Annotated in this window: 53 protein-coding genes, 5 pseudogenes and 1 other annotated feature (1 of these 59 running past the window's edge); of the genes and pseudogenes, 30 read left to right on the top strand and 28 right to left on the bottom strand. The window is 69.9% G+C overall.

Translation table 11 applies throughout. The features are described 5' to 3' along the window. On the top strand, window positions 1-69 hold the final stretch of the coding sequence (locus tag ASG52_RS26995) for a hypothetical protein (RefSeq protein ID WP_156383841.1). 174 nt of this gene lie to the left of the window's left edge; only the last 69 of its 243 coding nucleotides appear in the window; its start codon lies off the left edge, out of view; it ends in the stop codon at window positions 67-69. Next, entirely contained in the window at window positions 66-335 is a 270-nt protein-coding gene (locus ASG52_RS07895) for a hypothetical protein (RefSeq protein WP_056241370.1), read from the top strand. Before ASG52_RS26995 ends, ASG52_RS07895 begins: the two co-directional genes overlap by 4 nt. 21 nt (window positions 336-356) lie before the next feature. Here the strand turns inward: ASG52_RS07895 and ASG52_RS07890 are convergent, their stop codons facing one another. Genes ASG52_RS07890 through ASG52_RS07870 form a run of 5 tightly spaced genes read right to left on the bottom strand, consistent with a single transcriptional unit; the run spans window position 357 to window position 5,079 of the window. Further along, the gene (locus ASG52_RS07890) at window positions 357-737 is read right to left on the bottom strand and encodes a DUF6285 domain-containing protein (protein WP_286158979.1); all 381 of its coding nucleotides are present in this window, start codon (window positions 735-737) and stop codon (window positions 357-359) included. Continuing rightward, entirely contained in the window at window positions 725-1,759 is a 1,035-nt protein-coding gene (locus ASG52_RS07885) for a phosphotransferase family protein (RefSeq protein ID WP_056241369.1), read from the bottom strand. Before ASG52_RS07885 ends, ASG52_RS07890 begins: the two co-directional genes overlap by 13 nt. A 52-nt stretch (window positions 1,760-1,811) precedes the next feature. Beyond that, window positions 1,812-2,579 (bottom strand): SDR family NAD(P)-dependent oxidoreductase, encoded by a 768-nt coding sequence (locus ASG52_RS07880; protein ID WP_056241366.1) that lies wholly within the window; start codon window positions 2,577-2,579, stop codon window positions 1,812-1,814. Between the two features lie 39 nt (window positions 2,580-2,618). Further along, window positions 2,619-3,800: an acetyl-CoA C-acyltransferase family protein gene (locus ASG52_RS07875; protein ID WP_056241365.1), complete on the bottom strand. Its 1,182-nt coding sequence runs from the start codon at window positions 3,798-3,800 to the stop codon at window positions 2,619-2,621. A gap of 52 nt (window positions 3,801-3,852) precedes the next feature. Beyond that, entirely contained in the window at window positions 3,853-5,079 is a 1,227-nt protein-coding gene (locus ASG52_RS07870; RefSeq protein WP_056241363.1) for an acyl-CoA dehydrogenase family protein, read from the bottom strand. Window positions 5,080-5,246: 167 nt separating this feature from the next. Here ASG52_RS07870 and ASG52_RS07865 point away from each other — a divergent pair, with 167 nt between their 5' ends. From ASG52_RS07865 to ASG52_RS07815, 11 genes and pseudogenes are all read left to right on the top strand, one after another. Further along, entirely contained in the window at window positions 5,247-5,960 is a 714-nt protein-coding gene (locus ASG52_RS07865; protein ID WP_082552428.1) for a TetR/AcrR family transcriptional regulator, read from the top strand. Window positions 5,961-6,084: 124 nt separating this feature from the next. Beyond that, window positions 6,085-7,059, top strand: coding sequence for a quinone oxidoreductase family protein (locus ASG52_RS07860; RefSeq protein WP_056241360.1), 975 nt, complete (start codon window positions 6,085-6,087; stop codon window positions 7,057-7,059). Window positions 7,060-7,085: 26 nt separating this feature from the next. Beyond that, window positions 7,086-8,288, top strand: coding sequence for an alpha-hydroxy acid oxidase (locus ASG52_RS07855; RefSeq protein ID WP_082552427.1), 1,203 nt, complete (start codon window positions 7,086-7,088; stop codon window positions 8,286-8,288). Between the two features lie 21 nt (window positions 8,289-8,309). Continuing rightward, a complete protein-coding gene (locus ASG52_RS07850; protein ID WP_056241358.1) occupies window positions 8,310-8,843 on the top strand; it encodes a gamma carbonic anhydrase family protein in 534 nt (177 codons plus the stop codon). A gap of 66 nt (window positions 8,844-8,909) precedes the next feature. Further along, window positions 8,910-9,146, top strand: a complete 237-nt coding sequence (locus ASG52_RS07845; RefSeq protein ID WP_056241355.1) for a hypothetical protein — start codon at window positions 8,910-8,912, stop codon at window positions 9,144-9,146. 106 nt (window positions 9,147-9,252) lie between these two features. Then, window positions 9,253-9,519: pseudogene (locus ASG52_RS26080) on the top strand (transposase); the annotation flags it as partial. A gap of 847 nt (window positions 9,520-10,366) precedes the next feature. Beyond that, complete coding sequence (locus ASG52_RS07835; protein WP_056241353.1) at window positions 10,367-10,786, top strand: PqqD family protein; 420 nt, start codon at window positions 10,367-10,369, stop codon at window positions 10,784-10,786. A 4-nt stretch (window positions 10,787-10,790) separates the two neighbouring features. Then, window positions 10,791-11,852 carry a hypothetical protein gene (locus tag ASG52_RS07830; RefSeq protein ID WP_056241351.1) on the top strand — a complete coding sequence of 354 codons (1,062 nt, stop codon included), beginning with the start codon at window positions 10,791-10,793 and terminating at the stop codon, window positions 11,850-11,852. 2 nt (window positions 11,853-11,854) lie between these two features. Further along, window positions 11,855-12,523, top strand: a complete 669-nt coding sequence (locus tag ASG52_RS07825) for a glycosyltransferase family 2 protein (protein WP_056241349.1) — start codon at window positions 11,855-11,857, stop codon at window positions 12,521-12,523. After that, window positions 12,523-13,218, top strand: a complete 696-nt coding sequence (locus ASG52_RS07820) for a glycosyltransferase family 2 protein (RefSeq protein ID WP_056241346.1) — start codon at window positions 12,523-12,525, stop codon at window positions 13,216-13,218. Before ASG52_RS07825 ends, ASG52_RS07820 begins: the two co-directional genes overlap by 1 nt. A 78-nt stretch (window positions 13,219-13,296) precedes the next feature. Further along, window positions 13,297-14,781 (top strand): nucleotidyltransferase family protein, encoded by a 1,485-nt coding sequence (locus tag ASG52_RS07815; RefSeq protein ID WP_056241343.1) that lies wholly within the window; start codon window positions 13,297-13,299, stop codon window positions 14,779-14,781. Window positions 14,782-15,417: 636 nt separating this feature from the next. Here ASG52_RS07815 and ASG52_RS07810 read toward each other — a convergent pair. The 3 genes from ASG52_RS07810 to ASG52_RS07800 form a co-directional block, all read right to left on the bottom strand. Further along, the gene (locus ASG52_RS07810; protein ID WP_056241341.1) at window positions 15,418-16,725 is read right to left on the bottom strand and encodes a glycosyltransferase family 4 protein; all 1,308 of its coding nucleotides are present in this window, start codon (window positions 16,723-16,725) and stop codon (window positions 15,418-15,420) included. 143 nt (window positions 16,726-16,868) lie between these two features. Further along, a complete protein-coding gene (locus ASG52_RS07805) occupies window positions 16,869-17,471 on the bottom strand; it encodes a hypothetical protein (protein ID WP_286158978.1) in 603 nt (200 codons plus the stop codon). Window positions 17,472-17,556: 85 nt separating this feature from the next. Next, window positions 17,557-18,192, bottom strand: a complete 636-nt coding sequence (locus tag ASG52_RS07800) for an acyl-homoserine-lactone synthase (RefSeq protein WP_056241335.1) — start codon at window positions 18,190-18,192, stop codon at window positions 17,557-17,559. Between the two features lie 267 nt (window positions 18,193-18,459). Between ASG52_RS07800 and ASG52_RS26075 the strand changes: the two are divergent. Continuing rightward, window positions 18,460-18,900: pseudogene (locus ASG52_RS26075) on the top strand (Na+/H+ antiporter NhaA); the annotation flags it as partial. Between the two features lie 341 nt (window positions 18,901-19,241). Then, entirely contained in the window at window positions 19,242-20,012 is a 771-nt protein-coding gene (locus tag ASG52_RS07790) for a potassium channel family protein (protein WP_056241329.1), read from the top strand. A gap of 54 nt (window positions 20,013-20,066) precedes the next feature. Here the strand turns inward: ASG52_RS07790 and ASG52_RS07785 are convergent, their stop codons facing one another. Further along, complete coding sequence (locus tag ASG52_RS07785) at window positions 20,067-21,392, bottom strand: TAXI family TRAP transporter solute-binding subunit (protein ID WP_056241326.1); 1,326 nt, start codon at window positions 21,390-21,392, stop codon at window positions 20,067-20,069. A gap of 232 nt (window positions 21,393-21,624) precedes the next feature. Between ASG52_RS07785 and ASG52_RS07780 the strand changes: the two genes are divergently transcribed. Both ASG52_RS07780 and ASG52_RS26990 read left to right on the top strand, forming a co-directional pair. Continuing rightward, window positions 21,625-21,858, top strand: a complete 234-nt coding sequence (locus tag ASG52_RS07780) for a hypothetical protein (RefSeq protein ID WP_056241324.1) — start codon at window positions 21,625-21,627, stop codon at window positions 21,856-21,858. Between the two features lie 75 nt (window positions 21,859-21,933). After that, window positions 21,934-22,107 carry a hypothetical protein gene (locus tag ASG52_RS26990; protein WP_156383840.1) on the top strand — a complete coding sequence of 58 codons (174 nt, stop codon included), beginning with the start codon at window positions 21,934-21,936 and terminating at the stop codon, window positions 22,105-22,107. A 478-nt stretch (window positions 22,108-22,585) separates the two neighbouring features. Here ASG52_RS26990 and ASG52_RS07775 read toward each other — a convergent pair whose 3' ends face one another. The 12 genes and pseudogenes from ASG52_RS07775 to ASG52_RS26065 form a co-directional block, all read right to left on the bottom strand. Continuing rightward, complete coding sequence (locus tag ASG52_RS07775; RefSeq protein WP_082552423.1) at window positions 22,586-23,065, bottom strand: PTS sugar transporter subunit IIA; 480 nt, start codon at window positions 23,063-23,065, stop codon at window positions 22,586-22,588. Between the two features lie 13 nt (window positions 23,066-23,078). Continuing rightward, window positions 23,079-23,804, bottom strand: a complete 726-nt coding sequence (locus ASG52_RS07770) for a response regulator (protein ID WP_056241320.1) — start codon at window positions 23,802-23,804, stop codon at window positions 23,079-23,081. Then, a complete protein-coding gene (locus tag ASG52_RS07765) occupies window positions 23,801-26,515 on the bottom strand; it encodes an ATP-binding protein (RefSeq protein WP_056241318.1) in 2,715 nt (904 codons plus the stop codon). Before ASG52_RS07765 ends, ASG52_RS07770 begins: the two co-directional genes overlap by 4 nt. Window positions 26,516-26,524: 9 nt before the next feature. Further along, window positions 26,525-27,130, bottom strand: a complete 606-nt coding sequence (locus ASG52_RS07760; RefSeq protein ID WP_056241316.1) for a K(+)-transporting ATPase subunit C — start codon at window positions 27,128-27,130, stop codon at window positions 26,525-26,527. Window positions 27,131-27,166: 36 nt separating this feature from the next. After that, entirely contained in the window at window positions 27,167-29,257 is a 2,091-nt protein-coding gene (gene kdpB, locus ASG52_RS07755; RefSeq protein WP_056241313.1) for a potassium-transporting ATPase subunit KdpB, read from the bottom strand. 63 nt (window positions 29,258-29,320) lie between these two features. Then, a complete protein-coding gene (locus tag ASG52_RS27820; RefSeq protein ID WP_200945584.1) occupies window positions 29,321-29,494 on the bottom strand; it encodes a hypothetical protein in 174 nt (57 codons plus the stop codon). Between the two features lies 1 nt (window position 29,495). Further along, complete coding sequence (kdpA, locus tag ASG52_RS07750) at window positions 29,496-31,211, bottom strand: potassium-transporting ATPase subunit KdpA (RefSeq protein WP_056241311.1); 1,716 nt, start codon at window positions 31,209-31,211, stop codon at window positions 29,496-29,498. Between the two features lie 22 nt (window positions 31,212-31,233). Continuing rightward, complete coding sequence (locus ASG52_RS07745) at window positions 31,234-31,323, bottom strand: K(+)-transporting ATPase subunit F (RefSeq protein WP_056241308.1); 90 nt, start codon at window positions 31,321-31,323, stop codon at window positions 31,234-31,236. Between the two features lie 299 nt (window positions 31,324-31,622). Beyond that, window positions 31,623-31,886 (bottom strand): hypothetical protein, encoded by a 264-nt coding sequence (locus ASG52_RS26985; protein ID WP_156383839.1) that lies wholly within the window; start codon window positions 31,884-31,886, stop codon window positions 31,623-31,625. Next, the gene (locus ASG52_RS27815; RefSeq protein ID WP_200945583.1) at window positions 31,883-32,023 is read right to left on the bottom strand and encodes a hypothetical protein; all 141 of its coding nucleotides are present in this window, start codon (window positions 32,021-32,023) and stop codon (window positions 31,883-31,885) included. The genes ASG52_RS26985 and ASG52_RS27815 overlap by 4 nt, the downstream gene beginning before the upstream one ends. 196 nt (window positions 32,024-32,219) lie before the next feature. Then, window positions 32,220-32,414, bottom strand: a pseudogene (locus tag ASG52_RS28245) (YnfA family protein); the annotation flags it as partial. 39 nt (window positions 32,415-32,453) lie between these two features. After that, window positions 32,454-33,217, bottom strand: a pseudogene (locus ASG52_RS26065) (transposase). After that, window positions 32,811-32,937: a sequence feature (AL1L pseudoknot), on the bottom strand. (Overlaps the previous pseudogene by 127 nt.) Before the next feature lie 245 nt (window positions 33,218-33,462). Here ASG52_RS26065 and ASG52_RS07730 point away from each other — a divergent pair. The 10 genes from ASG52_RS07730 (at window position 33,463) to ASG52_RS07685 (ending at window position 43,836) form a co-directional block, all read left to right on the top strand. Beyond that, on the top strand, window positions 33,463-34,146 hold the full coding sequence (locus ASG52_RS07730) for a DUF2490 domain-containing protein (protein WP_056241304.1): 684 nt from the start codon (window positions 33,463-33,465) through the stop codon (window positions 34,144-34,146). A gap of 335 nt (window positions 34,147-34,481) precedes the next feature. Further along, the gene (locus tag ASG52_RS07725) at window positions 34,482-35,816 is read left to right on the top strand and encodes an MFS transporter (protein WP_056241301.1); all 1,335 of its coding nucleotides are present in this window, start codon (window positions 34,482-34,484) and stop codon (window positions 35,814-35,816) included. 116 nt (window positions 35,817-35,932) lie between these two features. Continuing rightward, window positions 35,933-37,066: a ubiquinol oxidase subunit II gene (cyoA, locus tag ASG52_RS07720; RefSeq protein ID WP_056241300.1), complete on the top strand. Its 1,134-nt coding sequence runs from the start codon at window positions 35,933-35,935 to the stop codon at window positions 37,064-37,066. A gap of 37 nt (window positions 37,067-37,103) precedes the next feature. After that, window positions 37,104-39,113 carry a cytochrome o ubiquinol oxidase subunit I gene (gene cyoB, locus ASG52_RS07715; protein WP_056241297.1) on the top strand — a complete coding sequence of 670 codons (2,010 nt, stop codon included), beginning with the start codon at window positions 37,104-37,106 and terminating at the stop codon, window positions 39,111-39,113. Window positions 39,114-39,190: 77 nt separating this feature from the next. Then, window positions 39,191-39,766, top strand: a complete 576-nt coding sequence (gene cyoC / locus ASG52_RS07710) for a cytochrome o ubiquinol oxidase subunit III (RefSeq protein ID WP_286158986.1) — start codon at window positions 39,191-39,193, stop codon at window positions 39,764-39,766. Beyond that, a complete protein-coding gene (gene cyoD / locus ASG52_RS07705) occupies window positions 39,763-40,158 on the top strand; it encodes a cytochrome o ubiquinol oxidase subunit IV (protein ID WP_056241291.1) in 396 nt (131 codons plus the stop codon). The genes cyoC and cyoD overlap by 4 nt, the downstream gene beginning before the upstream one ends. Window positions 40,159-40,169: 11 nt before the next feature. Next, window positions 40,170-40,883 (top strand): SURF1 family protein, encoded by a 714-nt coding sequence (locus ASG52_RS07700; protein WP_286158977.1) that lies wholly within the window; start codon window positions 40,170-40,172, stop codon window positions 40,881-40,883. 262 nt (window positions 40,884-41,145) lie between these two features. After that, entirely contained in the window at window positions 41,146-41,553 is a 408-nt protein-coding gene (locus ASG52_RS07695; protein ID WP_286158976.1) for a hypothetical protein, read from the top strand. 64 nt (window positions 41,554-41,617) lie between these two features. Continuing rightward, entirely contained in the window at window positions 41,618-42,322 is a 705-nt protein-coding gene (locus ASG52_RS07690) for a TVP38/TMEM64 family protein (protein WP_056241288.1), read from the top strand. Continuing rightward, window positions 42,319-43,836, top strand: coding sequence for a phospholipase D-like domain-containing protein (locus ASG52_RS07685; RefSeq protein ID WP_056241285.1), 1,518 nt, complete (start codon window positions 42,319-42,321; stop codon window positions 43,834-43,836). The genes ASG52_RS07690 and ASG52_RS07685 overlap by 4 nt, the downstream gene beginning before the upstream one ends. A gap of 267 nt (window positions 43,837-44,103) precedes the next feature. On the opposite strand, the gene ASG52_RS07680 is transcribed toward ASG52_RS07685, so the two are convergent. The 3 genes from ASG52_RS07680 to ASG52_RS07670 all read right to left on the bottom strand — a co-directional run bounded on the left by ASG52_RS07680 (window position 44,104) and on the right by ASG52_RS07670 (window position 46,808). Continuing rightward, window positions 44,104-44,670, bottom strand: coding sequence for a phosphatase PAP2 family protein (locus tag ASG52_RS07680; protein ID WP_286158975.1), 567 nt, complete (start codon window positions 44,668-44,670; stop codon window positions 44,104-44,106). Between the two features lie 94 nt (window positions 44,671-44,764). After that, window positions 44,765-45,820, bottom strand: coding sequence for an asparaginase (locus tag ASG52_RS07675; protein ID WP_056241279.1), 1,056 nt, complete (start codon window positions 45,818-45,820; stop codon window positions 44,765-44,767). A 187-nt stretch (window positions 45,821-46,007) separates the two neighbouring features. Beyond that, complete coding sequence (locus ASG52_RS07670) at window positions 46,008-46,808, bottom strand: endonuclease/exonuclease/phosphatase family protein (protein WP_082552421.1); 801 nt, start codon at window positions 46,806-46,808, stop codon at window positions 46,008-46,010. Between the two features lie 162 nt (window positions 46,809-46,970). Here ASG52_RS07670 and ASG52_RS07665 point away from each other — a divergent pair, with 162 nt between their 5' ends. Genes ASG52_RS07665 through nagA form a run of 3 tightly spaced genes read left to right on the top strand, consistent with a single transcriptional unit; the run spans window position 46,971 to window position 50,025 of the window. Next, the gene (locus tag ASG52_RS07665; protein ID WP_056241275.1) at window positions 46,971-47,858 is read left to right on the top strand and encodes an N-acetylmuramic acid 6-phosphate etherase; all 888 of its coding nucleotides are present in this window, start codon (window positions 46,971-46,973) and stop codon (window positions 47,856-47,858) included. Beyond that, on the top strand, window positions 47,855-48,865 hold the full coding sequence (locus ASG52_RS07660; protein WP_056241272.1) for an SIS domain-containing protein: 1,011 nt from the start codon (window positions 47,855-47,857) through the stop codon (window positions 48,863-48,865). Before ASG52_RS07665 ends, ASG52_RS07660 begins: the two co-directional genes overlap by 4 nt. After that, window positions 48,862-50,025 (top strand): N-acetylglucosamine-6-phosphate deacetylase, encoded by a 1,164-nt coding sequence (gene nagA / locus ASG52_RS07655; RefSeq protein WP_056241269.1) that lies wholly within the window; start codon window positions 48,862-48,864, stop codon window positions 50,023-50,025. Before ASG52_RS07660 ends, nagA begins: the two co-directional genes overlap by 4 nt. 40 nt (window positions 50,026-50,065) lie before the next feature. Here the strand turns inward: nagA and ASG52_RS07650 are convergent, their stop codons facing one another. From ASG52_RS07650 to ASG52_RS28740, 4 genes and pseudogenes are all read right to left on the bottom strand, one after another. Beyond that, a complete protein-coding gene (locus ASG52_RS07650; protein WP_056241266.1) occupies window positions 50,066-50,755 on the bottom strand; it encodes an FkbM family methyltransferase in 690 nt (229 codons plus the stop codon). Window positions 50,756-50,883: 128 nt separating this feature from the next. Beyond that, window positions 50,884-53,514 (bottom strand): glycosyltransferase family 61 protein, encoded by a 2,631-nt coding sequence (locus ASG52_RS07645; RefSeq protein WP_056241264.1) that lies wholly within the window; start codon window positions 53,512-53,514, stop codon window positions 50,884-50,886. A 468-nt stretch (window positions 53,515-53,982) separates the two neighbouring features. After that, window positions 53,983-55,129: pseudogene (locus ASG52_RS07640) on the bottom strand (IS5 family transposase). A 31-nt stretch (window positions 55,130-55,160) separates the two neighbouring features. Continuing rightward, on the bottom strand, window positions 55,161-55,337 hold a 177-nt coding region (locus tag ASG52_RS28740), incomplete at its 5' end, for a transposase family protein (RefSeq protein ID WP_502691034.1).

The raw sequence follows: 55,337 nt of genomic DNA, 5'->3' as shown, positions 1-55,337 counted from the left end.
ATTAAAAACCGGAACCGCGGATCGGCTCCGGCTTTGGTCGGCACCAACGAGATCGGGAGAAGACGATGAAGCGGCTCGTATTCGCAGCTATCCTGGCCGGGATCACCGGCGGGGCGATGGCGCAGGGGACCGGCGACGGTCCGGCCAAGGACCCGACGGCGAACGGCGGCAACACCGTCGTCAACCAGGGCGCCGGATCGGGTACCGGCACGACCGACAAGGAGCGCGGCCTCGCCACCGGCACGCCGAAGGCCGATCCGACCGAGAACGGCGGCAACACGGTCGTCAACCGCGGCGCCGGCTCGGGCACCGGCACCGAAGCGCCGACGCGGTAGGCCTGCCCCGAAGACCGGCGCTCAGGCGCCGGCCTTCGCCTCCTTGGCGGCCGGCTTCCAGATCTCGGCGGCGACCGTGGTCGTGCCCTGCAACGCCGCGTGCAGGGCGGCGTCGCCATCATGCGCGCCGGCCCGGATCGCAGCGACCAGCGCGGCGAGCGGATCGTCGCCGGTCTGCGGCAGCGTGGCCAGCGCCCGGTCCCAGCTCTCGGCCGTCTCGTCGGCGCGCTCGATCTCGCGCATGGCGATGCCGATGGAGTTGGCGACCATCAGGGTGACGTAGCGCTGGCGTCCCGTCAGGGTCGGGGCGACCTCGTCGAGAAGGGCGCGGCGGGCCACGTCGAGCAGCGCGGCGCCGGACGGGTGATCGGGTAGGATCGGGCGCATGGTCAGGCGGTCCATCGGGTAGGATCGGTGTCGCGCAGGATGCTGCGCTCCAATTCGGGCGTGAGCCGGCCGGTCAGCGCCAGTTCGAGCGACGGCTCGGCCCCGGAGATGTGCCGGAACCCCTGCTCCAGGGCGATCACGGCCCAGCGCAGATGCGCCATCACCTCCCAATAGCGCACCGCCTGCCGGTCGATCCGCCGCCCGCTCTGCCCCTCGTAGCCGCGGTAGAACGCCTCCCGCGTGCCGATGCCGCCGGCCTCCAGCGTCAGGCGGCCGAAGCGCCAGCACTCGGCGCAGAACCAGCCGATATCCTCCATCGGGTCGCCCCAGCCGGCGAATTCCCAGTCGAGGATCGCGGTCAGCCCATGGGCATCGACCATGTAGTTGCCGGTGCGGAAGTCACGGTGGACCAGCGTCGGCTCGGGGCAGGGCGGCGCGTGCCGCTCGGCCCAGCGCAGGCCCCACTCGATCGCCGGGCGCGGCGCGCCCATCGCGTCGAGGCTGGCGCGCAGCCGGCGAATGCCGGCGAGCGCCGGGTCCGGATCGGGCGTACCGAGGAAGGCGAGGTCGCCCTCGGCCCCGCTGCGCAGGATGCCGTGAAGCACTCCATGAATCTTGGCGAGTTCGCGCCCGAGATCCTCGGCCAGCGCCTCGCGGTCGCCGCCGAGGCTCAGATCCTTGGCGACGCGGGGGCCGAGGCCGACGCCGTCGACGAGGCCCATCACGGCGAAGGGTTTTCCGAGGATGCCGGCCTCGCGGCAGAAGCCGATGGGCTCGGGCACCCGCACGCCGGCCCGCCACGCGGCGTTCATGATGGCGAATTCCTCCGTCCGCGGGCGGCTCGACGCGATGGTGGCCGGGGAATCCTTGCGCAGCACGAAGCGGCGCTCGTCGCCGCGCACCGCGCACCGCAGCATCCAGTTTTCCTGGATCGAGCCGCCGGAGAGCGGCTCCATCCCCTCGATCGTCAGATCGGGCGCGTCGAGGCGGGCGCGAAGCCAGTCGCGCAGGGCGATTCGTTGCGGCTCGTCGATCATGCCCGCACTGCTTTCCGACGGAGGGAGGGCCGGGTCGACGACGACACGGCGATCACAGGCTCGACACGAGGTGGCCGCCATCGACGGCGACGACGCTGCCGGTCATGTAGCTGCCGGCCTCCGAGGCCAGCAGCAGGAGCGGGCCGTCGAGTTCGCCCGCCGCACCCAGGCGCCGCTGCGGCACCCGCTTCATCAGCGCCTTGCCGGCCTCGGACTCGAAGAAGTCGTCGTTCAGCTCGGTCTGGATGTAGCCCGGCGCCAGCGCGTTCACGCGGATCCTGTGGCGGGCCCATTCGAGGGCGAGCGCCTGGGTGAGTTGCACCACGCCGGCCTTCGACACCGTGTAGGGCGCAACGGCGCCTGCGACGCGAAGCCCGAGGATCGAGGCGATGTTGACGATGCTGCCGCCGGTGCGGTGCTTGACCATGCGCCGGGCGCTCGCTTGGGCCGCGAGCCAAACGCCCTTGAGGTTGGTGTCGATGACGCCGTCCCACTCCGCCTCGGTGAGTTCGAGGGCGGGCTTCGTCACCGTCACGCCGGCATTGTTGATGAGCACTGCGACCGGGCCGAACCGTTCTTCCGCCGCGTCCAGAGCCCGCTCGATGCTGCCCGCATCGGTCACGTCCATGACGATGGCGTGCGCCTCTCCGCCCGCGGCCTCGACCTGAGCCACGGTCTCGGCCAGCGCCTCGGCCCGGCGGGCACCGAGCGAGAGCTTCGCCCCGGCGCGTGCCAGCGTGCCGGCGAAGTGCCGCCCGAGGCCGCTCGACGCGCCGGTCACGAGCACGTGCCGGCCGGTGAGATCGAACAATCCGCTCAAAGGCCCCCTCCCTCGCCCAATTTTTCTCGGTGGCCGGCTTTACTGGACGCGCTCGACCGCAAGCGCGATGCCCTGGCCGCCGCCGATGCACATGGTCACGAGCCCGAACCGGCCCTGGATGCGGGCGAGTTCGTAGAGCGTCTTGACCGTGATGATCGCCCCCGTGGCGCCGATGGGGTGGCCCAGCGCGATGGCGCCGCCGTTCGGGTTGACCTTGGCGGGGTCGAAGTCGAGCGCCTGGGAGACGGCGCAGGCCTGGGCCGCGAAGGCCTCGTTCGATTCGATCACGTCGAAATCTGACGCCCGCAGGCCGGTGCGCTCCATCAGGCGCTTCACGGCGGGCACCGGGCCGATGCCCATCTCGTCGGGGGCGACGCCGGCATGAGCATAGCCAACGATGCGGGCGAGCACGGCGCGTCCCTCGGCCTTGGCGCGGGCCTCGCTCATCAGCACCAGCGCGGCGGCGCCGTCGTTGAGGCCCGAGGCGTTGCCCGCCGTCACCGAGCCGTCCTTGCGGAAGGCGGGGCGCAGCTTGGCGAGGTCGGCCGCGGTGGTGGCCTTGGGGTGCTCGTCGGTGTCGAAGGCGACCGTGTCGCGCTTCATCGGGACCTCGACCGGCAGGATCTGCTCGCGGAACCGGCCCGCCTCGATGGCGGCCTTGGCCCGCGCCTGGCTCTCGGCGGCGAAGGCGTCCTGCGCCTCGCGGGAGACGCCATAGCGGCTCGCCACGTTCTCGGCGGTGATGCCCATGTGTCCCGCGCCGAACGGGTCGCTCAGCACGCCGATCATGTAATCGGTGGCGGTGACGTCGCCCATCTTCTGGCCGAAGCGGGCGGCCGACAGGTGGTGCGGCGAGCGGCTCATGCTCTCGGCCCCGCCCGCCACCGCGACCTCGGCGTCACCCAGCCGGATCGATTGCGCCGCCGAGACGATGGCCTGCAGGCCGCTGCCGCACAGGCGGTTCACCGCCATGGCCGGGACTTCCTTGGGGATGCCGGCATCCATCGCGGCAACCCGCGGCAGGTAGGCGTCGCGCGGCTCGGTCGGGATCACGTGGCCGAACACGACGTGGCCGACGCTCTCCCCGGCCACCCCGGCGCGGCCGAGCGCCTCGGCGACGCAGAGCGCGGCGAGCCGGGCGGGCGGCAGCCCGGCGAGCGACCCGCCGAAGGTGCCGATGGCGGTGCGCACACCGGAGACGATCACGACCCCGTCAGACATTCTTTTTGTTCCGTTTCTCGTTGCGGCAGGAGGACAGGATCGGAGGCTGGACTCAGCCGCGATGCCCGAGGGCCTCGCCCTCGACGGGCCAGCGCCAGAACGCGTCGCCTTCGGCTTCGAGGGTGCGGTTGAGCACCATCTTGTGGACCTCGTCGGCCCCGTCGACGAGCCGCGCCTGCCGGGCGTAGCGGTAGATCCACTCCAGCACGGTGTCGTGCGAGTAGCCCCGCGCGCCGTTGATCTGGATCGCGGTGTCGGCGGCTGCGTGCAGCAGGTTGGCGACGTGGACCTTCGCCATCGAGACTTCCTTGCGGGCGAAGCTCCCCTGGTCGAGGGCCCAGGCGGCCTTCATCACGAGGAGGCGCCCGATCTCGATGCGCATGGCGAGATCGCCCAGCATGAGCTGGATGCTCTCGCGGTCGGCGAGCCGCACGCCGAAGCCCTCGCGCTGGGCAGCGTAATCGCGGGCGATCTCGACGCAGCGCTTCGACAGGCCGAGCCAGCGCATGCAGTGGGTCAGCCGCGCCGGCCCGAGCCGGATCTGCGTCAGCTTGAGGCCGTCGCCCTCCTTCAGGAGCACGTTCTCGGCCGGGACTTCGAGGCCCTCGAAGGCGATCTCGCAATGTCCGCCATGCTCTTCCGGCCCCATGATGCCGATGCGGCGCACGATGTGCCAGCCGGGCTGATCCTTGTGGAACAGGAAGGCGGTGAGCCCCTTGCGGGCGTCGTCGGAGGTGCGCGCCATCACGATGAAGTGGGCCGCGTCTTCGGCGCCGGTGATGAACCACTTGCGGCCGTGGATGACGTAGGTGTCGCCGTGCTTCTCGGCGTAGGTGCGGATCATCGACGGGTCGGAGCCGCCACCCGGATGCGGCTCGGTCATCGCGAAGGCCGAGCGGACCTCGCCGCGCACGATCGGATCGAGCCAGCGCGCCTTCTGGTCAGGCGTCGCGACCGCCTCCAACACCATCATGTTGCCGTCGTCGGGCGCGGCCGAGTTGAACACCACCGGCCCGAAGATCGAGCGGTTCATCGCCTCGTAGCAGACCGCCATCCCGGCCTTGCCGAGGCCGGCCCCGCCGGTCTCCTCCTTGAGCTGGAGGCACCAGAGGCCCTGCGCGCGGGCGAGCCCGCGCAGGCGGCGCAGCAGTTCGGCGGCGATGTTGCCATGGCCATCGTAGGACGACGGATCGCGCTCCAGCGGCAGGATCTCCGCATCGACGAAGGCGGCGATGCGCTGGCGATACGACTCCACACGGGGAGAGATGCTGAAATCCATGTCGATGGGCCTCTCGGGGCGCCGTGCGCCAGCGAAAATCGAGCGAGCGCTCGTTTTTTATCGCTTGGATTCGACCTTGGCAACAGGGTATGGCTCCTGTCATCAACTCCCTGACTTCGCCCCTTGACCCATTGACGCGTGCCTCCGGCTCGCGATGAAATCGACCGATGAGAACTGCCGAAGCCGTTCAGACGAGACCCGTCGCCCGCCCGTTCGCAACCGATGCTTATTCGACGGAAGAAATCTGCGGGCGCATCCTCGAGCGCCACCGCGATCAGGTAAGCGTGCGCAAGCCGCATCTGGCGACCGCCAACCTCGCCAAGATCATCGAGGCGGTGCTGAAGCTGTCGAGCCGGCAGGGTTTCCACGAGACCAGCCTGCGCGACCTCGCCAAGGTCTCGGGGCTCAGCATGGGCGGGCTCTACTCGTACTTCGACAACAAGAACACGCTCCTCGTCATGATCCTGACGGAGGTGTCCGAGACGGTCGAGGCGGTTCTGCGCGACGTGCCCGACGGCATCGCCGAGACGCCGGTGGAGCACCTGCGCTGGCTGATCGAGACGCATATCAGGCTGACGGAAGCGATGCAGCCCTGGTTCGTCTTCGCCTACATGGAGGCCAAGGGCTTCCCGGCACCCGCCCGCGTGCTCGCCACCGAGAGCGAGTTGCGGACCGAGCGGATCTTTTCGGATGTCCTGCAGCGCGGCGTCGCGCAGGGCGTGTTCGCCGTCGAGGACGTGAACCTGACCGCGGCCCTGATCAAGCCGCTGCTGCAGGACTGGTACGTGAAGCGGGCCAAGTATCGCAAGCGCGGCACGCCGATCCAGACCTATATCGACGGCGTCATCGGCTTCGTCGAGCGGGCGATCGCCAAGAAGTAAAGACCGGGCCGCGTGCCCGAGACTTGAAGATCGAGCGGGCCGCCGCCACGGCGGAAACGGCACCGCGCACCGGGAGGAGACGAGCGATGACGGCGAGCGTCCGCGCCGAGCGGAGGGCGGCCCCGTGAGCCGCGCGGTTCTGTTGCGCGAGCATGGCGGGCCGGAAGTCCTGCGGGTGGAGGAGGTCGCGGTCGGCGCGCCCGGCCCCGGCGAGATTCGCCTGCGCCAGACGGCGATCGGCGTGAACTTCCACGATTGCTACGTCCGCTCCGGCCTCTACCGCACTCTGCCGCTTCCCGGCGTGCCGGGCATCGAGGCGGTCGGTCATGTCGAGGCCTTGGGCGAGGGCGTCGAGGGCCTCCGAGTCGGGAGCCGCGTCGGCTATGTCAGCCCCGGATACGGTGCCTACGCGGAAACCCGACGGCTGCCCGCCTCGCTCGCGGTGCCGCTGCCCGACGATCTCGGCGACGAAGCCGCGGCTTCGGTCCTGCTCAAGGGCCTGACCGCCTGCATGCTGCTGCGCCGCGTCCACCGGGTGAGCCCCGGCGAGACGATCCTCGTCCACGCCGCCGCGGGCGGGGTCGGACAATTGCTGTGCGCTTGGGCAAAACATCTCGGCGCCACGGTGATCGGCACCGTCGGCAGCCGCGAGAAGGCGGAAATCGCGACGCGCGCGGGCGCCGACCACGTCGTCCTCTACCGCGAGGAGGATTTCGTCCCCCGCGTTCGGGAGATCACGGAGGGGAGGGGCGTGGCCGCGGCTTACGACGCGGTCGGGCGCGACACCTTCCTCGGCTCGCTCGATTGCCTCGGCTTCCTCGGCACGCTGGTGAATTACGGGCAGGCCTCCGGCCCGGTCGAGCCGATCTCACCCTCCGCGCTCGCCGCGAAATCGAACGCGCTGGTGCGGCCGATCGTGTTCCATCACCTGCGCGAGCGCGCCGCCCTCGGCGCGATGGCGGGCGAACTGTTTGCCGCGATTGCTGCCGGTATCGTCCGGCCCGAGACCTTCCTGGCGCTCCCCCTGGAGGACGTCGGCGAGAGCCACCGTACGCTCGAGGCGCGCCGCACCACCGGGTCGGTGATCCTTATTCCTTGAAGACGAAGCACGGTCCGACACCGCCCATGCCCCGCACCATCACCACCGTCGAGGATCTGCGCCTGCTGGCGAAAGCCCGCGTTCCGCGCATGTTCCACGACTACGCCGATTCCGGCTCGTGGACCGAATCGACCTACCGGGCCAACGAGTCCGATTTTTCCGCGATCAAGCTGCGGCAGCGGGTGGCGGTCGACATGTCGAACCGCTCGCTCGCCACCGAGATGGTCGGGCAACCGGTCGCGATGCCGGTGGCGCTCGCGCCCTGCGGCATCGTCGGGATGCAGCGGGCGGACGGCGAGATCCTGGCGGCCCGCGCCGCCGCCAAGGCCGGCGTGCCGTTCACACTCTCGACCATGAGCATCTGCTCGATCGAGGACGTGGCCGAGGCCGTCGATCACCCGTTCTGGTTCCAGCTCTACTTCCTGCGCGACCGCAGCTTCAACGACCGGCTGATCGACCGAGCCCGCGCGGCCGGCTGCACCGCCCTGGTGCTGACCCTCGACCTCCAGATCATGGGCCAGCGCCACAAGGACATCCGCAACGGTCTCTCGGCTCCGCCCAAGCCCACGCTCGGGACGCTCGCCAACCTCATGACCAAGCCGGGCTGGTGCCTCGGCATGCTCGGCACCAAGCGGCGTTCGCTTCGCAACGTGGTCGGCCATGCGGAAGGCGTGCGCGACACCCGCTCGATCTCGTCCTGGACCACCGAGCAGTTCGATCCGCGCCTGAGCTGGGACGACGTGCGCCGCATCCAGGACCGCTGGAAGGGTCCGCTGATCCTCAAGGGCATCCTCGATCCCGAGGACGCGGCCGCCGCCGTCAACACGGGTGCCGAGGCGATCATCGTGTCGAACCACGGCGGGCGTCAGCTCGACGGGGCGATCTCCTCCATCGCCGCGCTGCCGGAGATCGTCGCCGAGGTCGGCCACCGCACCGAGGTGTTCATGGACGGCGGCATCCGCTCGGGCCAGGATGTGCTCAAGGCGGTGGCGCTCGGCGCCAAGGGCGTGTTCATCGGCCGCCCCTATGTCTACGGCGTCGGCGCGATGGGCGAGCGCGGCGTCACGCTCTGCCTCGACATCCTCCGCAAGGAGCTCGACATGACGATGGCCTTCTGCGGCAAGCGCGACATCCGCGCCGTCGACGGCGATATCCTGTACCGGCCGCGCCCGGTGCCGCAGCCTGCCCTGACCGAGCGCCGCCCGCGCCCGGTCCAGGCGGCGGGCTGACTACGAACACGAGGAGGCACCATGGCGCTCTACCGGCTGGCTGAGCACGCCCCGACCATCGCCGACGCGAGCCGCATCTGGATCGCGCCGGGCACGCACGTGATCGGCCGGGTGCGACTCGGCCTCGATGTCGGGATCTGGTTCGGCGCGGTGATTCGCGGCGACAACGAGCCCATCACCATCGGCGACCGCACCAACATCCAGGACAACGCGGTGCTCCACGCCGATCCGGGCTTTCCCCTCACCATCGGCGCGGGCGTCACGGTCGGCCACGGCGCCATCGTCCACGGCTGCACCATCGGCGACGATACGCTGATCGGCATGGGCGCGACCATCCTCAACGGCGCCCGGATCGGCCGCGGCTGCATCGTCGGCGCCAACGCGCTGGTGCGCGAGGGCGCGGAGTTCCCCGATGGCAGCCTCATCGTCGGCGTGCCGGCCCGCGCCGTCGCCTCGGGCGATCCGGACTACAGCGAGGCGACGCGCAAGGCTGCGGAGATCTATGTCGGCAACGGAGGACGCTTCCTCGCCGACCTGACGCCGGTCGAGGACTGAGTTCCCGATCTTCGGAACACGGGCAAGACTGGAGAGTTGGCGCTCGGCCCCTCACAGGATTGCCCGATGCCGCGCCCGCTCCCCCTCCTGACGCTGCTGCTGACGCTCGGCGCGGCTACGTTGTCCACGGGCGCCTCGGCCCTGCCGATGGTCCGCGACACCGGCATCGCGGCCGGGCCGGCGGCGACGGAGGTGCGCTACCATCGCAAGTATCGCCGCGGCTACCGCGCGCCGCAGCGGGTCATGGGCCTCCAGCCGGGCCCGGACCGCCGCCGCGCCCGCCCGTTCCGCCTGCCGCGATAGAGGGTTGCGCGGGCTAGAGGCGCCGTTTCAGGTCGGCTTGGCGCAGGAGGACGGTGCGGCTGTTGCGGCACTCGACCCTGATCGTCCAGTGATCGGCGCTTTCGCTTGCCTCGATAAGGGCTACGACTATGCCGTGGTCCGCACCCTCGCCAACGAGCACGGCATCAGGCTTCACCTGCGCCGCAGGGGCGAGGAGGCGCAGGCCAAACGCCATCGTGGGGACAGGGCCCGGCGCTGGGTCGTCGAGCGAGTTCACGCTTGGCTCAACCGCTTCCGAGGCATCCTGATCCGATGGCCGAAAAAGCGCCAGAACTACCGGGCCTTCATCTGCTTCGCCTGCGGTATCATCGCCGCTCAGCAAACCCTACCATGATAGGTTCTTACGGCCCTGCACCCGACCACGCCGACGACTGGATCGGGCAACAAGGAGCCGACGGCGGTCGCCTGCGCCTTCGTGCGAATGGAGGCCGCCCAGGATGCGCACCGCGCCGTCCTGGCCGCCCTCGACCGGATCGAGGAGGCGGTGGTGACGGCCCACGGCTATCCGCGCGTCCCCCTACCGAACCGGAGCGGGACACCGGACTATGCGGCCGACGCCGCCACGATCACGCGACGCCTCGGCTCCGGCCCGACCGCACGCCGGCTCACAGCCGAGCTGCACCGCCGACAGGCCGCCTTCATGCAGGCGGCAGTAGCGGCCGGCATAGGTGTGGCCCGAACGCAGGAAGAACGGACGGCGCGGGAACTGAGCGACGCGGCCAGCCACCTTACTGTTCGCGCCGACGGAGGCCCACGCCGACCTCGCGCTCAAGCTCACCGTGCTGATCACGGCCGGCGAGGCGACCGCGGACGACGCGCTCACCTTCCCCTGGCTCTCCCTACGCGCCCTTCACGCCGACCTGACCGAAGAACTTCGGACAGAACACCCGACGTACGCCCGGCCGTGAACGCGATGCCCGCGTCGAGGATGGGCTTCGTCCATGCTTCCGACGTCACTGGCCTAAGCACACGTTCGCGGACGGGTGCACGAGAACACGAACCACAACACGATGCAGAGGTCGACCGCGGAGCTTCCGCGGCAGCAATTTCAGAGGCGCGCATCACCGACCGGGCACGGTCTCGGTGTCGCGGTGTCGGACCAACAATTGACAGGCTGCAGCCAGTGGCCCACTCGTCACGGCCGAGATCCCCGGCAGCCGCCGCAGCATGGATGCGAGACGATGCACTACGACGTCGCCGAGCCGAATCTCGTCAGCGCCCGCTCGTTCGAGGACGAGATCGTGATCGCGCATTTCGGGACCGGGATCTATTACAGCCTCTCCGGCTCGGCCGCCGAGATCTGGCTCGGCCTGTGCGCGGCCCATGATTTGGCGGAGGTGAAGGCCAGGCTCGCGCCGCGGGCGAAGAACGGGCCCGACGCGTTCTCGGCCTCGGTCGATCGCTTCATCGCCGACTTGGAGACCGCCGGTCTGATCCGCCCGGCGGACGAGCGGCCGCACGGGACGTGGGAGCCCGTCGCGCCGACCGGCGGGTGGGCGCAGCCGCAGGTCGAGAGCTTCTCGGACATGCAGGATCTGCTGCTGCTCGATCCCGTCCACGACACGAGCGACGCAGGCTGGCCTTACGTCGTCAACGCCTGAGCCGATGCCCCCCGCCCCGTCCGATGCGGCCGACCGTCTGTCGGTCGCCCTCGATCACGTCGCGCGCCGAGGGGAGGCGGCGGGGGTCGAGCGGCTCTGCCTCGGCTTCGACACGCTCCGCCTGGGCCTGCGCGTCCGGACCGGAAGCCTGCTCGCGGAGCTGATCGACATCTTCGGACGGCGCGACGCGGTCGGCACGGCACCGACGGCGTGGCTCGACATCGTCGAGGGGCCCGATCCCGTCCTGGAGGCGTGCCTGCCCGAGACCGCGGCGGACGACGAGCGGGTCGTCTCGGCCACGCCGCGCCATTACGGCTTCTGGGACCCGGCCCATGGCGGCAAGCTGGTCTTCGTCGACCGGCAGCACCGCCGGGGCTTCGTCTGGCACCGCTCGCCCGAGACCCTGCCGTCCTGGGAGACGGCGCGCCCGTTCCTCCACGCCTTCAAGGGCCTTGCTCCCTTCACCGGCCTGACGCCGCTGCACGCGGCAGCGGTGGCGCACGGGGAGAACGGCGTGCTGATCGCGGGCCGGGGCGGGGCGGGCAAGACCAGCCTCGCGCTCGCCTGCGTCGAGGCCGGATGGCGCTACGTCGCCGACGACTTCCTGCTGCTGCGGGGCACGCCCTCGCTGCGGGCGGTCAACCTGTACCGCTCGGCCCGGATCCGCGCCGACATGTTCGGACACCTGCAGCGCACCATGGCGGCCTCGTTCGCGCTCTCGACCGATAGCGGCGAGGTGAAGGGCGAGGTCGATCTCGGCCGGCTCTCCGCCTGCACCATCGGCGATGCCGAGATCGGCGCGATCGTCGTACCGCACCGGGCCGGCGCGGCGCGGGCCGGCTGGAGCCCGATGCGCCGCTCGGTCGTCCTGCGGGAACTCGCCGCGACGACGCTGGCGATGCTGCCGGGCGACGCCCAGGCGACCTACGACGCGATCGCCCGCGGCATCGAGGGCGTTCCCTGCTACGCCTTCGATCCGGGCCCGACGCTGTCGGACGCCCCGGCCGCCCTCGCCGCGCTGGCCGACTCCCTCGGCACCGGCGTCCCGAAGGCCGCGGAGGCGTGAGCATGCGCACGAGCGTCGTCATCCCGGTCTTCAACGGCGCGGATCGCCTCGCGCAGGCGGTGGCGAGCGTGCGCGCGCAATTGCGCGACGGCGACGAGATCGTCGTCGTCGACGACGGCTCGACCGACGGCACGCCCGCGCTGATCCGCACGCTGGGCGAGGGCATCCTCGCCATCCGCCAGGACAATGCCGGCCCGGCGGCGGCGCGCAACCGCGGCCTTCGCGCCGCGACGGGCGAGGCCATCGCCTTCCTCGACCACGACGACCTCTGGACGCCCGGACGGCAGGAGGTTCTGCGGGCCACCCTTGCGGCCGATGCCGGGATCGACGTGGCGATGGGGCGGACCGTCGTCGTTGACGAGACGAACGTGCCGGTCGCCACCGACGACCCCCGCCGCGCCCTCACGCATCGGCCCTGGCATCTCGGATCGCTGCTGATCCGCGCGACGGCCTTCGACCGGATCGGCCCCTTCCGCGAGGATCTGATACAGGCCGAGGACGGAGATTGGTACATGCGTGCCCGCGAGGCCGGCCTCCGCTTCGCCGCCGTCGATCACGACGCCACGCTCTATCACCTGCACACCACCAACCTGACCCGGGACGTCCAGGGCGCCCGTGACGGTTTGATGGCCTGCCTCAAGGGGGCGCTCGACCGGCGTCGGGGGCGGTGATGCGGATCTCGGCCGTGATGGGCGCCTACAACGCCGCCCCTTACGTCGGGGCGGCGGTCGAGAGCGTGCTGGCGCAGACGATGCCGCCTTTCGAGATCATCGTCGTCGACGACGGCTCGACCGACGGCACCGGCGACGTGCTCCGCGCCTTCGGCGACCGCATCCGGCTGATCGAGACGGAGAACCGCGGCGCCCCCACCGCCTTTGCGACGGCGGTTGCCGAGGCCTCGGGCGAAGGCCTCGCCTTCAACGATGCGGACGACCTGTGGGCACCCACCAAGCTCGCCGTGCAATCGGCCCTGCTCGCGGCCGATCCGGGGATCGACGCGGTGTTCGGGACGGTGCAGCAATTCGCCAGCCCGGACTGGGCCGAGGGCGCCGCCTTCGGTGCCTTCCCGCCGCAACCGGGCGTCAGCAAGATCGGCATCTTCGTGCGGCGCGAAGCCTTCCTGCGGACAGGTTCGTTCGATCCGTCGTACCGGCTGATGGACTTTCCCGATTGGTACGCGCGTGCCTCCCTGGCCGGCCTGCGCGCGGCCCACCATCCGGACCTCGTCGCCCACCGCCGGCTCCATGCGGGCAATGTCGGGCGCCTGCGCCGCGACGAGGCGCGGAACGAGCAGCTCCTCGTCCTGAAGCGCCGGCTCGACCTGAGCCGCCGCGCCGCCGGAAGGCCCCCGGCACCGCCGGAGTGAGGGCGCCGCCCCGCCCGTCCCCGCGCCCGATATGCGCTCCCTTCACCCGGCGCTGACGCCGAAAGACCCGCGAACGCCATGCTTCCCGCTCCTTCCGACCGGCTGCTGCTGCGCGCGGCGCTCGAACCGCCATGGGAAGCGCTCGCCTGCTTCGCCCGCTGGCGCGAGCAGAACGACCTGAACGACGTCGTCGGCACGGCCTTCCGCCTGCTGCCGCTGGTCTACGACAATATCGGCCAAGCCCTGCCGGACGACGCGATCAAGGCGCGGCTGCGCGGCATCGCGCGCCACGTATGGCTGCGCAGCCGCTCGCGCTGGCATCTCTGCGCCGCCGCCATCGACCGGCTCACGGAGCGGGAGATTCCGTTGCTGCTGACTAAGGGGACGGCCCTCGTCGTCATCCTGGGCGGTGCCACGGAGCTGCGGTTTCTGTCCGATTGCGACATCCTCGTCCCGCCGGAGCGCGCGGCCGAGGCGGTTGCGATCCTGTTCGATCTCGGCTTCGTGACGCCGCGCCTCGCGCCCGGCACGTTCCACGTCGAGGATCATCGCTCGATGCACGGCCTCGACTTCGCCCACCCGGAGGACGCGTTCGGCCTGCTCGACCTGCACTGGCGCCCGCTGCTGGACGTCGAGAGCGAGGCCCTGGCGGAGGAGTTCTTCGCGCAGGCGCAGAGTGGGATGCTCAACGGGCGCGCTGTCCGGGTGCCGTCGCTGGAGCACGTGTTCCTGCAGGCGGCGATCCACGGGTCCAAGTTCGAGGAGCCGCTGCGGCACGACTGGATGGCGGATTGCCACCTGATGATGCGGCTCGTCGGCGAGCGGATCGACTGGCGCCGCCTCTGGGCGAGCGCCGAGCGCCACGGGCTGGCCGGCCTTCTGGAGGTCACCCTCGATCTCCTGGCCGACACCATCGTGCCGCCGCTGCCCTCGAGCGTCTGGCGCCGTCGCAACGGTCGGGCGACGGCTTTGGAGCGGCGAGAGGCGCTGGGGCGCCTCAAGCATCCCGCCGACCGTTCGAAGACCGACTGGTTCGCCCTCGACCTGAAGCGGCTCCACCGCTCGGCCCCCGCCCTGAGCCGCCAGCCGCTCGACGCCTGCCTGCCGACTTTGCGCGAGAGGATGCGCGCGCCGGCGCTGCCGACGCGGCCCGCCGAGGATCACAGCCCGCTGTGGTTCGTTAGCGGCTGGTCGCATATCGAGCCGCACGGGCGCTGGAGCGACGGCTCGGTCGCGGTGCTGGCGCTGCGTCCGCCCGCCGGCCCCGGCCGGACTCTCGTGCTGCGGACCGTGTCGGTCGCCCCTGCCGACCAGGCGGCGCCGAGCGCGGGGGTGATCGTCGACGGCCGGCCCCTGGCCCGGCTGCAGGGGCGGGCGGGCGTGGAGCCGAGCGTCACCGAGACCGTGCTCGACCTGTCGGACGCGAGCCTTCAGGACGGATGGGTCGTCGTGCAGTTCCGGATCGCCGACCCGTTCATCCCGGCCCGCCTCGACCGGCGCGGCGACCCGCGCCAACTCGGCGTGCTCCTCGTCTCCGCCGTCTGGGCCGAGGCCGAGTTCTGACGGGTGGGGCTGTGGTCGATGTGCGCAATGCGCCGGCCGATCGACCCCACCCGCTTTCCCCGATCCGACCTTCGCCGGGAGTGATTTAAGGCTCAGCAGGGCAAACGCCGCCTCCGTCGCGGAGCTTTCCCCCCTCGATAAAGTGGGCTCAGCCAGCCCAATCGCAGGGTGCTTCTCTGCAAGCCGGATCGGGGAGGTCGAGGCGGCACTCCACTTGATGCTACGGCTTTCATTTGGAATCGAGGCCCTCTGAAGTCCGCGTCACGTATGATCCCCCTTCGACCCTGAGCTCAATTACCGAACTGCCGACGAATGGCCGCCTTCGGGTCGCGGCGGGACCCGACTGGACGACTGGATCGGGTCGAAAGCCGAACGTCCGCTTAGAGTATCGTCCCAAAAGAATGCTTCCGGCTTTCGGGAAAAGCCGATGCAGAACAGCGATTTAGACCATCGTCCCGGATTTCATATCCGGGACGATGGTCTCATGGCTATGGGCCAAGGTCCGCTCCCCAACCTCACCGGCCATACTCACGGTCAAGTCGTTCGGTTTTGACCGTGTCCTTCGCTCCGCGATGCGTCTCGGCTGGCGCCGACGCCCTGCTCCGTGCGGCGCTCTTCGCGCCATGGCTTCGCGGCTCACGCGCCCGGCAGTGCGGCGAGCGCCGCCTCGACCCGCTCGAAATGCGCACCCCAGCTCGGCGCCTCGTAGTCCGCGAGCCGCCCGGCCAGCTCCGCCCGCAGCCGCGAGCCCGGCTCGCTCAAGGCGAGCACCGCCCGCGTCCAGCCCGGCCCGTCGAGGGGATCGAGGAAGTGGGCGAAGGTGCCCGCGATCTCGCGGTGGACCGGGATGTCGGAGGCGACCACCGGCAGGCCACTTGCCGCCGCCTCGACCACCGGCAGGCCGTAACCCTCGATGAAGGAGGGCATCAGGAGCGCGGTGGCGTCGCGCATCAGCCGGGCGAGGCCGTGGGTGGTCAGCCCGACCACCTCGCTGACATGGGCCCGGATCGCCGGGCAGCGGTCGAGCATGTCGGCGACGTTCTCGATCTCCCAGCCGCGGCGGCCGACCAGCACGAGGCGGGGCGTGGCTTCCCCCAGCCGCTCGGCGAGGTCGCGCCAGAGGTTGAGCAGCAGCAGGTGGTTCTTGCGCGGCTCGATCGTGCCGCAGACGAGGAAGGTCGGGCGCCGCACCTCGGCCGGCTCTTCACCCGCTGCGGAAAACACCGGTTCGACCCCGAGCGGGGCCACCGTCAGCGGCTTGGCGCCGAGGCCCCGGGCCAGCGTATAGCGGGTGAAGCGCTCGCCGACATCGGCGGAGTTCACCAGCACGTGGGCGGCATGGTGGGCCACCGTCTCCATCCGGGCCGCGTGGCGCGCGGCCTCGCCGGGGCGGCCGTATTCGGGATGCGAGATCGGGATCAGGTCGTGGACGAAGAAGACCGGGCGCACGTCGCGCCGGTCGTAGAGCCAGTCGAACCGCCCCGGCCGGTCGAGCCGCAGATGCGAGGTGTGGAGGTAGACGGCCCCCTCCGGCAGCCGCTCGGGCCCGGCGGCGCGCCACGCCCGCAGGCTCGTGACGGCCTGGAGCCGGCGGCGCGGCCAGGACGCGGCGCGCCCGGGCTTCGGTCGGCCCTGGCCGCGGCGAAGGGTGTCGCCGGCCTCCAGGGTGTCGCTGAGTGCCCGGTAGACCGGGTCGTCGTCGGCCGTGACGTCCTCGACCCAGCCCGCGGCCACCGCCTCGACGATGTCGAGCGCCGCGTCGCGTTCGAGGATTTTCGGACCGATCGCCGTCGAGACGAGGCCGAACCGTGGGCCCTCGCGGCCCGCCTCGCCCAGCACGTGCCGGGCATAGGCGAGATCGACCCGATCGATGCCGGTCGGGCTGGCGTGGCGCAGGCGGGTGATCAGGCGGGTCAGGTCGATGGCGACGGGACGCGCGGGCATGGGCACTCGAAGCTGGATCGTCGGCGAGGCCGGAGGGACCGCGCCGAGCCCGACCCCGGCGCGCTCCTTTTCAAAAAAGGAGCCGGCCGGGTCTCTTTAGGACGCTTTATCGGGACAGGCGACCGCCCTCGTGGACCTTCACCCTAATGCCGCACGGGCGAGGCCGGCTGGGAGCGGTTGGCGATCTCGCGGGCCACTTCGAGCAGCACCACGTCCACGAGGTCGCGCAGATGCGGGTTGCCGCTGGCGTCGATGGCCCGGCGGGCCGCGATCAGCAGGCCCGCCGCCTCGTCGATCGCCGCCCCCGCGGCGTCCTCGGAGAGCCCGAGCAGGGCGCGGGCGTCGGCCCCGACCTCGGCGGCGTCCACCAGCGTTCCCTCCCCGCGGATCGGGCGGCCGAGCCCGTCGCGCAGGATGCGGCCGCGGCACAGCAGCCGGCGCGCCCGCGGCAGCCCGGCCGAGCGCAGCTCGATCGTCACGGCGTCGTCGCCCTCCACGGCGCGGCGCACCGCGTCGAGGAAGCGCTCGACATCCGCCTCCTCGAGCCCGGCGGTCGCGCGCTCGCTCTGGAGCGGGCGACCGGCGAGGCCGGGATCGCCCGCCATCAGGGCTGCGGCCCCCTCGTCGAGGAGGAAGCGCCCCGAGGGCGGGTCCCATTCCCAGGCGCCCACCATGCCGGCCTCGGCCAGGGTTCTGACGAGGCCCGGTGCCGCGCCGCGCGCTGCACCACTGCGTCTGCGTTTCACGTGTACGTCCCCCCGCGCAGGATGCGTCAGGTCGAAGGAAAACGGCAAGCCCGAGCGACGACCAAGCCCGAGACACAACCCGGCTTCAGGAAGCCAGTTGCACCACGCTGGTGCGCGGCGGGGCCAGCACGGAGCGGGCGTCGCCGCGCTTGTTCTGGAGCTGGCGCAGGGAGCGCCGGTCGAAGGCGGCCTCGACGGCGACGATCTCCTCGCCCTCGATCTCGTGCGGCAGGCCGAGCGGCACCGCGCGCAGATGCAGTTGCAGCAGGCGCAGGATCCAGCTCGTCGGCATCTCGGAGACGAAGCTCGACACGCCCCGCGGCAGGCCCCACTCGACGATGCCGGTCATCAGCGCGAGCGCCGTCGGGTTGAGGCGCCGGCCCGAGGTGCGGGCGCTCTCGGCCACGCAGATGCGGCCCCACTCCACCACGTTCGGGCCCGACGGCGGCGTCCCCTCGCAGAGCTGCGGCAGCACCATCGGCAGCAGGTAGGGCCGGGTGGTGGGCAGGAGGCGCGAATAGCCGATCACGGTCTCGCTCTCGTCCATCGCCAGCAGATGCACGGCGTGCTCGTCGTCGAACTCGTCGATCTCGCGGCGATCCGGCCGGGCGAGGTCGCGCCAGCCGAGTTCCTCGACGAAGACCCGGTGCCGGAGCCGAAACGCCTGGTCCATGGCACCGGCGTAGTCTTGCATGTTGTCCGCAGTCACGACATGGATCATGGCAACACCTCTTCGGAAATCCGAAGAAGTCGTCCCAAAATCAGCTGAGGCCCGGAACTACGGGTTCCCGTAGGTTTCGGGCGCGGACGCTGCCCGTACGCGTCGTTTCACGACCGGAGCCGCGTTCGACTTGGGTCATTCTCTATCTTGGATTGCATCGACGCTTCAAGTCCGGCAGGCCGGTCCTCAACGAAACTTGATCAGCCCGAAATGGAAACGAGGCCGGCGCGTTCGGAACAGTCCGCCGCGCGGATGCCCGTGTCTTTGATGACCCGTGCAGCCGCGCTGCCCGTCCGATCCGTGTCGGCCCTGCGGAACGCCCTGACCAGAGAGGCGGGGGCGGCCTCGTCCTGATGGCCTCCGCGGCGCTTGCGCTCATGGTGGCGAACTCGCCGCTGGCGAACACCGACTTCGCAGCCCTGAAGACGTATCTCGGCCCCCTGTCGGTCCTGCACCGGATCAACGACGCCCTGATGGCGGTGTTCTTCCTGCTCGTCGGGCTGGAGATCAAGCGCGAGGTGCTCGACGGGCGCCTGCGCACCTGGCCCGACCGGGTGCTGCCGGGGCTTGCCGCGCTCGGCGGCATGGCGGCGCCGGCCCTGGTCTACGCCGCCGTGAACTGGATCGCCCGAGACCCTGCGCGGCTGGGCGATCCCAGCCGCCACCGACATCGCCTTCGCGCTGGGCGTGCTGGCGCTGCTCGGCTCAATGACCTGCATGGCCGCCGGGGCGCTCGTGCCGCGTTTCGCCCCGGCGCGCATGTCCCACCGCCGAGCCGGGACCAGCCGCGCCCCGTTGGCGCGCGTCCTTCCTCATCCGATCTCCCGGAACCAGGGGAAACATCATGCCCCGCCAGTTCCCGAGGCGTCGTCCCGCTGCCATCGAGGGCTGTCTCTCCGATCTCATATTTGCCGTGACCGGGGTGTTGCTCTTCGGGGTGAGGACGCTCTTGTTGCTGTCCCGGCTCTCCGGCGATGCCGTAGGCGCCGTCGCCAGGTACACCATCACACGGGATTCCTGAGATCGAGCCCCTTCCAGCCACAGGACCGATGACGATGTCCACCGCGACGCTGCGCGAACTGTACGAGGGCAACACGCGAGGCGCGCACCGCTTCCGCTACGCCCTGCTGGTGTTCGACGTCGCGACAATCGCCTTCGTGGTCGTCACCTCGTTCCTGCCGCTGTCGCCTTGGATCGTCGCCTGCGATCTGGCGGTGGGCCTGTGCGTGCTCCTCGACTTCGCCGCCCGCCTCCTCGTCAGCCGGGCCCCGCTGCGCGAGTTCCGGCACCTCAGCACCTGGGCGGACCTCGTGGCCGTGGCCTCCTTCCTTGCGCCCGTGGTCGTCGAGGGCATCGGCTTCCTTCGCATCCTGCGGACGCTGCGCCTGCTGCGCACCTATCACCTGCTGGAGCGGTTGCGGAAGGACAGCGACCTGTTCCGTCGCAACGAGGACGCGATCCTCGCCGCCACCAACCTGATGGTGTTCGTCTTCGTCATGACGGGCATCGTCTATGCCACCCAGCACAACGCCAACCCGGCGATGCGGACGCCGGTCGATGCCCTGTACTTCACCGTCACGTCGCTGACGACGACCGGCTACGGCGACATCACCCTACCTGGGACGACGGGCCGGCTGCTGTCCGTCTTCGTGATGATCTGCGGCGTCACGCTGTTCTTCCGCCTCGCGCAGGTGGTGTTCCGTTCCTACAAGGTACGCTTCCCGTGCGACGCCTGCGGGCTGCAGCGCCACGAGCCGGACGCCGTGCACTGCAAGGCCTGCGGCCACCTCCTGAACATCCCCGACGAGGGAGCCTACTGACCTTGGACGTTCGAGATAGGCCCGTACGGGGCGGCGGGGCCCTGCCGCGGTCCGCTATGCCGGCTCAGCCGCCCGACCCAACGCTCGCTTGACGGTCGAGCGCGCCGCCTCGATGGCCACGGTGGCGGCGCCGAGCGTCCGCGGCTCGGTCGGCCGGTTCAGGGCATGGCGTGCGATGCTGGCCGCGAGGTCGTCCACCTCCCCGGCCATCGTCTCCAGGCGCTCGCGGTCCGTCTCGCGCCGGGCCTCCGACCGCAGTTCCAGCAACCGGGCGGTGGCCACCTCGATCCGCTCCCGGCGGATGCGACCGAGGCGCTGGCGCAGCCACGCCGCCGTGGAGCCCAGGCCGCCGCCCAGGATGGCCACGAGGTAGATCCAGCTCTCGTAGCGCTCGATGAAGGTCTCCTGCTCGCGCTCGTAGTAGTCGATGGCGCCCGGGTGGATCGGCAGGCGCGCGCTGGTGGCGTCGGCGGTGTCCTCGTAGGCGGGGTGTGTGACGTCCTCGGCGGCCGGTACGGTCTCGGCGAGCGCGGTGCGCATCTCGAACAGATGCTGGGTGATCTCGGCGGCGAGGCTGCGCGAGAGGTCGGCGCGCGCCATCAGCCGGCAGGACGAGCCCACCGTCGCGACGTCCTCGTCGGGGATGCGCGGGCTCCCACCGTACAGGGCGGCCGGTACCGTGACCGATTGCAGGCGCGGCCATCGGGCCAACAGGGCCGCGGGGTCGGCGAACCCGATCAACGCGACCTCGCCGGCCTCACCCGCGTCCGCCACGAGGCCGACCAGCCGCCGCGCCGCCGGGGAGGCCGGCGTCGTCACGAGTGCCATCGCGTCGATGCGCCCGTCCCGCAGGGCGGCAGCGACGTCGGCCTCGTCCACCGGGACCAACGCGACGGCCTTGCCGCCCGCCCCGTCGGCCGGTGCGTCGGAGACGAGTTGAAGCCCATGGTGGGTGAGGAGGTCGCGCAGCAGCGTCCGGTCGGCGGTTCGGCTCGCCAGCATGCCCAGCCGCTTGCCCCCGAGGTCCGGGACGGACTTGATCCCGGACGCGCCCGGCACCGCCACGAAGGCGGCGAGTTCCCGCAGGACCGCGAGCGTGAGGCCGTTGCCGGGCATCGCCACGTCGGGCCGGACCACCGCGAGGTCGGCCTTGCCGGTCTTCAACGCCTCCGCGCTCTCGCGCACCCCGCCGAACGCGACGACCTTGAGGCGGACGCCGAGCTTCCGCCGGGCGAGTTCGTCGGCGTAGGCCCGCAGCAGCGCCGGCTCGGTGCCGCCGTTCGGGGCGACCGCGAGGGTCAGGGTCGTGGCCCGGGTCAGGTGGAAGCCGGCGGCGACGAGGAGGACGAGCAGGAGCCCAAGGCCGAGGGGGAGCCACATCCGGCCATCCGGTAACACCAGCTTACGCACGCCTGCTCCCCATGCCGGGACGCCCGGCCGTGGCGCCCAGGTGGTTGACGCGCCCCCGGAATTCGAGGGCACGGGCCGCGGTCACCTTGAATCCTAACGAGACGCTTATGAGATTGGCTCCGCTTCCCGCTCGAACCCTAACGCGGTCGGGCACAGCTTCGGGGCGCGGTCTCCTGAGGGCCGCGAGAACCCCAGACACACGATGTCTCCCACCATGCAAGTCGCCGCCATCCATGCCGAGGCCCCGGCCTCCGATGCGGCCCGGTTCATCGTCGGCCAGGACCCCCAGGGCCACTGGGTCGCCATCGAGATCCATGGGCGCGCCGGCGGCCTGTTCCGGAGCCGCAAGGCCGCAGTCGAGTACGCCGAGGACGAGACCGACCACCGGCCCGACGCCGTGCTCCTGTCCGGGGAACGGATCGAGCTGCGCATCTGATGCCATGGCCGACCCCTTGGAGCGGTCGGCCCCGGCATCCCATATCCATCCCGTCGTCAACTTCAGAGGTTTCCCGTGTCCACCCGTTCCGTCCGAGCCCGCCACATCCGGCACATGGGCTCCGGAGGCCGCAGAGCCCAGGTCGTCCGCACCTCGGACCTCGTCCTCGCCGTGGCGGGCGTCGCCACCCTCGGCGGCTTCTGTCTCCGGCTCGACGCCGACGTGCTGGTAAACGTCTCGGGCACCTGACGCCCCGGGCCGGACCGGTCCCGAGGGCGGGTCCGGCCCCTGGATCGAGGGATGGACCGCGACCGACCTCGCCGCGACCGAGGCAAGCCTCGCCATCGACGGCCACGTGGTCGCGCGCGGCCACGGACGCGACTTCATGGGGACCCGTTCGCCGCGGTGGCTCGGTTGGCGCGTCGACTCGCCGAACGAGGCTCGGGCCTGAGCGCGGGCGACCTCGTTTCGGTGGGGAGCGGGTACCGGCCTAGCGTATCGTCCTGGATATCGTATCCAGGACGATACGCTAGGTTCTTGTGCCGCATCGGCTTTTTCCGAAAGCCGGCGGCCACCTTTCGGACCGATGTTCTAGCGCAGGTGCTGCCCGGTCAGTCTCTGCATGACGGGTTCGACGGTCTCGGCTTCGCCTCGCTCGACCTCCGCTGAACCTCGGGCCATCGTGTCCGGGGGGGGGCCTCCGGACGTCGGTCGTCCAGGGGACTTCTCAGACTGTGTCGAGGGGCCGGCCACCCATCAGCGCGTAGAGGCCGGCCGCGTCCCGCGCGCTCCGCAGGGCCGCGGCGGTCTCCGAGTTCCTGAGCCTGCGCGCCACGCAGGCCAGCGCGTTCAGGTGCCCCCCACCTTCCCCCGTCGGCAGCAGCAGCAGGAACACGAGGTCCACCGGCCGCTCGTCGATCGCGTCGAAATCGAGGGGCTCCCGCAGGCGGGCCAGCAGCCCGAACGGCTTCCTGACCGCATCCAGCCGGGCGTGCGGCAGCGCCACGCCGTCGCCGACCCCGGTCGAGCCGAGCTCCTCCCGGCGGACGAGGGCACCGAGGATCGTGTCGGCGTCGAGATCGAGCGACTGCGCGGCGCGCCGGGCCAAGTCTTCGAGGAGGGTGGGCTTGCCGGAGGCGCGCAGGCCGTGGATCACGGCCTCGGGTGCGAGGATGTCGCCGATGGTCATCGCGTCGGCCGGCCGCATGTAAGGCTGGGCGTCAAGGGCGCGTCTCCGGCGCCGCGGGCGGCTTGAGATTCGGTTCGTCGTCGGGGGCGCGCAGGCGATAGCCGACGCCGGTCTCGGTGAGGAGGATGCGCGGGCGCTCGGGGTCGGCTTCCAGCTTCTGCCGGAGCTGGCGCATGTAGACGCGCAGGTATTGCGGCTCGGACGAGACCGAGACCTCGTGCATCAACTGGGCGTGGGTCAGCACCTTGCCGGCGTGCAGCACCAAGACACGCAGGAAGTCGTACTCGCGCGGGGTCAACTTCACCTCCGCGTCGTCGACCTTGACGACGCGGCGGACGAGATCGACCGAGAGGCCGTCGACCCGGAAGACCGGCCGCTCGCCGCGCACGGCCAGCTGGTGGCGCAGGGCCGCGCGCAGGCGGGCGAGCAGTTCGGCCATGCCGAAGGGCTTCGTCACATAGTCGTCGGCCCCGAGGTCGAGCGCCTCGACCTTGCCGCCCTCGTCGTCCCGGCTCGACAGCACCACCACCGGCAGGCCCGGATGGCTCGCCCGGATCGCCCGCAACAGGTCGTGACCGCGCATGTCTGGCAGGCCGAGGTCGAGGATGACGAGGTCCGGGCTCTCGCGCGCCAGCACCTCCAGGGCGGTGGCGGCGTTGCCCGCCTCCAGGATGGCGTAGCCCTGGGTGGACAGGCCCATGCGCAGCAGCTTGCGGATCGGTGGCTCGTCGTCGATGACCAGGATAGTCGGGCTCATGCGGCGATCTCCCTCGGCGTCGTCCGGGCCGGGACCGGCAGCGTCACGGTGAAGGCGGCCCCCGACCGGTCGCGCCGGTTGCCGGCGATGACGGTGCCGCCCATCGCCTCGACGAACCCGCGGGAGATGGCGAGGCCGAGCCCGGTGCCCGCCCGGACGTGGTCGCTCTTCCGGACCCGGTAGAACTTGTCGAACACCCGCTCGACGTCCCCCTCGGGCAGGCCGGAGCCCTCGTCCAGCACCGCGATGCGGACCGTCCGGCCGTCGTGCCGGGCGCGGACCGTCACCGTCGAGCCCTCGGGCGCGTACTTCGCGGCGTTGTCGAGAAGGTTCACCAGCACCTGCTCGAACAGGACAGGGTCGAGGTGCAGCACCGGCAGGTCGGGATCGATCTCGACCGCGACCCGGTGGTCGGCCAGGATCTTCTGGGTCCGCCGCAGGGCGGTGTCGACGGTCTCGGCGATGTCCTGCGAGGCGAGGTTCGGGGTCACGGCGCCGGCTTCCAACCGGGTCATGTCGAGCAGGTTGACGATGAAGCGGTTCAGCCGCTCCGATTCCTCGATGATCGTCGCCAGCAACTCGGCCTTGGACTCGGCCGGGAGCGCCGCGTCGAGGTCCCGGAGCGTGCTGGCCGAGCCGAGCACGGAGGCGAGCGGCGTGCGCAGGTCGTGGCTGATCGAGGTCAGCAGCGCCCTCGCCAGCCGGTCGGTCTCGGCGGCGCGCTCGGCCCGGTCGAGATCCTCCACCAGCCGGACCCGCTCGATGGCGAGCGCGCCCATGTCGGCGAGCGCGTCCAGCAGGCGCCGTCCCTCCGGCGTCAGGATCGGACCGGTGCCGTCAGCGTCGAGGCCGATCACCCCGATGGTGCCGCGTCCGGTGCGCATCGGCAGGAACAAGCGCTTGGCGCCGGGCAGCGTGTCGGCCCCGCGCCCCGCGGGACGCTCGTTGTCGAAGGCCCATTGCGCGGCGGCGAGGTCGGCTTCATCCAACATGTCCTCGGGCGGATAGCCGGCCCGGACCGTGATGGCCTCAGCCTCCGGCAGCAGCAGCACGACCCGCGCCTTCAGCATGGCGGCAATCTGCGCCGAGGTCGCCCAGAGCACGTCGTCGAGGGTGCCGCAGCCCGCGAGCTTGCGCGAGAAGCCGAACAGCCGCTCCGAGGACTTGGCGCGCGCTTGGCTGACCACCGCGGTCAGGCGGGCGCGGGCCGCGAGATTGGAGACCACCACCGCCACGACGGTGAAGAGGACGAAGGCCGCCACGTTGGTCGGGTCGGCGATGGTCAGGGTGTAGACCGGCGGCAGGAAGAAGAAGTTGTAGGACAGCGAAGCAACCACGACGGAGAGGAGCGACGGTCCGAGACCGAAGCGCACGGCGACGCCGACGATGGCGGTGAGCAGGAACAGGTCGGCATTCTCCACACCGGCCTGGGGCTGGAGCAGCAGGGCCAAGCCAAGCCCCAACCCGGTCATGACGAGGGCGAGGGCGTAGGACCGGATGTCGGGGGACGCGGCCGGTGCCGTGGCGACCGTCCGAGCAGGGTTTGGCGCGACGGGCACGGCCTCGCCGGGCACCACGTGCACGCCGATGTTGCCGCTGCGGCGCACGAGGTCGTGCACGACCGAGCCGTTCACGAACTCGAACCACTTCGAGCGCGCCGCCTTGCCGACGACGATGTGGTTGACGTTGGCCGATTGCGCGTAGGCGAGGATGTCGTCGGCGATGCGCCGCCCGCCCGGCAGGGTCACGGCGTCGCCCCCGAGCCGGTCGGCCAGCCGCAGGGCCTCGGCGATGCGGTCGCGCTCGGCCTCGGTGAGCGATGCGGCGCGCGGCCCCTCGACCACGAGGGCGGTCCAGGGGGCGTGCAGGCGGTCGGCCAGCCGCTTGGCATACCGCACGAGGCCGGCCGAGCGCGGGTCCTCGCTGACGCAGACCAGCACCCGCTCGCCCGCCGCCCAGGGGCCGGGAATCGCGTTGGCCCGCATGTGGCTGAGGAGCTCGTCGTCAACCCGGTCGGCGGTGCGCCGGAGCGCCAGTTCGCGCAGGGCCGTCAGGTTGCCGCGGGAAAAGTAGTGCTTCAGCGCCCGCTCGGCGTTGGTCGGGACGTAGACCTTTCCGGCCTTCAGGCGCTCGATCAGATCGTCGGGGTTGAGATCGACCACCTCGATGTCGTCGGCCCGGTCCAACACCCCGTCCGGTACGGTCTCGCGCACGCGGATGCGGGTGATGGAGGCCACCACGTCGTTGAGGCTCTCGACGTGCTGGATGTTGAGCGTGGTCAGGACGTCGATGCCGGCGTCGAGCAGTTCCTCGACGTCCTGATAGCGCTTCGGGTGGCGCGAGCCCGGCGCGTTGGTGTGGGCGAGTTCGTCCACCAGCGCGAGCGCCGGGCGACGCGCGAGCAGCGCGTCGAGATCCATCTCCTCCAGCACGGTGCCGTGATAGGGCACGGCTCGGCGCGGGATCACCTCGAAACCGTCGAGCAGCGCCTCGGTCTCCGCGCGCCCGTGGGTCTCGACCACGCCGACCACGACGTCGGCGCCCGCCTTGAGGCGGGCGCGGCCGATGGTCAGCATCTCGTAGGTCTTGCCGACGCCGGGGGCGGCGCCGAGAAAAACCTTGAGCCGGCCGCGCGTCCGCTCCTCCCGGCGCGCCGCTTCGAGCAGCGCGTCGGGCGAGGGGCGGTTCGGGTCGCGGCCGGTGTCGGGCATGCTCGTGTCTTAACGCTTGGCGAGGTCGTCGAGCGCGAGGTTGAGCGCCAGTACGTTGACGCGCGGCTCGCCGAGGAGGCCGAGGGTGCGGCCCTGCACCTGGGCGGCGACGAGTTCGTTCACCTGCTCCTCCGAGAGTTTACGCGCACGCGCCACCCGCGGCACCTGGAAGAAGGCCGCCTCGGGCGAAACGTCGGGGTCGAGGCCCGAGCCGCTCGTCGTCACGAGGTCGACCGGCACCGGCTGGCCCGGGCTCTCGGCGCGCAACGCGTCGAGGTCGCCCTTCACCCGCTCGGCGAGCGCCGCGCTGGTGGGACCGAGGTTCGAGCCCATCGAGTTCGCGGCGTTGTAGGGCGCCGGCACGGTCTTGCTCGCGTCGGCCGGGTCGGCCGCGGTCGTCGCCGAGGGCCGGCCGTGGAAGTAGCCCGCGCCGGTGAAGCCCTGCCCGATCAGGCTGGAACCGACGACCCGGCCGTCGCGCTCGATCAGGCTGCCGGCGGCCTTGGCCGGAAAGACCGTGCCGGCGACGCCGGTGACGGCGAGGGGGTAGGCGAGGCCGGTCAGTGCCGTCAGGGCGACGAGCAGGACGAGGGCGGGGCGAAGCTGGTTCAGCATGGCAGGTCTCATGACAGGATTTCCTGGGACCTTCGTTCAAGCGAGGTGGAGGGCGGTGACGGCCATGTCGATGGCCTTGATCGCCACGAAGGGGACGAGGACGCCGCCGAGGCCGTAGACGAAGAGGTTGCGGCGTAGCAGCGAGGCGGCACCGACCGGTCGGTAGGTCACGCCCTTGAGTGCGAGCGGGATCAGGGCGACGATGACCAGCGCGTTGAAGATGATGGCCGAGAGGATCGCGCTCTGGGGCGAGGCGAGCCCCATCACGTTGAGCGCCTGAAGCTGCGGGTAGAGCGTCAGGAACATCGCCGGGATGATGGCGAAATACTTCGCAACATCGTTGGCGATGGAGAAGGTGGTCAGCGCTCCGCGGGTCATCAGCAACTGCTTGCCGATGCCGACGATCTCGATGAGCTTGGTCGGGTCGCTGTCGAGGTCGACCATGTTGCCGGCCTCGCGGGCCGCCACCGTGCCGGTGTTCATGGCCACGCCGACATCGGCCTGGGCGAGCGCCGGGGCGTCGTTGGTGCCGTCGCCGCACATGGCTACCAGCTTGCCCTCGGCCTGCTCCTTCCGGATCAGCGCCAGCTTGTCCTCCGGGGTCGCCTGGGCGAGGAAATCATCGACGCCCGCCTCCGCCGCGATGGCGGCGGCGGTCATCGGGTTGTCGCCGGTGATCATCACCGTGCGGATGCCCATCCGGCGCAACTCGGCGAAGCGCTCGCGGATGCCGCCCTTCACGATGTCCTTCAGGGTGACCACGCCGAGCAGGCGGCCGTCCTTGGCCACCGCGAGCGGGGTGCCGCCCGCCTTGGCGATGTCCTCGGCGATGGCGCGGATCTCGGCCACGACCCCCGTCTCGGCATGGGGGCGGACGGCCAGGGCGAGGTTCGAGCCGCGGCTCGCCATCGGCTGTCCGGTCACCGAGGCGATGACGGCATCGACCGCGCCCTTGCGGATGGACGAGCCGTCGAGGTCGACGCCGGACATCCGCGACTGGGCGGTGAAGGGCACGAAGGTGGCGTTCAGCCCGGCCATGTCGCGGGCGCGGATGCCGTACGTCTCCTTGGCCAGCACGACGATGGAGCGGCCCTCCGGCGTCTCGTCGGCGAGCGAGGCGAGCTGCGCCGCGTCGGCGAGATCCTGCTCGGAGACGCCGCGCACCGGCCGAAGCTCGGTCGCCTGACGGTTGCCCAGCGTGATGGTGCCGGTCTTGTCGAGGAGCAGGGTGTCGACGTCGCCCGCCGCCTCGACCGCGCGGCCCGACATGGCGAGCACGTTGAAGCGCACCAGCCGGTCCATGCCGGCAATGCCGATGGCGGACAGGAGCGCGCCGATCGTGGTCGGGATCAACGTCACGAACAGCGCCACCAGGACGATGACGGGGATGGAGCCGCCGGCGTAGCTCGCGAAGCTCGGGATCGAGGCCACCGCGAACACGAACACGATGGTGAGGCCGGCCAGCAGGATGTTCAGGGCGATCTCGTTCGGGGTCTTCTGACGGGACGCGCCCTCGACCAGCGCGATCATACGGTCGACGAAGGTCGAGCCGGCGGCCGCGATGATGCGGACCTTGATCTCGTCGGAGAGCACCTGCGTGCCGCCGGTGACCGCCGAGCGGTCGCCGCCGGATTCGCGGATGACGGGGGCGGATTCGCCGGTGATGGCGGCCTCGTTGACGCTCGCCACGCCCTCGATGACCTCGCCGTCGGAGGGGATCAGGTCGCCGGCCTCGACCAGAACCACGTCGCCGACCTTGAGGGAGGTGCCGGGCACCGTCTCGAAATCGCGGCCGTGGTCGGTGAGGCGCTTGGCCTGCATCTCGGTGCGGGTGCGGCGCAAGGAATCGGCCTGGGCCTTGCCGCGGCCCTCGGCGAGCGCCTCGGCGAAGTTGGCGAAGATCAGGGTGAACCAGAGCCAGAGGACGATCTGGCCGGAGAAGAACAGGTCGGCGCCGCCCGTGGCGAGGTCGCGGACGAAGAGCACGGTGGTGAGCGCGGCGACGACCTCGACCACGAACATGACCGGGTTGCGGATCATGGCGCGGGGGTCGAGCTTCCTGAGCGAGCCGACGAGCGCGGGCCCGACCAGGGCGGCGCTGAACAGCGATGAGGTCTTGCGGGACATGGCAGGGGGTGTCCGAAGGGGATGAGGCGGCCCGGCACGCGACCGGGCCTTGCCGGTTCAGGGTCAGGCGGCGGCCAGCGCCGCGGCCGTCATCAGGGCGAGTCCGCCGAGCAGCACGACGCCGAGGAGCGCCAGCACGAGGTCCGAGGTCCGCAATGGGATCGACGGGGCGTCGTGGCGGCGGCGCAGCACCGGGTGATGGTGCGGCATGCGCCGGGAGGGGAAGGCGCGGGGCATCTCAGCCCCCCGTGCCGAAGGTCTGGCCGGCCGAGCCCGCGAGGTGCTCGACCACGGGCCCGAGCGCCAGGGACGGGAAGAAGGTCAGGCCGCCGACGATCAGGATGACGCCGACCAGCAGGCCGACGAACAGGCCACTATCGGTCGGGAAGGTGCCGGCGGAGGCCGGCAGCGTCTTCTTGGCCGCGAGCGATCCGGCAATCGCCAGCGCCGGGACGATGACGAAGAACCGTCCGACCAGCATGCCGACGGCGAGCAGGCCGTTGTAGAACAGCGTGTTGCCGGTGAGCCCGCCGAAGGCCGAGCCGTTGTTGGCCGCCGCCGAGGTGAAGGCGTAGAGGATCTCCGAGAAGCCGTGCGGACCTGCGTTCGCAGGCCCCGCGAGCCCGGCCGGCAGCACGGTGGCGAGCGCGGTGCCGCCGAGCATCATCAACGGCAGGCAGAGGATGGCCAGCATCGCCATCTTGACCTCGCGAGCCTCGATCTTCTTGCCGAGATATTCCGGCGTGCGCCCGACCATCAGGCCGGCCACGAAGATCGCCACCACGACGAAGACCAGCATCCCGTAGAGGCCCGCGCCGACACCGCCGACGATGATCTCGCCGAGCTGCATGTTGAGGAGCGGGATCAGGCCGCCGAGCGCCGTGAAGCTGTCGTGCATGGCGTTGACGGCGCCGCAGGAGGCGGCCGTCGTCACGACCGCGAAGAGCGCCGAGGCCACGATGCCGAAGCGGACCTCCTTGCCCTCCATGTTGCCGCCCGTCAGGCCGAGGCCGTTCAGCACGGAGCTGCCCGCCGCCTCGCTGGCGTAGGTGACGGCGACGCCGGCCAGGAACAGCGTGCCCATGGCGGCGAGGATGGCCCAGCCCTGACGCTCGTCGCCGACCATCCGGCCGAAGACGTTGGTGAGCGCGGCCCCCAGCGCGAAGATCGAGACGATCTGCACGAAATTCGAAAGGGCGGTGGGGTTCTCGAACGGGTGGGCGGCGTTGGCGTTGAAGAAGCCGCCGCCATTGGTGCCGAGCATCTTGATCGCGACCTGGCTCGCCACCGGGCCGACCGCGATGGTCTGCTGGGCGCCCTCCAGGGTCGTGGCGTCGACATAGGGCGAAAATGTCTGCGGCATGCCTTGCGAGACCAGGAACAGCGCGTAGACGAAGCAGATCGGCAGCAGCACGTAGAGGGTGCAGCGGGTCAGGTCGACCCAGAACGAGCCCACGGTCCTCGCCGAGGCGCGGGAGAAGCCGCGGATCAGGGCCACGGCGAGCGCGATGCCGGTGGCCGCCGAGAGGAAATTCTGGTGCGTCAACCCCAGCATCTGGCTCAGGTACGAGAGCGTGCTCTCGCCACCGTAGTTCTGCCAGTTGGTGTTGGTGACGAAGCTCGCCGCGGTGTTGAAGGCGAGGTCCGGCGCCACCGCCGCCTGCCCCATCGGGTTGAGCGGCAGCACGTCCTGCAGGCGCAGCACCGCGTAGAGCAGCACGAATCCCAACAGGTGGAAGGCGAGCATGGCGAGGCCGTAGCCGAGCCAGGTCTGCTCGTGGCGCGCGTCGATGCCGGCCACGCGGTAGAGCCCGCCCTCGACGGGGGCGAGCACGGGCGAAAGCGGGGTGCGTTCGCCCTCGAAGACGCGCGTCATGTACCAGCCGAGCGGCTTCACGAGCGCGAGGACGACCGCGCAGAACAGCGCGATCTGTATCCAGCCATTGGCATTCATGGGTGTGGTCCGGCAGGGCCGCTCAGAACCGCTCGGGGCGGACGAGGGCGACGGTGAGGTAGACGAGGAGCCCGGCCGTCACGAGGGCGCCGAGGGCGAGGTCGAGGGTCATGGGGGCGTGCCTCAGAGGCGTTCGCAGAGCGTGGCGTAGCCGGCGGCCAGGCCGAAGAAGGCGAGGGCCCCTGCGAGGAAGACGATGTCGAGCATGGGGCGTCCCGGGTCCGTTCGGCCCCTCGGTCGCGGACACCCCGCGACCGACCTGGGCCGAGACTGAATGTGGACGGGAACCGCGTTAGGGTTCGAGACGGAAAGGGAGGCGTTCCTATAAGGATCTCATTAGGACCGGCCCGATTCCGGGCTTCGTCCTGGGCCTCTCGGGCGCGTCGTCGGGCGCCAGGCGGCCTGCAGTTCCTAGCAGGCGCCGGGGGTGTCGATGAGCATGGCTCTGGGGCGGGCGGCGCGCCAGAGCGTGCGGTCCACCTGGATCACCCCCGTGTCCGCGCCCGCGAATCCGCTATAGGGCACGCCGCAGGCCGGGCAGCGCCCGCCGACGCGGCGGAGGTCCCCGGCGCGGGCGTCCGCGTGGACCGGCTCAGGGGAAGCCGGAGTTGACGGGAAGCGTGGCGAAACGCAGGCGAGGCGCGCCCGCAGTCCGAGATGGGACCCGGCGCTCAAGGCGCGGGCAGCGGGTCGAGGACGTTCAGCGCGAGCAGCACGGGGGACAAGGCCGACCACGAGCCGAGGCCCAGGATCATCGGGGCGAAGACGCGGTCGGCCCTGCACTCGGCGGCGATGCGCCGGAAGACGGTCATTCGGGTGCTTCACGCGGGTGACGGCCCGGTGGAGCGAGCAGTCCTCGTTACCCCGTTAGGGAACAAGACGGAGACGGGGCCTCCGGTATGGGTAAGTCCTAAGGACCGTTCGACGGGGCGGGATGCCATGGGCCGATGAAGATGCGCATTCGATGCGTGGGCGGGTTGAACGCGGCTCCGTTTGCACGTCTCTGCCGCTGCGGGGCGCGAACAGGATGACGGCGCTCCCAAGCATGCAGATCGCGCCGCCCGCGACCTCCTAACGGTCGGGTCTGTGTCCCTCGAAGCCCCATAGCCAGAGGATGGCCGCCACGATGTCGATGCCCCCATAGGCCGCGTAGGCGCGCCCGGCGGCCTCGCTCTCCACCGGTGTCAGCAGATCGGCGAACAGCAAACCGCCCCGGCTTTCCCGGAGGCCATTCGGATTGGGTCAGGCGGCCAAGGCTTGCGCCTCGGTCTGAGCAAAGTGGCGCGCTTCGGCCTCGGCGGGAGACACGTTGCCGATGGGTTCGAGCCCGCGGCGCGTAGTGAACCAGGCGAGCCCTTCGAGGGTGGCGAACTCGACCGCCTCGAAGGAGCGCCACGGTCCGCATCGATGGATCACCTCGGCCTTGAACAGACCGTTGATCGTCTCGGCCAAAGCGTTGTCGTAGCTGTCGCCAACGCTGCCGACGGACGGCTCGGCGCCCGCCTCCGCCAGCCGCTCCGTGTAGCGCAGGGCGAGGTACTGCGAACCCTTGTCGCTGTGATGCACGAGCCCGCCGCTCCGGAGAGGCCGGCGTTCGTGCAGGGCCTGCTCCAGAGCCCTCATCCTGAGCCTGTCGAAGGACGACCCCGTAGGCCTCTCGATGATCGTCGATGAAGGCCATCATGGCCGCGACCGGCGGTCGAGCTCCGCCATCGCAAAAGAGGCCGACGCCTTCCTCAGGATCTCGTTGGCCTGCCGCAACTCGCGGTTCTCCCGCTCCAGCGCCCTGATCCGCTCGCGCTCGTCCGGCGTCGGACCGGTCCTTGGCCCTGATCCCGCTCGGCTTGCCGGACCGAGTTCCGCAGCGTCTCGCCCGAACAGCCGATCTTGGCTGCGATCGAGCGGATCGCCCCGTACTGCGAGCCGTGCTCGCCCTGGTGGTCGAACACCATCCGGACCGCGCGCTCGCAGACCTCGGGCGAAAAGGAGACTGTGCGCTTCGTCATGGCTCCATCCTCTCAAGAGTTGGAGCCTCCGGGAAACCCGGAGCGGTTCACATATGCGATTCCCCTCCCGACAAGGGGGAGGGGACACGCGCGCATCCTGTCACCGAAGCGCCACAGCGGCGGCGCCACGGCCCGGGCGCGGCGAAGAACACTGGACCGCGCCCCCGCCAAGCCCGACATCTGGCCCCGTGCCGCAGACGGGTTGCGGGTCGAAGCCGCAAAAGGTCCCCCTCGTGCCCAGCCGGATGCGCTCCCTCCTGACGGCCCTGGCCCTCGCCGTCGCGAGCCCCGCCGCGGCGCAGACGACCCAGGACACCCAGCTCTGGCTCAACACCACCTTGTTCGGCACCCACGGCAGCTTCGTCTACTTCGCCGAAGTCCAGCCGCGCTTCGGCGGCGACGTGTCCCGGCTCGATCAGCTCATCCTGCGCCCGGCCGTGGGCTGGAAGCTGAACGACGCGCTGACGGTCTACCAGGGCTACGCCCGCGTCGAGAACACGCCCGCGGGCATGCCGTCGTTCAGCGAGGACCGTAGCTTCCAGCAACTCAGCTGGGAGATCGGCGAATTCGAAAAATTGAAGCTGTCCTCGCGCACCCGGTTCGAGCAGCGCTGGCAGTCCGACGGGCGCGACGTCGGCTTCCGGTTCCGCGAGATGCTGCGCGCCTCCCACCCGATCTTCGGGGAGGCGAGCGGCCTCAAGGCGGTGGGCTGGAGCGAGGTGTTCGTGGCCTTGAACGACACCGATTGGGGCGCACGCGCCGGCTTCGACCAGATCCGCACCTTCGTGGGCCTCGAAATCCCGCTACAGGAGAAGTCGAAGGGCAAGTCGGCCGTCGAGGTCGGCTACCTCAACCAGACGGTCAACGCGCCCGCCGCCCGGGTCGAGGTCAACCACATCCTCTCGCTCAACCTGTTCCTGCGCTACTGAGGGCCCGCCGCCGAATCGCGGCGGATCGGACCGGATCGAGAGGACCGTTCCGGAGACCGGCTTCGGGGCTTGCCGCGGGTCGCGCGCCGCCCCGGCATTTTTCCGAAAGTCGAACTCGACCTTTCCAAACGCCGCCCGAAATCATGCATTATCGTACCGTATCGCGCACCAGAATGCATGAGCCGCGCTTGCGCTGCATGGCCGAGCTGTCGGGCCGCCCGCGACGCCGAATCCACTTTGCGGATGTTATGCCATCCGCTAGGCACGAACCGAACGCCGCGTGAACACCGAAGACGGGCGCGGCGACAGTGCTAGAGGCGAGCCGGCTGCCCGCGATGACCACCAACCCCGCATCGGCCAATTCGAGTTCCCTCGAGCGCGACGCGCAGGTGGCGATGAGCCATCACGGCGTCAGCCCCAACGACATCGCGCTCGGCGTGGTGATCGGGCGCGCGTCGGAATATTTCGACTTCTTCGTCTTCGGCATCGCCTCGGTGCTGGTGTTCCCGAAGGTGTTCTTCCCCTTCGCCGAGCCGCTCACCGCCACGCTCTACTCGTTCGGCATCTTCGCGCTGGCCTTCATCACGCGGCCGATCGGCTCGATCCTGTTCATGAAGATCCACGAGCGCTACGGCCGCGGCGTGAAGCTCACCATCGCCCTGTTCCTGCTCGGCGGCTCGACCGCGGCGGTGAGCTTCCTGCCGAGCTACAATTCCATCGGCCTCGTTTCGATCGAGCTGCTAGCGTTCCTGCGCATCCTCCAGGGCCTCGCGCTCGGCGGCGCCTGGGACGGGCTCGCCTCGCTGCTGGCCCTCAACGCCCCGCGCGAGCGCCGCGGCTGGTACGCCATGATCCCGCAGCTCGGCGCGCCGCTCGGCTTCATGGTGTCGAGCGCGCTGTTCTCGTTCTTCGTCGTCAACCTGACGCCGGAGGACTTCCTGGACTGGGGCTGGCGGTTCCCGTTCTTCTGCGCCTTCACCATCAACGTCGTCGCGCTGTTCGCGCGGCTGCGCCTGATCGCGACGCCGGAATTCACCCGCCTGCTCAAGAAGGGCAGCCTGGAGCCGGTGGGCGTGCGCGACCTCGCCCGCCATCACGCCCTCGACGTGTGGATCGGCGCCTTCGTGCCGCTGGCGAGCTTCGCCCTGTTCCACCTCGTCACGATCTTCCCGATCGCCTGGAACACCCTGCACAGCGACCGCTCGGCGGGCGACTTCCTGATGGTGCAGTTCTCCGGCGCCATCATCTGCGCCGGCGCGGTCGCGGCCTCGGGGCTGATCGCCGACCAGATCGGGCGGCGCAACGTCCTCATCATCACCGCCGGCCTCATCGCCGCCTTCGCCTTCGGCTCGATCCTGGCGCCGCTGATCTTCGGCGAGAACGCCATCGGCCAGACCATCTACGTCAATATCGGCTTCATGCTGCTCGGCCTGTCCTACGGCCAGACCGCGGGCGCCGTGACCTCGCGGCTCGGCTCGCGCTACCGCTATACCGGCGCCGCGCTCACCTCCGACCTCGCGTGGCTGTTCGGCGCGGGCTTCGCCCCCCTGGTGGTGCTGTACCTCTCCAGCGCGTACGGGCTCGCCGTCGTCGGCGTCTACCTGCTGTCGGGCGCGCTCGCGACGCTGCTGGCGCTGTATCTCGACCGCTCCGAAATGCGGCAGATGTGATTTTTTCCCGAGCCAGCCCGCGCCGGCTCGGGGGCGAACCGAACGCGGTCACTCGCGCAGCGACCCATGAGATGGAACGAAGACCCGTGGCAGGACCATCGGTGACACCCTCGGCCATGCAAACGCCCCGCCCGCCGGCGACAGCCGCCCGCCGCGCCTTGCGCGGCCTGCTCCTGCTGCCGCTGCTGCCGCTGCTGGCCGGCTGCAACCTCACCGTCATGTTCCCCTCGGGCGACGTGGCGATGCAGCAGCGCAACCTCGTCCTGGCCTCCACCGGCCTGATGCTGCTCATCATCGTGCCGGTGATCGCGCTGACGCTGCTGTTCGCGTGGCGCTACCGCGCGACGAACACCGAGGCCCGCCACGATCCCGACTGGGACCACTCGACCGGCCTCGAAGTGGTGATCTGGACCGCGCCGCTCCTCATCATCATCGCGCTCGGCGCGCTGACTTGGATCAGCACCCACACCCTCGATCCGTTCCGGCCGCTCTCGCGCCTGGAACCCGGCAAGCCGATCCCCGCCGAGACCAAGCCGCTCGAGGTGCAGGTCGTCGCACTCGATTGGAAATGGCTGTTCTTCTACCCAGAATACGGTGTGGCGTCGGTCAACGAGATGGCCACGCCGGTCAACCGGCCGGTGACGTTCCGGCTCACCTCGGCTTCCGTGATGAACGCGTTCTACATCCCGGCGCTCGCCGGCATGATCTACGCCATGCCCGGCATGGAGACGAAGCTGCACGCGGTCGCCAACAAGCCCGGCGAGTTCGAGGGGCTGGCCTCGCATTACAGCGGCAGCGGCTTCTCGCGCATGACCTTCAAGGTCCACAGCCTTGAGGGCGACGGCTTCGATAAGTGGATCGCCAAGGTGAAGGGCGAGGGCAAGGAACTGTCGCGCGACGCCTACCTCGAACTGGAGCGCCCGAGCGAGCGCGAGCCGGTGACCTACTACGCCTCCTACGGCGACGGCCTGTTCAAATCGATCCTCGGCATGTGCGCCGTCCCCGGCAAGATGTGCATGCACGAGATGATGTCGATCGACGCCAAGGGCGGCGCCGGCAAGGACAGCCGCGAGAACGCCGAGCGGCTGCAATACGACAACCGTCACGTCGAACGCGGCGACGAGGCGCCGGGCGCCAACGGGCCCGCCTCGCAGCACGCGCCGCGCAGCGACAAGCCGTCCGACTCGCAGGACCACGGTCCGCACGGCAAGGGCGAGAACTCGGTCGCGCCCAACCAGCTCAACAACTGATCCGTCGATAACGAGAATTCACGGTACGAGACACCCCATGTTCTCTGACACGGACCTCCAGAAGCTTCTGTTCGGGCGCCTGACGCTCGCGGACATCCCGTATCACGAGCCGATCCTGCAAGTGACCTTCGCGGGCGTCGCCGTGGGCGGCCTCGCGGTGCTGGCCGCCATCACCTACTTCCGGTTCTGGGGCCCGCTCTGGCGGGACTGGCTGACCTCGGTCGATCACAAGAAGATCGGCATCATGTACGTGGTGCTGGCCCTCGTCATGCTGCTGCGCGGCTTTGCCGACGCGCTGCTGATGCGCTCGCAGCAGGCCGTCGCCTTCGGGGCGAACGAAGGCTTCCTGCCGCCGCACCACTACGACCAGATCTTCACGGCGCACGGCGTGATCATGATCTTCTTCGTGGCGATGCCGTTCGTCACCGGGCTGATGAACTACGTCGTCCCGCTGCAGATCGGCGCGCGCGACGTCGCCTTCCCGTTCCTCAACAACTTCTCCTTTTGGATGACGGTCTCGGGCGCCGTCACCATCATGATCTCGCTGTTCGTCGGCGAGTTCTCCCGCGCCACCTGGCTCGGCTATCCGCCGCTGTCGGGGGCCGACATGAGCCCCGGCGTGGGCGTCGATTACTGGATCTGGGGCCTGCAGATCGCCGGCATCGGCACGACCTTGTCGGGCATCAACCTGATCGCGACCATCGTGAAGATGCGCGCGCCCGGCATGTCGATGATGAAGATGCCGATCTTCACGTGGTCGTCGCTGTGCACCAACGTGCTCATCGTCGCCGCCTTCCCGATCCTCGGCGCCGTCCTCGTGCTGCTGACGCTCGACCGCTACGTCGGCACGCACTTCTTCACCAACGACCTCGGCGGCAACCCGATGATGTACTTCAACCTCATCTGGATCTGGGGCCACCCGGAGGTCTACATCCTCATCCTGCCGGCCTTCGGCGTGTTCTCGGAGATCATCTCGACGTTCTCCGGCAAGCGCCTGTTCGGCTACACGTCGATGGTCTACGCCCTCGTCGTCATCACGATCCTGTCGTACCTCGTGTGGCTGCACCACTTCTTCACGATGGGCTCGGGCGCCAACGTGAACTCGTTCTTCGGCATCACGACGATGATCATCTCGATCCCGACGGGTGCCAAGCTGTTCAACTGGCTGTTCACGATGTACCGCGGCCGGATCCGGTTCGAGGTGCCGATGCTGTGGGCCGTGAGCTTCATGGTCACCTTCACCATCGGCGGCATGACCGGCGTGCTGCTCGCCGTGCCCCCGGCCGACTTCGTGCTCCACAACTCGCTGTTCCTGATCGCCCACTTCCACAACGTGATCATCGGCGGCGTGCTGTTCGGCATGTTCGCGGGCGTGAACTACTGGTGGCCCAAGGCCTTCGGGTTCAAGCTCGACCAATTCTGGGGCAAGGTCTCGTTCTGGTTCTGGACGGTCGGCTTCTACGTCGCCTTCATGCCGCTCTACGTGCTCGGCCTGATGGGCGTCACCCGCCGCTCGCAGCACTTCGACGACACCTCGCTCCAGCCGTGGTTCATCGTCGCCGCGCTCGGCGCCGGCCTGATCGCCCTTGGCATCGGTGCGATGATCATGCAGATCGCCGTCTCGATCAAAAACCGCGAGGCCCTGCGCGACACGACCGGCGACCCGTGGGGCGGCCGGACGCTCGAATGGTCGACCTCGTCGCCGCCGCCGGACTACAACTTCGCCTACACGCCGGTCGTGCACCAGCTCGACGCGTGGTGGCAGATGAAGGCCCGCAACTTCAAGCGGCCGGTCACGGGCTTCCAGTCGATCCACATGCCGAAGAACACCGCCACCGGCGTGATCCTCGGCGTGATCAGCATCGCCTTCTCGTTCGCGATGATCTGGTACATCTGGTGGCTGGCCGCACTCACCTTCGCGGCGACGCTGGTGGTCTCGATCGTCCACACCTTCAACTACAACCGCGACTACTACATCCCGGCCGAGACGGTCGTCCGCACCGAAGGGCAGCGGACCGACGCGCTGGCCGTGGCGGGACGGGCCTGATCAGAATGGCGACCCACACAACCGACGCGCTGCACCGGGATCCGGTGGCCGAGGCCGACGAGCTGTCGTTCCAGGACATGGGGCACGAGCATCACCCGGAAGGGAGCACGATGCTCGGCTTCTGGCTCTACCTGATGAGCGACTGCCTCATCTTCACGGTGCTGTTCGCGACCTACGCCGTGCTCGGCCGCAACTACGCGGCCGGGCCCTCGCCCAAGGACCTGTTCGACCTCTCCCTCGTTGCGGTGAACACCGCGATGCTCCTGTTCTCCTCCATCACCTACGGCTTCGCCATGTTGGCGATGGAGCGGGAGGACCAGAGCAAGACGCAAGTGTGGCTGGCCGTCACCGGCCTGTTCGGCGCGGCCTTCCTCGGCATCGAGCTCTACGAGTTCGCCCACCTGTTCCACGAGGGCGCCACGCCCCAGCGCAGCGCCTTCCTGTCTTCGTTCTTCACGCTGGTCGGCACCCACGGCCTGCACGTCACCTTCGGCCTGATCTGGCTCGTGGTGCTGATGCTGCAGGTGCAGCAGCGCGGCTTGATCGTCGAGAACCGGCGCCGGCTGATGTGCCTGTCGATGTTCTGGCACTTCCTCGACGTGATCTGGATCGGCGTCTTCACCTTCGTCTACCTGATGGGAGTGCTGCAATGAGCGGCGCGAGCGGACACGCTGCGGGCCATGGTCACGGCGACCACGGCCACGGGGCGGTGCAGGGCCACGGCTCGTTCAAGGACTACGTGACGGGCTTCGTCCTGTCGGTGATCCTGACCGCGATCCCGTTCGGGCTGGTGATGGGCGACGTGATCGGCGACAAGCTGATCACCGGAATCGTCGTCCTCGCCTTCGCCGTGGTGCAGATCATCGTCCACATGATCTACTTCCTCCACATGAACACCAAGTCGGAGGGCGGCTGGACCTTCCTGGCGCTGATCTTCACCGTCACGATCGTCGCCATCACCCTGTGCGGCTCGATCTGGGTGATGCACCACCTCAACACCAACATGATGCCGATGACCGCCGACGACGCGCGCCACGCGCCGTAGGCTTGCGATTCGTGGCAAGGCTCGATGCCCGGCGGGCCATCCTGGCGCTCGCCGGGCTCGGCCTCGTCGGCATCTTCCTCGCGCTCGGCACGTGGCAGGTCCAGCGTCGCGCCTGGAAGCTCGACCTGATCGCGCGGGTCGAGGCACGCCTGCGCGCCGAGCCCGTTTCACCGCCCGGAAGGGCCGAATGGGCGCATTTGGACGGACCAGCGATCGAGTATCGTCGGGTCCGCGTTTCGGGCCGATTCGAGCACGATCGGACGGCCCTGGTCCAGGCGCTGACCGAACGCGGCGGCGGATTCTGGGTGCTGACGCCGCTCGTCCGGCCTGACGGCACCACGATCCTGATCAACCGCGGCTTCGTCCCCGGCGACCGCAAGGACCGCCCGGACCGCGCCGAGCCCCCCGGCGACGTCACCGTCACCGGCCTGCTGCGCCTGTCTGAGCCCGGCGGCGGCTTCCTGCGCCACAACGATCCGGCGGCCGACCGCTGGTATTCCCGCGACGTCTCGGCCCTCGCCGCCGCGCGGAACCTCCACGACGTCGCCCCCTATTTCATCGATGCCGACGTCACGCCCAATCCCGGCGGGCTCCCGGTCGGCGGCCTCACGGTCGTGGCCTTCCGCAACGACCACCTCGTCTACGCCCTGACGTGGTTCACCCTCGCCCTGATGAGCGCGGGCGCCCTGATCTACGCTCTGAGGCGGCCCCGCATCGAGCCCTGAACTTCTTTGCCGGAATGCGTCTTCGTTTCTTGATCGACGGCAAGGCTGTTTTCCATTTACGGTCGGAACGGAAGGCTTCCGGGATCGCACCGGGCTGTTAATCCTAACGTCGCGTTCACCATATCGATCGGTGGTGCCCGCAGCGCACAGCGACAGCGAAATCCCCACAGAACCTGCACGAATCACGCGTTTCACGGCACCGGGGCGGGAAACCGTGGCCGGATCGGGAGTTGAGCCCAGCACCCCATCGAGCGGAGCCGACATGCACGTGCCGCCTGCCCGAGACGTCACGACCCCGCATCTGGCGGAAGCCGCCGTGCGCCCGAAGGGCCGCTCGGTCCCGAAGCCGCTGGCGGGGCTGATCGCCGGCATGGACCGGACCCTGGCGCGCCTCGTCGACGAGGGCGGCGGTCGCGACGAACTGCACGCGCTGCGCAACCACCTCTCCGACGTCTGCGTCCTCACCGAGGAGACGCCGCGCATCCAGCGGGCGGTGGACCGGCTGGTGAACGCGGGCGACCGCCTCGGCGAGGCGGTGCTCGCCACAGGCGGGCGCGACTGGCGCGCGCCCCGGCTGGTGAAGGCCAGGGCGGCGCTGGCCTCCCTGGAGCGGACGCTGGCGGGCGCCCGCCCGAGCCGCATCGCCACCCGATTGCAGCGGGACTGGTGAGACGTAAGCCGCGAACGCTGCTAGAGGCGAAAGCTTAGGAATTCGCGCGCCGAGCCACCGCCCCATGGACAATGCCCGAAGCTGGGTCCGCACCGGCCTCCTGACCGGCGCCGCCTTGGCCCTGTGCGTCGGCGCTTGGATGCTGCTGCCGATCGAGGAATGGCTGCGGGTTTTCTCCCGATGGGCCAACGGCTTCGGCCCCTACGGCCTGTTCGTGTTCGGTGGGCTGTTCTTCCTCGCGACGCTGCTGGTCGTGCCCGGCACGCCGCTCACCATCGCGGGCGCGGTCGCCTATGGCTGGGCGGTGATGCCGGTGGTGCTGGTCTCGGCGACACTCGGCTCCTGGCTCGCCTTCTTCGCCGCCCGCCACCTCTTCCGCGAGCGGGTGCGGCGGCTCATCGCCCGCAAGCCAAAATGGCGCGCCACGATGGAGGCGGTCGGCGACGGCGGCTGGCGCCTGCTCACCCTGATGCGGCTCAGCCCGTTCGTGCCGTTCAACGCGCAGAACTACGTCCTCGGGGTGACGGATGTCCGCGCCGGCGCCTATCTGGTCTCGACGGTGATCGGCATGCTGCCCGGCACGGTGGTCTGCGTCTATCTTGGCGCCATCGGCCGCCGGGCCGGCAGCGACGAGCCGACCCACTGGATCACCCTCGGCCTCGGGCTCGTCGCCACGGTGGTCGCGGTCGAGATCACCCGGCGGCGGGTGAAGGCCAAGCTGGAGCAGGCTGAGATGGGCAAGGCGGACGGGGCCGGCGCGGGCGCATGAGAGCGGACATCGAAGACGGCACTCCGCTGGCGGGCTGGCTGCGGCCCGGGCTCACCTGTTGGCGCAGGGAGCGGGCACACCGCGCCGCGGTGCTGCACGACGGCGCCGCCTACTTCGCCGCCGCGCGCGCCGCCTTGGTGAAGGCGCAGAAGACCATCACCCTGATCGGCTGGAGCTTCGACCCGCGGGTGCGGCTGCTGCCCTCCGCGGGCGATCCCGAATCCGACCAGACGCTGGCCGACCTGCTGCGCGCCCTCAAGGCGGCCCGGCCGGAGCTGACGGTCCGCATCCTGATCTGGGACATGCCCTGGCCGATCTCGGCGGGCAACGACCACACGCCCGACAGCGTGCGGGCGAGCCTCGGCACCGGCATCGATTTCCGCATCGACAGCACGCTGCCCTACGGCGCCTGCCAGCACCAGAAGATCCTGGTGATCGACGATCGGATCGCCTTCTGCGGCGGCAGCGACTTCGAGGTGAACCGCTGGGACACGCCGGCCCACCGCGACCGCGACCCGCGCCGCCGCCTGCCGTCCGGCGAGGACTACCCGCCGCGCCACGACGTGATGATGCTCGTCGACGGCCCTGCGGCGAACGCGCTGGCCGACCTCGCCCGCGAGCGCTGGCGCCGCGCCACCGGCGAAGCCCTCTCGCCCACCCTCGACACGCCGGTCGATCCCTGGCCCGAAACCGTGACGCCGCTCCTCACCGAGGTCGAGATCGGGCTGTCGCGCACCGAGCCGGCGATGGCCGGCCGCGAGGCGGTGTCGGAGAACGCCGCGCTCTACCTCGCGACGATCCGGGCCGCGAAAGAGGTCATCTATCTGGAGAACCAGTACCTCGCCTCGCCGGTGGTGGCCGACGCCCTGCGAGCGCGGCTGGCCGAGCCGGACGGGCCGGAGATCGTGATCGTGCTGTCCGAGCGCAGCCCCAACGGCTTCGACCAGTTGACCATGAACAGCGCCCGCCGCGGCCTGATCAAGGGCCTGCGCCGGGCCGACCGACACGGTCGCCTGCGGATCGTCGCGCCGCACACGCCCAAGGGCCAGCCGATCCTGATCCATTCCAAGGTCGCGCTCATCGACCACCGCTTCCTGCGGATCGGCTCGACCAACCTCAACAACCGCTCCTTCGGCTACGACACCGAGTGCGACCTCTCGATCGAACTTCGCGCCGACGACGCAGCGGGCCGCGCGGCGCTGGACCGGGTGCTCCACGCGCTGCTGGGCCACCACGGCGGCTGCCCGTCGGACACCTTCGCGCAGGCCTATGCCGAGCGCGGCACGCTCCGCGCCGTCATCGACGATCCCGCGCTGATGCCGTCGCCGCGGCTCTGCACGCTGGTCCCCTCCCACCGCGGCCCCATCGCCCGCCTGGTCGAGGCCTTCCACCTCGGCGACCCGGCGGGCTCGGAGGACGCATGGCGCCCGTGGCGGCGCCGCAAGGTGCTGCGCCGGGCGCGTGTGGCGGTTCCGGTTGATGTGGCGGGGACCGGCGCGGCGGTCGAGGCGTAGACCCGCTCGGATTGCGGTCGGCTCCCCCCTCTCCCCGCACGTGGGGAGAGGCCTGTCTGCACCTCGTCGTGCAGACAGGAAGCGGAGGCGAAGCCGAAGCGGCGGTGAGGGGGGACTCGACGGAAGAGGCTCGTCCTGAACCGCCCCCTCACCGTCGGCTGCCGCCTTGCTTCGGCGACGACAAGGTCGCCGAAGCCCTCTCCCCGCGTGCGGGGCGAGGGGATGCACCGGCATCCGCGTTTCGTCAGCCGGAAACGACGTAGCCCGTTACGCCTCCGGCAGCCGCGCCGAGATCACCCGGTCCGTCACCGCCTCGGCCGCAACCCCGATCGCTGCACCGACCGCCACATCGACGGGGAAATGCGCGCCGCGCACGAGCTGCACCGCGATGACCCCGGCGGCGGTGGCGTAGGCCGCGCCCGCCAGTTCCGGCCGGGACCGGGCCACCGCGCGGGCGACCGCCGTGCTGAGCGCGGCATGGCCCGAGGGGAAGGACTGCCAGGGGCCGTCGTTGGGGCCCATCGGCCCGCGGACGTAGCGGCCGGTGTCCATCAGCACGTTGGGCCGGGTGCGGTGGAGGGTGCGCTTCAGGCTGGTCTTGACGAGGCTCGCCAGCGCGCCCGCGGCGAGCATCCGCACGCCGGTCTGGGCCAAGCCCCGGTCGCGGGTGACGAGGCCCCAGGCCAGCGTGCCGGCCGACATCGCCAGCAGCGCCTCCCAGCTCCCGACCTCGCCTGCCGCGATGACGGTGGGCATGACCGGATGATCCTTGCCGCCCGCGAGCGCGACCCCGGCGCGGATATCCGCGGCTTCGATCGCGCCGACGGACTCCACCGCCCGTTCGGTTGCCGTGGTGATTTGATTGCGCGCAAGCATAGCCCTCAACGCGCGAACCGCCGGATCGATGCTTAGCCGTATCGGTCGATGGTTACCGATCGAACAAGGCCTGCAACGCCGCGCGGTCCTTCGTGCCCGGCAGGGCGATCAGCGTCAGGATGCGGGCCTTGTCCGGCGTCAGGTCGCCCGCGAACACCGCGCCGGCCTTGCGCAGGGTGTTGCCGCCGCCCTTGAAGCCGTAGACCGGGAGCGCACGGCCGTCATAGACCTTGGTCGCGACGATCACCGGCACGCCCTTGGCGATCACGTCGGCGATGGCGTCGTGCATCTCGGCGTTGACGTTGCCCCAGCCATAGGCCTCGACCACGATGGCCTCGGCGCCGCTCTCGGCGGCGTGGCGCACCTGCGAGCCGTCGGCGCCAGCATACATCGACACGAGATCGACCCGCGGCATCCGCTCGGGCAGCGGCAGGATCTGGCGCCGCAGCGACTTGCGGCTGAACACGACGCGGTCCTCATCGACGTAGCCGAGGATGCCGGCATCGCCCGAATCGAAGGTCTCGACGTTGCTCGTGTGGGTCTTGCGCACCTCGCGCGCCGCGTTGATGCGGTGGTTGAGCGTCACCGTCACGCCCATCTCGGCGGCGCCCTCCGTTAGGATCTGGCGGGCGGCGTTGAGGAGGTTGCGCGGGCCGTCGGCATCGGCGTCCGAGGCGTTGCGCTGCGCGCCCACCAGCACGACGGGTTTCTGGCTCGTCAGCGTCAGGTCGAGGAAATAGGCGGTCTGGTCGAGGGTGTCGGTGCCGTGCAGGACGATGGCGCCGCGGATTTCGGGATCGGCCAGGATCGTGTCGATCCGGCGGGCGAGGGCGGGCCAGCGGTCCGGGCCCATGTAGTCGCTGGGCACGTTGCTGAACTCGGTCACCTGGATCGTGGCGATGTCCTTCAGCTTCGGCACCGCCGAGACGAGGTCCTCGCCCGAGAGGGCGGGCACCGGCGCGTGGGTCTGCGGATCGAGCTTCATCGCGATGGTGCCGCCGGTGGCGACGACCGCGATCTTCGGGGGCTCGGCAGCGGCGGGCCCGGCGCCGAGGGTGGCGGCGGCCATCAGGCCGAACGCGGTCAGGTTGCCGATGGTCTTCGTCATCGTCGGATCGCCATCTTCGCTGGTGGTCCCGTCCGGACCGTCCGACCCATTATAGCGCACCGGCCATAATCCGGGTTTCAAAAGGACAAGTCCTTTCGCGGGTCCAGGGCAGAGTCCTGGTCGGCGAAGCCAAACCTCAGGGCTTCGCCCCGAGACCCCACCAAAGGGCTCGCCCTTTGGGAACCCCTTACGGGCCCTGCGACAACCGGATTTCGGCGAGCACGGGGAGATGGTCGGAGGCGCGGCGGGGCAGGGGGCCGTCCACGACCGCGAGGCGCTCGACGGTGACGCCCGCGCCGACGAAGACCCGGTCGAGGCGCAGCAGGGGGAGGCGGCTCGGGAAGCTCGCGCGTCCCTCGATCCGGGCGGCGACGCGGCGCGCGTCGGCGAGGCGGCCGGCGAGGCGGCGATAGGCACGGGTCCAGCCCGTGGCGTTGAAGTCGCCCATGAGCACGGTCGGCGTGCGGCAGGCGGGGTCGGCGAGCCATTCGGGGCCGAGCAGCGACTCGGCTTGAGCGATGCGCTCGGCGCCGAACAGGCCGAGATGGGTGTTGAGCACCTGAAGCCGTACGGCGCCGATCTCGACCTCGACCCAGAGCGCGCCGCGGGGCTCGAGCTTGGGCCGCCGGATCAGGCCGGGCAGGAGGCCGGCGCGCCGCAGCCGCGAGGGCAGGCGGGTGAGGATCGCGTCGCCGTAGCGCTCCTCTTCGATGTGCAGCGCCGGGTGGAAATGCGGGGTCATGCCGAGCAAGCGGGCGATCTCGTCGGCCTGATCGAGACCGTCGGTGCGGGCGCGCCCGACATCGACCTCCTGCAACGCGACGATGTCGGCCCCGGTCGCGGCGATCACCGCGGCCACCCGCTCCGGCGCCACCCGGCCGTCGGTGCCGCGGCAATGGCGGATGTTGTAGGTGAGCAGGCGGACCCGACCGGCCTCGGATCCGGGCGCGACGGCGCCGCCTCCCCCTGCGATTGCCCCCTGGTCCACGCTTCCTCCCCGCCGGCTCCGGCAACCGAACGCCGCGCGGCGCGAACCGATCCCGGACGCCGCCCCTCGCGTCGCCCTCGCACCGCACCATATCGGAACGGGACGGGATCGCGCGGCACCGCCGCGACTTGTTGGGACGGGACGACCGGAGATGACGCGGGAATGAGGACCGAGGACGCCAGCGCCCGCTATGCCGATCTCGACGCCTGGGGCGGCGGCGACATCCTGCAGGCGTTGTGGGAGGGGCAGCTCGCCGCCGTGGCAGCCGTGGGGCCGGCTTTACCGGCGATCCAGGCGGCGGCGATGGCCGCGGAAAAGGGTCTGAGAGTCGGGGGGCGGCTCGCCTATGTCGGGGCGGGCACCTCCGCTCGCATCGGCGTGCAGGACGGGGCCGAGCTGCCGCCGACCTTCGACTGGCCGGGCGAGCGGCTGGCCTTCGCCATCGCGGGCGGCGAGGGCGCGCTGCTGCGGGCGGTGGAGGATGCCGAAGATTCGGGCGCGGACGGCGCTGCCTGGGTGACCGGCAGCGAAATCGGCCCCGGCGACGTGGTGGTGGGGTTGGCGGCGAGCGGCACCACGCCGTTCACGCTGGCGGTGCTGCGCGACTCCCGCGCCCGCGGGGCGGTCACGGTCGGCATCGCCAACAATCCCGGCACGCCGATCCTGGAGACGGCCGAATACGGCATCCTGGCCGCCACGGGCGCCGAGGTGCTGGCGGGCTCGACCCGGCTGAAGGCCGGCACGGCGCAGAAGGTGATCCTCAACCTGTTCTCGACGCTGCTGATGATCCGGCTCGGCCGGGTCTATCGCGGGCGCATGGTGGCGATGCGCCCGACCAACCGGAAGCTGCGCGCCCGCGGCGTCGCCATGGTGGCCGAACTCGCCGGCTGCGACGCGGGCGTCGCCGAGCGCGCGGCGGCGGAAGCCGGGGGCGACGTGAAGCTCGGTGTCCTGATCGCGGGCGGGGCCAGCCGCGAGCGGGCGGAAGCCTTGCTCGCCCGCCACGACGGCAACCTGCGCCGGGCGCTCACCGAGGGGGACGAAAGATGAGCGCGACCTTCATGGCGCGGGAGATCGCCGAGATCCCGCAGGCCGCCGAGCGGCTCATCGCGGCGGACGAGGCGGCGCGGATCGCGCAGGCCCTGAGTCCCAAAAAAATTCCGTTCGTCGTCGTGTGCGGGCGGGGCAGCTCGGGCCATGCCGGCGTGGCGCTCCGCTACCTGATCGAGACCCGGCTCGGCCTGCCGGTCTCGGCCTCGGCGCCGTCCGTCGTGACCGGCTATGCCCGGCCGCCGCGGGTCGAGGGCGCGCTGTTCGTCGTCGTCTCGCAATCCGGCCGCTCGCCCGATCTGGTCGCCGCCACCGAGGCCGCCTGCGCGGGCGGCGCGCTGACGCTGGCGCTCGTCAACGATCCCGACTCGCCGGCCGCGAAGGCGAGCGACCTCGTCCTGCCGATCCTGGCCGGCCCCGAGCGGGCGGTGGCCGCGACCAAGACGGTGACCAACTCGATGATCGCGGGCGCCGCGCTGGTGGCCGCCTGGGCGGGCGACCAAGAGCTTGCCGATGGGCTCGCAGCCCTACCCGGACGCTTGAACGACGCGCTCGCCCTCGACTGGTCGGCCTGGGGCGCCGACCTCGACGGCGCGCCCGCCGCCTTCGTGACGGGGCGCGGGCACGGGCTCGGCACCGTGCGCGAGATCGCCCTGAAGCTCGCCGAGACCCTGCGGCTGCCCGCACTCGGCTACTCGGCGGCCGAGTTGCGCCACGGGCCGCGGGCCTCCGTCTCGGCCGGCACGCCGGTGCTCGCCTTGCGCCAGGCCGATGCGGTCGCCGACGGCATCGACGACCTCGTGCGGGATCTCCGCCGGGACGGCACGCGGGTGCAGGCCTGCGGTGGGCCGGTGGGCACATTACCCTGGCTCGGCGACGGGCACCCGGCCTGCGACCCCATCGCCATGCTGGTGCCGGCCTACCGCGCCATCGAGGCGGAATCCCGCCGCCGCGGCCTCGACCCGGACGCGCCCGCGGGGCTGACCAAGGTCACGGAGACCCTGTGACGCCGCCGGACCACGCCATCGCCGCCGAGCGCGTCTTCGACGGCGAAGTCTTTTTAGACGACCGCGCGGTGCTGCTGCGCGGCGAAAGGATCATCGACGTCACCACCACCCCGCCGCCGGGCGTGTCCGTGACGCGCCTGCCGCCCGGTGCGATCCTGGCGCCGGGCTTCATCGACGCGCAGGTCAACGGCGGCGGCGGGGTGCTGCTCAACGACGATGGCAGCGTGGAGGGCCTCCGGCGGATCGCCGCGGCGCACCGCCTTGGCGGCACCACCGGGCTCCTGGCGACGCTGATCACCGACACGCGCCCGACCATCGCCCGCGCCATCGAGGGCGTGGCGGCGGCGATCCAGGCGGGCGTGCCCGGCCTGCTCGGCATCCATCTCGAAGGGCCTTTCCTGAGCCCGAAGCGCATCGGCATCCACGACCCCGCCCGGCTTGCCCGCTTCGGCGAAGGCGACGCCGCGCTACTCACGGCGCTGGGGCCGCGCGGGATCACCCTGGTGACGCTCGCCCCCGAAGAGGTGCCGCCCGGCGCGGTGGCCGACCTCGTCGCCCGCGGCGCCCGCGTCTGCGCCGGCCACACCGCCGACGACGGCGCGGCGATCCGGCGGGTGTTGGGGGAGGGGCTCACAGGCTTCACCCACCTGTTCAACGCCATGTCGCAGATCGGCCCGCGCGAGCCCGGCGCCGTCGGCGTCGCGCTGGCGGAGGAGGGCGCCTTCGCTGGCATCATCGCCGACGGCCACCATGTCGGCGATCTCCAGCTTCGCCTCGCGCTACGCCTCAAGGGCGCTGACCGCCTGATGCTGGTCTCCGACGCGATGCCGCCGGTCGGCGACGTGTCCGATGGCTTCACCCTGTTCGGCCGCCGCATCCGCCGCGACGGCAACCGCCTCACCGGCGAGGACGGCACGCTGGCGGGCGCCGCCATCACCATGGCCGAGGCGGTGCGCCACATGAGCGGGCGCGGCGGCGCGAGCTTGGGCGAGGCGCTGGCGATGGCCGCGCTCACCCCCGCCCGCTTCCTCGGCCTCGATCACCGCCTCGGCCGGATCGCGCCGGGTTTTTCCGCCGACCTCGTCGCCCTCGGGCCGGGCGTGTCCGTTACCGAGACTTGGATCGGCGGCGTGCCGACCCGCCCCGGGGACGGAACATGACGGGCATGCGGCCCCGGCCGGGCGGGCCGTTACCGATCGTTCATGCGTATTTGTGCGCGATGTCGTCGCGGATGAAGATCACGTCGGCCCAGCGAAGATACGGGATGTTCGACGACGCCTGATTCTTGATCGCCAGGATGTGATAGCCGAGCGGATTCAGGAATCCCTCGAACGACCTGAGATGGATGTGGTCCTTATTGTCCTGCGCGATGCCGGCCTCGACCTGAACGAAGTCGATCGCGCGACTGGTCAGCATCCCGCCGAACCCGACCAGCGCCTGCAGATCGTGACCCTCGACATCGATCTTGAGGTAATCGATATGCGAGATGCCCTTCGATTCGCAGTAGCTGTCGCCGCGCACGACGTTGACGTCGATGGAATCCGCATTGGCCGACTGGATGATCTTGTTGACGGTGACGCCCTTGCCGGGGAGGTTCGTCATCGCTGCCTGCTTGTTGTCGGCGCCGAGGGCCAGGTTCACGAACTCCGCGCGCTCAAGGCGGCTCGGGTCCGTCACTCGGGCCACGTTCTCCTGGAGCGTGCTGAAGACGTGCGGGATCGGCTCGAACGCCCAGACCCTTGCGTCTCGGTAGGCGTTCAGGAAGCTGATCGTCACCCACCCGATATTGGCGCCGACATCGAACACGGTCTTGATCTCGGCCTTCGGAAGTTTTTCCTTGATGAACTCAGCGACGTTGTCGTCGAGATCGCTCTTATGGAGTTGTGCCATGGCCCTATCCTTTGTCGGCTGTGCTTTTGTTCGATTCTGCAGATTTCATCCGGAGATGCCCCCGGCCCGACGCGGTCGAGCCGGCACTTCCCCGTCCTTACCTCGCCGCGCAACCCGTCGGCGAACCCTCAATCGTAACGCAGGTAATCGCCGACCAAGCGCCTGAAGTGATCGATATCGATCCTCACATTATCCGCCTGTGGGTGATCGCGTTTGGCGGACTTGACGATGCTGTCGCAGATGTAAGTTCCGTAAGTCATTTTGCCGGCCGTCGCCAGGATCCAGAAGCTCGGCATCGAGTAGGTGGACGGGATGATTTCCAACACCCGCGCATCCGGCTTGCAGAACAGGACGTTGGTCAAGCCGGCACCGTGCAGCGATACCACGACACGGGCATGGTGGAAAATCGAGGCCTGCTCGATGGGCGTGTAGTCCGAGGCGGCGAAGCATTGGAAGCCGATCGACTTGAGATAAGTCTCCAGCGCGTCCTCGTTCACCACGGTCCGGTCGGGCGCATCCTTGCGCGAGAGGTAGATTCTCGGCCCGAGATCGACCGAGGCGCGCGGCAGGACGTTCTCGCGCAGGAACTCCATCGCCCACGGCGCGCCCTTGTAGGCCGGATGCCAGATCTGCGTCAGCCCCGACGGCATGTAGATGGTCCGGGCGCGCAGGGCGCCCCAATTCGGCAGGCTGAGGCAGCGCTCGGCGCCGATGCCGAACGCTTCCAACAGGTTGGTCTGCCATTTACTCTTCAAGGGCAGCGTCAGTACGAAGATGTCGGGATTGTCCCGGATCGCCTTCAGCCGCGGAAGCCAATCGCAGAGCCAGTGGCAGAAATTCAGTCCGCCGATGTCGTCCATCATGACGAACACGTCGCCGTCAATCTGCCGGGCGTTGGCGAAGTCGATCGCCTGCCCGTTATCGACGTAGCCGTGCAGGAGACTGTAATAGGAGCTGTAGTTCGGCTCAATGTTCAGATCGGCATCGAACAGTGTCGGCGCGTCGTAGACCATCCCGACGAAGCCGTTCTCGACCTTCGCGACCGTGTAGGGCTCCGCCACCGTCGTCATCGGCAGGCTGAGGTTCGTCTTCGGGAAATGCTCCGGCACGCCGTTGAAGAAGATCGGCGGGCACATCAACAGCACCGGTGCGTCGGCCACAGGAATGATGTCCTGTGCCGTAAAGTAGGTCGCGTTGGAGGTCTTGGCCTCCTGACCGATCAGGTGATCGTAGAATGTCCTGATCTCGTTCGGGTGGTGGATGTGCCGTTCGGGCGCAAGATGCCCGACCAATTCGCGCAGGGCATCGACTTTCGATTGGTTCTTGCGGAGGTTGAAGCTGTGCCGCCGTTCCGGCTCCGGCAACGCAATTTTTTCGGGTGTCGCGCGCTCGACCGGACGTAGGCGCTCAAGCTCACCTTTGACAGTCGCCGTGCAGAAATCGACTAGGCGGGGGATGTCCGAGAACACGTAGTTGCTGAAATACGGCATGTGATTGCGGTTGTTCGTCGGATCCTCGGCATCGGCGACGTCTTCGAGCGCGACGTAAGAGGGCCGGATCGAATTCTCGGATTGCTTCTGGACCCACCCGGCCGGGAGACTCTCCAGAATGCTTCTGTTGGCGTGGACGATACCGGAAACGTTGAACAGCCACCCGAACTTGTGTTGCTGCGTTCCGTGGTGAGAGATGTAGAAATGGCAGCGAGAGCCGTTCGCGATGCTCTGCGCCAGCGTACACGCGGTCCCGTCGAACACCCGGCCGGCGAGTTCCTCGGGCAGCGAGGCGACCAGAGAAGCGGCCCGGTCCGATACCCGGCGAGAGATGGCGACGTGCCGATCCATGGCCGCGGGCACGATGCCGCCCGTGTCCGTCGGCACGGAATAGCCGTCGAGATAGATATCGATCTTGTCCGACAGCGCGCACAATTCGACAATGATCGCGCGGAACGCCTCGTCTTCGTTGAGCGCGCGCCGGTAGAGCGAGCGCAGCGTGATGACGACGCGGTATCGGTCGTCGGCAGCGAAGAACGAATCCAGCGGATGCTGTTCGAGGCAAGCCGCGGCGACGATTTCCTTCGCCTCGTCGGACAGCAATTCCGAACCCGCAGCGTAGAGCAGGGAATTGTATTTTACGCCGTATTGGATCGTACTCTTCTGTGCGTTCGCGAATTTTTCCGCAAGGTTCGTCCGCCTCAGTAGCTCCGGCAGCGCGGCAACCGTCCCCGGCAGGGCCATGACCGTGGTCTTGTGGAACTTTCTGTCATCGAGCGTCAGCAGCCCCGAGAACTCGTTCCAGAATTCGTGGGCGAAATTCTCGTGGCCGTAAATGTAGACGAACGGTGCGAGCGGCTCGCTCGACGCCCTGTCGGAGTTAATTTCCGCAACGCGGCCCTCGAAATACGACAGGCCGGCACAACTCGGATCGTAATACAGCGTATCGGATTCGACGACATACGCCCCCTGGATGGCGTAGCCGGATGCGATCGGCGTCGAGATCAGCCAGATCGTGCCGCCCAGCTTCGAGACGAACTCGTAGGAAAACGACTTCGGCAGATGCATGATCGAGCGCTTGGCGCGCGCCTCGATGTTCAGCACCGGGTGCGGCATCGCCCAGCCGATTTCCTCGTTGCGCCGGCTTTGATACTTTCTCAGCCTCCGCTCATGCGTATACACGTTGACGCTCTTGAAGATGCGCGCCACGTTCTTGACGATCGCGTCGGCCTGATGGGCTGAAGCTTTAATATCGATTGTCGTCAGCATCGAATTGTCCGTAAGTTATACGAAGCGCGGCGGGATCGGGGCCATGCGGCTTGGCCGTCGCGCGCCCGGCATTCCGTCGTCGGCGTCCCTGCATCGCGCATGTGGGCTCCCGGCATCGGCGAAGATCAGGGCAGGTTCCGGGGCGAGGGCCGATGCGGGGCCGCGGCGCGACGCGCCTGCGGGCTCGTCGCGAACACGCCGAGCGTCGTCGATGGCGCTGCCGGCCCAGGCTCGGCCCGACGCCGCACGAACTCGGCTTCGTTCATCCCATCGCTCCGCATTTCCGACCGGGACGGTTGCTGTCGCCGCGCCGACCTATCATCCTCCGGGGCCGGGACCTAGCAGGCTGCTGCAGAAGTCCTGATTTGATCGTGGCAGAGATGATTTTTGTCGTTGGAGCGGGTTCGCCTGACCGGCGAAGGCCAACGTCGCCCCCCGGCTGTCGCGCCGGGGTGCGGTGTCGCTCGGTCAGGCGGCCGGCGGTGCGAGCAGTCTGGGCAAGCGCGCGAGGTTGTCGGCGGCGACCGCGACGGTGAACAGCGCCTCGACCTTCGACCGTCCCCTCAGCTTGACCTTCCTCAGCCCGGCCTGTGCCTTGATCCAGCCGAAGGCCTCCCTCATCCTGAGCCTGTCGAAGGACGATCCGCTTGCGGCAGCGCAGGCTGACCGCGTAACCGGCGTGACGCGTGGTGCGCCCGTCGATGGCGGTCTTTCGCACCTTGCTGGTCTTCGACACCGCTCCGTTGATGGCGATGTGCGGCGTCACCTGCCGCGCCCACAGGTCGCCGACGAAGGCCTCCACGTCGAACAGTTTGTCCGCGCCCAGCGTGATGCGGTGCCGGCGGGGACGGCGGTCGAGCATGAGCCGTGCCGCCTCGCGCTCGGCCGTGCCGGTGGCATGGGTGAGGCTGGCGTCCACCACGAGGTCGTTGCGGTTCTCCATCAGCGCGTGGCCGAGGTAGCACAGCCGGCTCTCCTGGCCGTCTGCCTTGCGGTAGAGCCGGGCGTCCGGATCCGTGGTCGAGGCATGGGTCGCGTTCGAACGCTTCTCCTTGCGGAAGTCGCGCTCGCCGTTGCGGCCCGGCCCCGGCGGCTCGCCCGAGCCGTCCTTCGGCCGGAAGCTCTTCATCGAAGCCCAGGCGTCGATCGTCTTGCCGTCGACCGAGAAGGGGTCGCTCGACAACAGCCGCTTGACCGGCTTGAGCGCCAGCAGCCCTGACAGGAAGGCACGCGCCACCTCCATTTCCAGCAGGCGGTCGCAGTTGTGGGTGAACCCCGTCGGGTGCCAGACCGGCGCATCGATCTCCAGCCCGACGTCCTTCGACAAGCTCAGGATGAGGCGAGCGGAACAACAGGTTATAATCGACTGCTCCATCAGCATCCGCTTGGAGCGCACCGAGAAGAACGCCTGCAGCAGCCTGGCCCGCAGCAGCATCTCCGGCGGGATCGAGGGACGACCCATCCCCGAGTACAGGCTCTCGAAGCGCTCGCTCAGCCCCACCAGAACCTCGTCGGCCAGGGCCCGGATAGCCCGAAGCGGATGATCGGCCGGCACCCGCTCCTCCAGGCGCACGTAGCTGAGCAGGTTGGCCGAAGCCGCCTCACGCCCACGCATCCCGACACCCCGCCGCTCGCTCTAGAGCGTGTTATGCACTTGTCATGATCTTTTCTGGTTGTTTGAGCATGAGGCAGACGAAGGCGACCATGTGAAGGCCTGCCAAAGTGCTGGCGTATCGTTCGTAATCCTTGACCAGCCGTCGGCAGCGGGTGGCCCAGGCAAACGAGAGCGGGTGGCCCAGGCAAACGAGGGAAGGCGCGCGCCG

The organism is Methylobacterium sp. Leaf456 (genome assembly GCF_001425465.1).
Taxonomy (GTDB): domain Bacteria; phylum Pseudomonadota; class Alphaproteobacteria; order Rhizobiales; family Beijerinckiaceae; genus Methylobacterium.
The sequence above is the reverse complement of the archived record's forward strand: the minus strand, read 5'-3'. Positions and strand labels throughout refer to the sequence as shown.

Excerpts from the sequence above, each read along its gene's own strand:
- ASG52_RS07895 (WP_056241370.1), top strand. The coding sequence starts at position 66 with ATGAAGCGGCTCGTATTCGCAGCTATCCTGGCCGGGATCACCGGCGGG.
- ASG52_RS07890 (WP_286158979.1), bottom strand. The coding sequence starts at position 737 with ATGGACCGCCTGACCATGCGCCCGATCCTACCCGATCACCCGTCCGGC.
- ASG52_RS07885 (WP_056241369.1), bottom strand. The coding sequence starts at position 1,759 with ATGATCGACGAGCCGCAACGAATCGCCCTGCGCGACTGGCTTCGCGCC.
- ASG52_RS07875 (WP_056241365.1), bottom strand. The coding sequence starts at position 3,800 with ATGTCTGACGGGGTCGTGATCGTCTCCGGTGTGCGCACCGCCATCGGC.
- ASG52_RS07870 (WP_056241363.1), bottom strand. The coding sequence starts at position 5,079 with ATGGATTTCAGCATCTCTCCCCGTGTGGAGTCGTATCGCCAGCGCATC.
- ASG52_RS07865 (WP_082552428.1), top strand. The coding sequence starts at position 5,247 with ATGAGAACTGCCGAAGCCGTTCAGACGAGACCCGTCGCCCGCCCGTTC.
- ASG52_RS07855 (WP_082552427.1), top strand. The coding sequence starts at position 7,086 with ATGCCCCGCACCATCACCACCGTCGAGGATCTGCGCCTGCTGGCGAAA.
- ASG52_RS07850 (WP_056241358.1), top strand. The coding sequence starts at position 8,310 with ATGGCGCTCTACCGGCTGGCTGAGCACGCCCCGACCATCGCCGACGCG.
- ASG52_RS07845 (WP_056241355.1), top strand. The coding sequence starts at position 8,910 with ATGCCGCGCCCGCTCCCCCTCCTGACGCTGCTGCTGACGCTCGGCGCG.
- ASG52_RS07835 (WP_056241353.1), top strand. The coding sequence starts at position 10,367 with ATGCACTACGACGTCGCCGAGCCGAATCTCGTCAGCGCCCGCTCGTTC.
- ASG52_RS07830 (WP_056241351.1), top strand. The coding sequence starts at position 10,791 with ATGCCCCCCGCCCCGTCCGATGCGGCCGACCGTCTGTCGGTCGCCCTC.
- ASG52_RS07825 (WP_056241349.1), top strand. The coding sequence starts at position 11,855 with ATGCGCACGAGCGTCGTCATCCCGGTCTTCAACGGCGCGGATCGCCTC.
- ASG52_RS07820 (WP_056241346.1), top strand. The coding sequence starts at position 12,523 with ATGCGGATCTCGGCCGTGATGGGCGCCTACAACGCCGCCCCTTACGTC.
- ASG52_RS07815 (WP_056241343.1), top strand. The coding sequence starts at position 13,297 with ATGCTTCCCGCTCCTTCCGACCGGCTGCTGCTGCGCGCGGCGCTCGAA.
- ASG52_RS07810 (WP_056241341.1), bottom strand. The coding sequence starts at position 16,725 with ATGCCCGCGCGTCCCGTCGCCATCGACCTGACCCGCCTGATCACCCGC.
- ASG52_RS07800 (WP_056241335.1), bottom strand. The coding sequence starts at position 18,192 with ATGATCCATGTCGTGACTGCGGACAACATGCAAGACTACGCCGGTGCC.
- ASG52_RS07790 (WP_056241329.1), top strand. The coding sequence starts at position 19,242 with ATGACGATGTCCACCGCGACGCTGCGCGAACTGTACGAGGGCAACACG.
- ASG52_RS07785 (WP_056241326.1), bottom strand. The coding sequence starts at position 21,392 with ATGTGGCTCCCCCTCGGCCTTGGGCTCCTGCTCGTCCTCCTCGTCGCC.
- ASG52_RS07780 (WP_056241324.1), top strand. The coding sequence starts at position 21,625 with ATGTCTCCCACCATGCAAGTCGCCGCCATCCATGCCGAGGCCCCGGCC.
- ASG52_RS07775 (WP_082552423.1), bottom strand. The coding sequence starts at position 23,065 with ATGCGGCCGGCCGACGCGATGACCATCGGCGACATCCTCGCACCCGAG.
- ASG52_RS07770 (WP_056241320.1), bottom strand. The coding sequence starts at position 23,804 with ATGAGCCCGACTATCCTGGTCATCGACGACGAGCCACCGATCCGCAAG.
- ASG52_RS07765 (WP_056241318.1), bottom strand. The coding sequence starts at position 26,515 with ATGCCCGACACCGGCCGCGACCCGAACCGCCCCTCGCCCGACGCGCTG.
- ASG52_RS07760 (WP_056241316.1), bottom strand. The coding sequence starts at position 27,130 with ATGCTGAACCAGCTTCGCCCCGCCCTCGTCCTGCTCGTCGCCCTGACG.
- kdpB (WP_056241313.1), bottom strand. The coding sequence starts at position 29,257 with ATGTCCCGCAAGACCTCATCGCTGTTCAGCGCCGCCCTGGTCGGGCCC.
- ASG52_RS27820 (WP_200945584.1), bottom strand. The coding sequence starts at position 29,494 with ATGCCCCGCGCCTTCCCCTCCCGGCGCATGCCGCACCATCACCCGGTG.
- kdpA (WP_056241311.1), bottom strand. The coding sequence starts at position 31,211 with ATGAATGCCAATGGCTGGATACAGATCGCGCTGTTCTGCGCGGTCGTC.
- ASG52_RS07745 (WP_056241308.1), bottom strand. The coding sequence starts at position 31,323 with ATGACCCTCGACCTCGCCCTCGGCGCCCTCGTGACGGCCGGGCTCCTC.
- ASG52_RS27815 (WP_200945583.1), bottom strand. The coding sequence starts at position 32,023 with ATGACCGTCTTCCGGCGCATCGCCGCCGAGTGCAGGGCCGACCGCGTC.
- ASG52_RS07730 (WP_056241304.1), top strand. The coding sequence starts at position 33,463 with ATGCGCTCCCTCCTGACGGCCCTGGCCCTCGCCGTCGCGAGCCCCGCC.
- ASG52_RS07725 (WP_056241301.1), top strand. The coding sequence starts at position 34,482 with ATGACCACCAACCCCGCATCGGCCAATTCGAGTTCCCTCGAGCGCGAC.
- cyoA (WP_056241300.1), top strand. The coding sequence starts at position 35,933 with ATGCAAACGCCCCGCCCGCCGGCGACAGCCGCCCGCCGCGCCTTGCGC.
- cyoB (WP_056241297.1), top strand. The coding sequence starts at position 37,104 with ATGTTCTCTGACACGGACCTCCAGAAGCTTCTGTTCGGGCGCCTGACG.
- cyoC (WP_286158986.1), top strand. The coding sequence starts at position 39,191 with ATGGGGCACGAGCATCACCCGGAAGGGAGCACGATGCTCGGCTTCTGG.
- cyoD (WP_056241291.1), top strand. The coding sequence starts at position 39,763 with ATGAGCGGCGCGAGCGGACACGCTGCGGGCCATGGTCACGGCGACCAC.
- ASG52_RS07695 (WP_286158976.1), top strand. The coding sequence starts at position 41,146 with ATGCACGTGCCGCCTGCCCGAGACGTCACGACCCCGCATCTGGCGGAA.
- ASG52_RS07690 (WP_056241288.1), top strand. The coding sequence starts at position 41,618 with ATGGACAATGCCCGAAGCTGGGTCCGCACCGGCCTCCTGACCGGCGCC.
- ASG52_RS07685 (WP_056241285.1), top strand. The coding sequence starts at position 42,319 with ATGAGAGCGGACATCGAAGACGGCACTCCGCTGGCGGGCTGGCTGCGG.
- ASG52_RS07675 (WP_056241279.1), bottom strand. The coding sequence starts at position 45,820 with ATGACGAAGACCATCGGCAACCTGACCGCGTTCGGCCTGATGGCCGCC.
- ASG52_RS07665 (WP_056241275.1), top strand. The coding sequence starts at position 46,971 with ATGAGGACCGAGGACGCCAGCGCCCGCTATGCCGATCTCGACGCCTGG.
- ASG52_RS07660 (WP_056241272.1), top strand. The coding sequence starts at position 47,855 with ATGAGCGCGACCTTCATGGCGCGGGAGATCGCCGAGATCCCGCAGGCC.
- ASG52_RS07650 (WP_056241266.1), bottom strand. The coding sequence starts at position 50,755 with ATGGCACAACTCCATAAGAGCGATCTCGACGACAACGTCGCTGAGTTC.
- ASG52_RS07645 (WP_056241264.1), bottom strand. The coding sequence starts at position 53,514 with ATGCTGACGACAATCGATATTAAAGCTTCAGCCCATCAGGCCGACGCG.